The organism is uncultured Caulobacter sp., assembly GCF_947036865.1.
In the GTDB taxonomy this organism is placed as follows: Bacteria; Pseudomonadota; Alphaproteobacteria; order Caulobacterales; family Caulobacteraceae; genus Caulobacter.
The window spans coordinates 55,383-112,066 of sequence record NZ_CAMQSF010000009.1; the positions used below are offsets into that span (position 1 = coordinate 55,383).

General features: G+C 70.0%; 50 protein-coding genes (2 of these 50 cut by a window edge). 25 read left to right on the forward strand and 25 right to left on the reverse strand.

The window, feature by feature from the left end; translation table 11 throughout:
• Positions 1–77: the beginning of a type II toxin-antitoxin system ParD family antitoxin gene (locus Q0V34_RS07995; protein ID WP_297510300.1), read on the reverse strand. The gene continues 199 nt to the left of window position 1, outside the view; the window shows 77 of its 276 coding nt (coding positions 1–77); the start codon lies at positions 75–77; its stop codon lies beyond the left edge, outside the window.
• 160 nt (positions 78–237) lie between these two features.
• On the opposite strand from Q0V34_RS07995, the gene guaB reads away from it, so the two are divergent.
• From guaB to Q0V34_RS08040, 9 genes are all read left to right on the forward strand, one after another.
• Complete coding sequence (guaB, locus tag Q0V34_RS08000) at positions 238–1,701, forward strand: IMP dehydrogenase (RefSeq protein ID WP_297510302.1); 1,464 nt, start codon at positions 238–240, stop codon at positions 1,699–1,701.
• Between the two features lie 3 nt (positions 1,702–1,704).
• A complete protein-coding gene (locus tag Q0V34_RS08005; protein ID WP_297510304.1) occupies positions 1,705–2,100 on the forward strand; it encodes an MAPEG family protein in 396 nt (131 codons plus the stop codon).
• Complete coding sequence (locus Q0V34_RS08010; RefSeq protein WP_297510307.1) at positions 2,100–3,377, forward strand: RsmB/NOP family class I SAM-dependent RNA methyltransferase; 1,278 nt, start codon at positions 2,100–2,102, stop codon at positions 3,375–3,377. The genes Q0V34_RS08005 and Q0V34_RS08010 overlap by 1 nt, the downstream gene beginning before the upstream one ends.
• A 31-nt stretch (positions 3,378–3,408) precedes the next feature.
• Positions 3,409–4,971 (forward strand): glutamine-hydrolyzing GMP synthase, encoded by a 1,563-nt coding sequence (gene guaA / locus Q0V34_RS08015; RefSeq protein WP_297510310.1) that lies wholly within the window; start codon positions 3,409–3,411, stop codon positions 4,969–4,971.
• Between the two features lie 245 nt (positions 4,972–5,216).
• Positions 5,217–7,208 (forward strand): TonB-dependent receptor, encoded by a 1,992-nt coding sequence (locus Q0V34_RS08020; protein ID WP_297510313.1) that lies wholly within the window; start codon positions 5,217–5,219, stop codon positions 7,206–7,208.
• A 96-nt stretch (positions 7,209–7,304) separates the two neighbouring features.
• Positions 7,305–7,886: an RNA polymerase sigma factor gene (locus tag Q0V34_RS08025; protein ID WP_297510316.1), complete on the forward strand. Its 582-nt coding sequence runs from the start codon at positions 7,305–7,307 to the stop codon at positions 7,884–7,886.
• On the forward strand, positions 7,861–8,814 hold the full coding sequence (locus Q0V34_RS08030) for a FecR family protein (RefSeq protein ID WP_297510318.1): 954 nt from the start codon (positions 7,861–7,863) through the stop codon (positions 8,812–8,814). Before Q0V34_RS08025 ends, Q0V34_RS08030 begins: the two co-directional genes overlap by 26 nt.
• 118 nt (positions 8,815–8,932) lie before the next feature.
• Positions 8,933–11,995 carry a TonB-dependent receptor gene (locus tag Q0V34_RS08035; RefSeq protein WP_297510321.1) on the forward strand — a complete coding sequence of 1,021 codons (3,063 nt, stop codon included), beginning with the start codon at positions 8,933–8,935 and terminating at the stop codon, positions 11,993–11,995.
• 93 nt (positions 11,996–12,088) lie between these two features.
• Positions 12,089–13,195 carry a pectinesterase family protein gene (locus tag Q0V34_RS08040; protein ID WP_297510325.1) on the forward strand — a complete coding sequence of 369 codons (1,107 nt, stop codon included), beginning with the start codon at positions 12,089–12,091 and terminating at the stop codon, positions 13,193–13,195.
• A gap of 12 nt (positions 13,196–13,207) precedes the next feature.
• Here the strand turns inward: Q0V34_RS08040 and Q0V34_RS08045 are convergent, their stop codons facing one another.
• From Q0V34_RS08045 to Q0V34_RS08070, 6 genes are all read right to left on the reverse strand, one after another.
• A complete protein-coding gene (locus Q0V34_RS08045) occupies positions 13,208–13,441 on the reverse strand; it encodes a DUF2061 domain-containing protein (RefSeq protein ID WP_297510327.1) in 234 nt (77 codons plus the stop codon).
• A 124-nt stretch (positions 13,442–13,565) separates the two neighbouring features.
• Complete coding sequence (locus tag Q0V34_RS08050) at positions 13,566–14,456, reverse strand: manganese catalase family protein (RefSeq protein WP_297510330.1); 891 nt, start codon at positions 14,454–14,456, stop codon at positions 13,566–13,568.
• A 137-nt stretch (positions 14,457–14,593) separates the two neighbouring features.
• Complete coding sequence (locus Q0V34_RS08055) at positions 14,594–15,781, reverse strand: MBL fold metallo-hydrolase (protein WP_297510333.1); 1,188 nt, start codon at positions 15,779–15,781, stop codon at positions 14,594–14,596.
• Positions 15,782–15,785: 4 nt separating this feature from the next.
• Positions 15,786–18,161, reverse strand: coding sequence for a TonB-dependent receptor (locus tag Q0V34_RS08060; protein WP_297510336.1), 2,376 nt, complete (start codon positions 18,159–18,161; stop codon positions 15,786–15,788).
• Between the two features lie 93 nt (positions 18,162–18,254).
• Positions 18,255–19,220, reverse strand: coding sequence for a FecR family protein (locus Q0V34_RS08065; RefSeq protein ID WP_297510340.1), 966 nt, complete (start codon positions 19,218–19,220; stop codon positions 18,255–18,257).
• Positions 19,186–19,785 (reverse strand): RNA polymerase sigma factor, encoded by a 600-nt coding sequence (locus tag Q0V34_RS08070; protein ID WP_297510342.1) that lies wholly within the window; start codon positions 19,783–19,785, stop codon positions 19,186–19,188. Before Q0V34_RS08070 ends, Q0V34_RS08065 begins: the two co-directional genes overlap by 35 nt.
• A gap of 133 nt (positions 19,786–19,918) precedes the next feature.
• Here Q0V34_RS08070 and Q0V34_RS08075 point away from each other — a divergent pair, with 133 nt between their 5' ends.
• Together Q0V34_RS08075 and Q0V34_RS08080 are read left to right on the forward strand one after the other, a co-directional pair.
• Positions 19,919–20,509, forward strand: a complete 591-nt coding sequence (locus tag Q0V34_RS08075) for a hypothetical protein (RefSeq protein WP_297510345.1) — start codon at positions 19,919–19,921, stop codon at positions 20,507–20,509.
• A 10-nt stretch (positions 20,510–20,519) separates the two neighbouring features.
• Positions 20,520–21,695, forward strand: a complete 1,176-nt coding sequence (locus Q0V34_RS08080; protein WP_297510348.1) for a zinc-dependent alcohol dehydrogenase — start codon at positions 20,520–20,522, stop codon at positions 21,693–21,695.
• 37 nt (positions 21,696–21,732) lie between these two features.
• On the opposite strand, the gene Q0V34_RS08085 is transcribed toward Q0V34_RS08080, so the two are convergent.
• From Q0V34_RS08085 to Q0V34_RS08095, 3 genes are all read right to left on the reverse strand, one after another.
• Entirely contained in the window at positions 21,733–23,622 is a 1,890-nt protein-coding gene (locus tag Q0V34_RS08085) for a heparinase II/III family protein (protein ID WP_297510352.1), read from the reverse strand.
• A gap of 132 nt (positions 23,623–23,754) precedes the next feature.
• Positions 23,755–24,951, reverse strand: coding sequence for an LptF/LptG family permease (locus tag Q0V34_RS08090; protein ID WP_297510355.1), 1,197 nt, complete (start codon positions 24,949–24,951; stop codon positions 23,755–23,757).
• An 18-nt stretch (positions 24,952–24,969) separates the two neighbouring features.
• On the reverse strand, positions 24,970–26,217 hold the full coding sequence (locus tag Q0V34_RS08095) for a glycosyltransferase family 1 protein (RefSeq protein WP_297510358.1): 1,248 nt from the start codon (positions 26,215–26,217) through the stop codon (positions 24,970–24,972).
• A 181-nt stretch (positions 26,218–26,398) separates the two neighbouring features.
• Here Q0V34_RS08095 and Q0V34_RS08100 point away from each other — a divergent pair, with 181 nt between their 5' ends.
• From Q0V34_RS08100 to Q0V34_RS08150, 11 genes are all read left to right on the forward strand, one after another.
• Entirely contained in the window at positions 26,399–27,598 is a 1,200-nt protein-coding gene (locus Q0V34_RS08100) for a glycosyltransferase (RefSeq protein WP_297510361.1), read from the forward strand.
• Positions 27,595–28,542 (forward strand): hypothetical protein, encoded by a 948-nt coding sequence (locus Q0V34_RS08105; protein WP_297510364.1) that lies wholly within the window; start codon positions 27,595–27,597, stop codon positions 28,540–28,542. Before Q0V34_RS08100 ends, Q0V34_RS08105 begins: the two co-directional genes overlap by 4 nt.
• Entirely contained in the window at positions 28,535–29,404 is an 870-nt protein-coding gene (locus Q0V34_RS08110; protein WP_297510367.1) for a hypothetical protein, read from the forward strand. The genes Q0V34_RS08105 and Q0V34_RS08110 overlap by 8 nt, the downstream gene beginning before the upstream one ends.
• 103 nt (positions 29,405–29,507) lie before the next feature.
• Entirely contained in the window at positions 29,508–30,431 is a 924-nt protein-coding gene (locus tag Q0V34_RS08115) for a TolC family protein (protein ID WP_297510369.1), read from the forward strand.
• Positions 30,428–30,883: a hypothetical protein gene (locus Q0V34_RS08120; RefSeq protein ID WP_297510373.1), complete on the forward strand. Its 456-nt coding sequence runs from the start codon at positions 30,428–30,430 to the stop codon at positions 30,881–30,883. Before Q0V34_RS08115 ends, Q0V34_RS08120 begins: the two co-directional genes overlap by 4 nt.
• Positions 30,870–31,769: a hypothetical protein gene (locus Q0V34_RS08125; protein ID WP_297510376.1), complete on the forward strand. Its 900-nt coding sequence runs from the start codon at positions 30,870–30,872 to the stop codon at positions 31,767–31,769. The genes Q0V34_RS08120 and Q0V34_RS08125 overlap by 14 nt, the downstream gene beginning before the upstream one ends.
• Positions 31,770–31,773: 4 nt before the next feature.
• Positions 31,774–34,854, forward strand: a complete 3,081-nt coding sequence (locus Q0V34_RS08130) for an efflux RND transporter permease subunit (RefSeq protein ID WP_297510378.1) — start codon at positions 31,774–31,776, stop codon at positions 34,852–34,854.
• Positions 34,851–35,453 carry a cation transporter gene (locus tag Q0V34_RS08135; protein WP_297510381.1) on the forward strand — a complete coding sequence of 201 codons (603 nt, stop codon included), beginning with the start codon at positions 34,851–34,853 and terminating at the stop codon, positions 35,451–35,453. Before Q0V34_RS08130 ends, Q0V34_RS08135 begins: the two co-directional genes overlap by 4 nt.
• A gap of 354 nt (positions 35,454–35,807) precedes the next feature.
• Positions 35,808–38,246 carry a TonB-dependent receptor gene (locus Q0V34_RS08140; protein WP_297510384.1) on the forward strand — a complete coding sequence of 813 codons (2,439 nt, stop codon included), beginning with the start codon at positions 35,808–35,810 and terminating at the stop codon, positions 38,244–38,246.
• Between the two features lie 28 nt (positions 38,247–38,274).
• Positions 38,275–39,000, forward strand: coding sequence for a phosphatase PAP2 family protein (locus Q0V34_RS08145; protein ID WP_297510386.1), 726 nt, complete (start codon positions 38,275–38,277; stop codon positions 38,998–39,000).
• Between the two features lie 14 nt (positions 39,001–39,014).
• A complete protein-coding gene (locus Q0V34_RS08150; protein WP_297510390.1) occupies positions 39,015–40,013 on the forward strand; it encodes a hypothetical protein in 999 nt (332 codons plus the stop codon).
• Here Q0V34_RS08150 and Q0V34_RS08155 read toward each other — a convergent pair.
• The 6 genes from Q0V34_RS08155 to Q0V34_RS08180 form a co-directional block, all read right to left on the reverse strand.
• Entirely contained in the window at positions 40,010–41,419 is a 1,410-nt protein-coding gene (locus Q0V34_RS08155; RefSeq protein ID WP_297510392.1) for an ATP-binding protein, read from the reverse strand. The two genes, Q0V34_RS08150 and Q0V34_RS08155, sit on opposite strands and share 4 nt — an antisense overlap.
• The gene (locus Q0V34_RS08160) at positions 41,416–42,156 is read right to left on the reverse strand and encodes a response regulator transcription factor (RefSeq protein ID WP_297510395.1); all 741 of its coding nucleotides are present in this window, start codon (positions 42,154–42,156) and stop codon (positions 41,416–41,418) included. Before Q0V34_RS08160 ends, Q0V34_RS08155 begins: the two co-directional genes overlap by 4 nt.
• 44 nt (positions 42,157–42,200) lie before the next feature.
• Positions 42,201–43,562, reverse strand: coding sequence for an oxygen-independent coproporphyrinogen III oxidase (gene hemN, locus Q0V34_RS08165; protein WP_297510398.1), 1,362 nt, complete (start codon positions 43,560–43,562; stop codon positions 42,201–42,203).
• Positions 43,563–43,639: 77 nt separating this feature from the next.
• Positions 43,640–44,413 (reverse strand): helix-turn-helix domain-containing protein, encoded by a 774-nt coding sequence (locus Q0V34_RS08170; RefSeq protein ID WP_297510399.1) that lies wholly within the window; start codon positions 44,411–44,413, stop codon positions 43,640–43,642.
• A gap of 68 nt (positions 44,414–44,481) precedes the next feature.
• Entirely contained in the window at positions 44,482–45,102 is a 621-nt protein-coding gene (gene fixJ / locus Q0V34_RS08175; RefSeq protein ID WP_297510402.1) for a response regulator FixJ, read from the reverse strand.
• Positions 45,095–46,585: a PAS domain S-box protein gene (locus tag Q0V34_RS08180; protein ID WP_297510405.1), complete on the reverse strand. Its 1,491-nt coding sequence runs from the start codon at positions 46,583–46,585 to the stop codon at positions 45,095–45,097. The genes fixJ and Q0V34_RS08180 overlap by 8 nt, the downstream gene beginning before the upstream one ends.
• 181 nt (positions 46,586–46,766) lie before the next feature.
• Here Q0V34_RS08180 and Q0V34_RS08185 point away from each other — a divergent pair, with 181 nt between their 5' ends.
• Together Q0V34_RS08185 and Q0V34_RS08190 are read left to right on the forward strand one after the other, a co-directional pair.
• Entirely contained in the window at positions 46,767–47,147 is a 381-nt protein-coding gene (locus tag Q0V34_RS08185; RefSeq protein ID WP_297510408.1) for a hypothetical protein, read from the forward strand.
• Positions 47,148–47,171: 24 nt separating this feature from the next.
• Positions 47,172–47,777 (forward strand): NAD(P)H-dependent oxidoreductase, encoded by a 606-nt coding sequence (locus Q0V34_RS08190; protein ID WP_297510411.1) that lies wholly within the window; start codon positions 47,172–47,174, stop codon positions 47,775–47,777.
• A gap of 115 nt (positions 47,778–47,892) precedes the next feature.
• On the opposite strand, the gene Q0V34_RS08195 is transcribed toward Q0V34_RS08190, so the two are convergent.
• The 9 genes from Q0V34_RS08195 to ccoN all read right to left on the reverse strand — a co-directional run bounded on the left by Q0V34_RS08195 (position 47,893) and on the right by ccoN (position 56,424).
• Positions 47,893–48,537: an OmpW family outer membrane protein gene (locus Q0V34_RS08195; protein ID WP_297510414.1), complete on the reverse strand. Its 645-nt coding sequence runs from the start codon at positions 48,535–48,537 to the stop codon at positions 47,893–47,895.
• Between the two features lie 125 nt (positions 48,538–48,662).
• Positions 48,663–48,830, reverse strand: coding sequence for a cbb3-type cytochrome oxidase assembly protein CcoS (gene ccoS, locus Q0V34_RS08200; protein WP_297510417.1), 168 nt, complete (start codon positions 48,828–48,830; stop codon positions 48,663–48,665).
• Complete coding sequence (locus tag Q0V34_RS08205; RefSeq protein WP_297510420.1) at positions 48,827–51,001, reverse strand: heavy metal translocating P-type ATPase; 2,175 nt, start codon at positions 50,999–51,001, stop codon at positions 48,827–48,829. The genes ccoS and Q0V34_RS08205 overlap by 4 nt, the downstream gene beginning before the upstream one ends.
• Positions 50,998–51,498 carry a FixH family protein gene (locus tag Q0V34_RS08210; protein ID WP_297510423.1) on the reverse strand — a complete coding sequence of 167 codons (501 nt, stop codon included), beginning with the start codon at positions 51,496–51,498 and terminating at the stop codon, positions 50,998–51,000. The genes Q0V34_RS08205 and Q0V34_RS08210 overlap by 4 nt, the downstream gene beginning before the upstream one ends.
• On the reverse strand, positions 51,495–52,988 hold the full coding sequence (gene ccoG / locus Q0V34_RS08215; RefSeq protein WP_297510426.1) for a cytochrome c oxidase accessory protein CcoG: 1,494 nt from the start codon (positions 52,986–52,988) through the stop codon (positions 51,495–51,497). Before ccoG ends, Q0V34_RS08210 begins: the two co-directional genes overlap by 4 nt.
• A gap of 5 nt (positions 52,989–52,993) precedes the next feature.
• The gene (ccoP, locus tag Q0V34_RS08220; RefSeq protein WP_297510429.1) at positions 52,994–53,863 is read right to left on the reverse strand and encodes a cytochrome-c oxidase, cbb3-type subunit III; all 870 of its coding nucleotides are present in this window, start codon (positions 53,861–53,863) and stop codon (positions 52,994–52,996) included.
• Positions 53,863–54,030 carry a cbb3-type cytochrome c oxidase subunit 3 gene (locus tag Q0V34_RS08225; protein ID WP_297510433.1) on the reverse strand — a complete coding sequence of 56 codons (168 nt, stop codon included), beginning with the start codon at positions 54,028–54,030 and terminating at the stop codon, positions 53,863–53,865. Before Q0V34_RS08225 ends, ccoP begins: the two co-directional genes overlap by 1 nt.
• Entirely contained in the window at positions 54,027–54,770 is a 744-nt protein-coding gene (ccoO, locus tag Q0V34_RS08230; RefSeq protein ID WP_297510436.1) for a cytochrome-c oxidase, cbb3-type subunit II, read from the reverse strand. Before ccoO ends, Q0V34_RS08225 begins: the two co-directional genes overlap by 4 nt.
• Before the next feature lie 7 nt (positions 54,771–54,777).
• Complete coding sequence (ccoN, locus tag Q0V34_RS08235) at positions 54,778–56,424, reverse strand: cytochrome-c oxidase, cbb3-type subunit I (protein ID WP_297510439.1); 1,647 nt, start codon at positions 56,422–56,424, stop codon at positions 54,778–54,780.
• Between the two features lie 122 nt (positions 56,425–56,546).
• Here ccoN and Q0V34_RS08240 point away from each other — a divergent pair, with 122 nt between their 5' ends.
• Positions 56,547–56,684, forward strand: partial view of a hypothetical protein gene (locus tag Q0V34_RS08240; RefSeq protein ID WP_297510442.1) — the 5' portion only. The gene runs 126 nt beyond the window's last position; only the first 138 of its 264 coding nucleotides appear in the window; its start codon is at positions 56,547–56,549; its stop codon lies off the right edge, out of view.

Genomic DNA, 56,684 nt, shown 5'->3' on the forward strand with positions numbered 1-56,684 from the left:
GAGCCATAGCGGCCTTTGTCGATCAGATCGTTGACTGCGGCCTCCAGTTGCACGCCCAGATCGACACTGATGGCCATCGGCATTCTCCTCTTCGTCAATATCTATTATTGGCGTCGCTGCGGCAAGCAGGCGTCGTTCGACGCCGCCGCCGCGAAACGCCTCTCCAAATTCTCATCTCCAGCGGGTCGACAACCGCCGGCCTCGCGGCTATATCCGCGCCGCAAAATGGAGACTCCGATGGAGATTCGCGAAGGGCTCACCTTCGACGACGTTTTGCTCGAACCCGGCCCGTCTGACGTCATGCCGACCCAGGTGACGACCGAGACCCGGTTCACGCGTGAAATCAGTCTGAACATTCCCCTGGTGTCCGCCGCCATGGACACCGTGACCGAGAGCCGGCTGGCCATCGCCATGGCTCAGGCCGGCGGTCTCGGCATCCTGCACCGCAACCTGACCAATGACGAGCAGGCCGACCAGGTCCGCGAAGTCAAGCGGTACGAAAGCGGCATGGTCATCAATCCGCTGACCATCCATCCCGACACCACCCTGGCCGAGATCCGCGAGATCACGGCCCGCCGCAAGATCTCGGGCTTCCCGGTGGTCGAGCGCGGCTCGGGCAAGCTCGTGGGCATCGTCACCAATCGCGACATGCGCTTCGAGGGCGATCCCAGTGTTCCGGCGTCGGCGATCATGACCCGCGAGAACCTGGTCACCGTGCCCGAGGGCGTCGACCAGGCCGAGGCCCGCGAACTGCTGCGCAAGCACAAGATCGAGCGGCTGATCGTCGTCGACGAGGCCTATCGCGCCGTCGGTCTGATCACGGTCAAGGACATCGAGAAGGCCCAGGCCCACCCGCTGGCGGCCAAGGACGACAAGGGCCGCCTGCTGGTCGGCGCGGCCTCGACGGTCGGCGACGCCGGCTTCGAGCGCTCGATGAGCCTGGTGGACGCCGGCGTGGACGTGGTCGTGATCGACACCGCCCACGGCCATTCCAGCCAAGTCGCCGCCGCCGTCTCCCGGCTGAAGCGCGAGGCCAACCGCGTCCAGATCGTGGCCGGCAACATCGCCACCTACGACGCCGCCCGCGCCCTGATCGACGCCGGCGCCGACGCGGTGAAGGTGGGCATCGGGCCGGGCTCGATCTGCACCACCCGCATCGTCGCGGGCGTGGGCGTGCCGCAGCTGACCGCCATCATGGAGGCCGTCCGCGCCGCCAAGGAGAGCGGCACGCCGGTGATCGCCGACGGCGGCATCAAGTATTCGGGCGACCTGGCCAAGGCCATCGCCGCCGGGGCCTCCACGGCCATGATGGGCTCGATGTTCGCCGGCACCGAAGAGGCGCCCGGCGAGGTGTTCCTGTACCAGGGCCGCTCGTACAAGAGCTATCGCGGCATGGGCTCGGTGGGGGCCATGGCCCGCGGTTCGGCCGACCGCTACTTCCAGAAGGAAGTGACCGACAGCTTCAAGCTCGTGCCGGAAGGCATCGAGGGCCAGACCCCGTTCAAGGGCCCGATCTCGCCGGTGCTGCACCAGCTGGTCGGCGGCTTGCGCGCGGCCATGGGCTATGTCGGGGCCGCGACCATCCCTGAACTGCAAAAGCGCGCCAAGTTCGTGCGCATCACGGGCGCTGGCCTGCGCGAGAGCCACGTCCACGACGTGATGATCACGCGCGAGGCGCCGAACTATCCGAGCGCGGTCTAGCCGATGCGGATGGCGTTCGAGCTGCAGATGGTGGCGGCGGCGGTCCTGATCGGGATCGTCCACCTGGTCTGGGCGGCCGCGGCCGCCCAGCCGCAGCGCGGCTTGAAATGGAACGCCGGTCCGCGCGACGAGGCCATCGTCCTGACGGGCGTGGCCGGCCGGCTCGAACGCGCCTTCGCCAATTTCCGCGAGACCTTCCCGTTCTTCGCGGCCCTGGTGGCCGTCGACTATCTGGGCGGACGGCTGGGCGACCTGACAGCCTATGGCGCGGCGCTCTACGTCGTCGCGCGCGCGATCTATATCCCTCTCTACGCCTTCGGCGTGCCCTACCTGCGTAGCCTGGTCTGGGTCGCCTCCATGGCCGGGATCCTGATGCTGCTCGCGGCCCTGGTGGTCTGATGCGCGATGGCGGGCGGGTTTCGGCGGCGATCGAGGTTCTGACCGAGATCGAGACGCGGCATTTTCCGGCCAAGATGGCGCTGAAGCGCTGGGGCGAGACGGCGCGCTACGCCGGCTCCAAGGACCGCGCCTTCGTCTCCGGCCTGGTCCTGGACGCCCTACGCCGTAAGCGTTCCCTGGGCTGGATGATGGGCGATCCCAGTCCGCGCGGCGTCATGCTGGGCGTCCTGGGCTTCGTCTGGCGCTGGACGCCGGACCGGATCGCCGAGGCCGCCTCCGAGGAGCACGGCTTTGGCGCGCTGACCGATGTCGAGCGCGAGCGCCTGGCTGGCCCGGTCAGTCTCGACGACGCGCCCGCGCCGGTGGCCGGCGACTATCCCGACTGGCTGGAGAAGCCTCTGGCCCGCGCCTTGGGCGCCGACCAGGCCGTCGAGATGCGGGCGTTGTCCGAGCGCGCGCCCGTAGACCTGCGGGTCAACACGCTGAAGACCGACGCCGAGCGCGCCGCCAAGGCCCTGGCGCCGATCCACGCCGCGCCGACGGGCGTTCTGCCCAACGCCTTCCGAATCCCCGCGCCCGACGCGGCCGACCGCACGCCGTCCGTGGAAGCGGTGCCCGCCTTCTCCAAGGGCTGGTTCGAGGTGCAGGACCTCGGCTCGCAGATCGCCGCGGCCGTGGCGGGCGAGGTCAAGGGCAAGCAGGTGCTGGACTTCTGCGCCGGCGGCGGCGGCAAGACGCTGGCCCTGGCGGCGGCCATGGGCAATACCGGCCAGATCTTCGCCCACGACAGCGATGCGCGGCGTTTGGCCGATACGATCCGGCGCGGGCAGAGGGCAGGGGTCCGCAACCTGCAGATCCGCTCGCCGATCGAGGCCACGCCGCTCAAGGGCCTGGAAGGCAAGATCGACGTCGTCTTCGTCGACGCGCCCTGCACCGGCTCGGGCACCTGGCGTCGCCACCCCGACGCGAAATGGCGCCTGTCGCCCGACCAGCTGGCCAAGCGCCAGATCGAGCAGGACAGCGTGCTGGAGGACGCCGCGACCTTCGTGAAGGCCGGCGGCCGGATGATCTATGTCACCTGCTCGCTGCTGACCGAGGAGAACGAGGATCGCGTCGCCGGCTTCCTCGAACGCCACCCCGAATTCACCGCCAGACCGATCAGCTTGCCGGGCGTCGACCACGTCACCCCGGAAGGCTATCTGCGCCTGACCCCTTATCGCGCCGGAACGGACGGCTTCTTCGCCGCCGTGCTGGAGCGCGCCTCGTATACGCCCTGACCTTGAACGCCCGACCGCTGGAGCCTTGCCGATGACCCCCGAACCCCACCACCAGCGCGTCCTGATCGTCGACTTCGGCAGCCAGGTGACCCAGCTGATCGCGCGTCGGGTGCGCGAGGCCGGCGTCTATTGCGAGATCCATCCGTTCGACAAGGCCGAGGCGATCGTCGACGACTATCAGCCCGCCGCCATCATCCTGTCGGGCGGCCCGGCCAGCGTGCTCGAGGCCGACAGCCCCCGCATCGGCCGCAAGCTGTTCGATCTGGGCCTGCCGATGCTGGCCATCTGCTACGGCCAGCAGCTGCTGTGCGACGTCCTGGGCGGCAAGGTCGAGGGCGGCCACGCCGGCGAGTTCGGCCGCGCCGAGCTGACCGTCGGCAAGGTCAGCCCGCTGTTCCAGGGCCTCGCCGGCGTCGGCGAGCTGGAAACCGTCTGGATGAGCCACGGCGACCGCGTCACGGCGATCCCGGAGGGTTTCGAGGTCATCGCCACCTCGACCGGCGCGCCGTTCGCCGCCATCGCCAATGACGACAAGAAGATCTACGCCCTGCAGTTCCACCCCGAGGTGTACCACACCGTCAACGGGGCCAGGATGTACCGGAACTTCCTGTTCAACATCGCCGGGCTGAAGGGCGACTGGACCATGGCCGTCTTCCGTCAGGAGATGATCCAGAAGATCCGAGACCAGGTCGGCTCGGGCAAGGTGATCTGCGGCCTGTCGGGCGGGGTCGACAGCTCGGTGGCCGCCGTGCTGATCCACGAGGCGATCGGCGACCAGCTGACCTGCGTGTTCGTCGACACGGGCCTGCTGCGCAAGAACGAGGCCGACCAAGTGGTCACCCTGTTCCGCGACCACTACAACATCCCGCTGGTCCATGTGGACGCCGGTGAGCTGTTCCTGGGCGAGCTGGCCGGCGTCACCGACCCCGAGACCAAGCGCAAGACGATCGGCCGCCTGTTCATCGACGTCTTCGACAAGGAGGCCGCCAAGATCGACGGCGCGGAGTTCCTGGCCCAGGGCACGCTCTATCCCGACGTTGTGGAAAGCGTCTCGGCGCGCGGCGGCCCCTCGGCGGTGATCAAGAGCCACCACAATGTCGGCGGCCTGCCGGACTACATGAAGCTGAAGCTGGTCGAGCCGCTGCGCGAGCTCTTCAAGGACGAGGTCCGCGCCCTGGGCGTCGAACTGGGCCTGGCGCCGGCCTTCGTCGGCCGCCACCCGTTCCCGGGCCCTGGCCTGGCCATCCGCATCCCCGGCGAGATCACGCCCGAGAAGGTCAAGGTGCTGCAGGACGCCGACGCCATCTATCTGGAAGAAATCCGCAACGCCGGCCTCTATGACCAGATCTGGCAGGCCTTCGCCGTGCTGCTGCCCGTGAAGACGGTCGGGGTGATGGGCGACGCCCGCACCTACGAGAACGTCCTGGCCCTGCGCGCCGTGACCTCGACCGACGGCATGACCGCCGACTTCTTCGAGTTCCCCTGGGCCGTGCTCGGCAAGACCGCCACGCGCATCATCAACGAGGTGCGGGGCGTCAACCGCGTGGTCTACGACGTGACCTCCAAGCCGCCCGGCACGATCGAGTGGGAGTGACGGAGCGTCCCTTCGGGATCTTCGCGGTCGTGTGTTGGATCTTCCGGTCCGGCCGCGCGCTTGACCTCGGTTGATCGTCGCGGCGCGGGCTTGGATGGAAAATTCGCTTCTTCGGCTCTCCGGCGTCCCTGACCGGGCCGGCGGCCAGTCGCCGTTTGAAACAAGGCGCGGCCCGTGCGATGGCGTGACGCGCGCCGCCGAACGGCGAGCGGCGATCATCGCCTGTCCTCCCCGCGCGAAACGATATGCTTGACGCCCCGCAGTCCCCCGTCACCGCGCCTTACGTCGCGGCCATTGTCGTCGAGGCGCCTCGGTTGCCGCCGTTGGCGGGGCAGGAGGCCTTCTCCACCGCCGCCTACGACGCCGCCCGACTCGGCGCGGCGGCGCGGCTCGACGATGTCCTGAAGACCACGCCGGGGGTTTCCCTGTTCCGTCGCACCGGCAGCGACGCGGCCAATCCCACCATCCAGGGCTTGTCGCTGCGCGGCGTCGCGCCCTCGGGCGCCGGGCGCGCGCTGGTCACGCTGGACGGCGCGCCGCAGAACGATCCGTTCGGCGGCTGGGTCATCTGGACCGCTCTGCCAGGAGAGGGTTTGTCGGGCGCGACGATCGTGCGCGGCGCGGGGGCCGGACCTTATGGCGCGGGGGCCCTGACCGGCGTGGTGGCGCTGCGCGAGAGGGCGGCGGGCGGCGGCCTGACCAGCCTCTCCGTGCAAGGCGGCCAGCGCGACAGCTGGCGCGGCGCCGGGACGTTCGGGACCGACCACCTGCTGCTCACCGCCAGCGGCTCGCGAACCGACGGCTATCGCCCGGCGCGCGGCGCGGCGGCCGGCGCGGCCGATACGCCCACGACCCTGGCGGACGGCGCGATCGCCGCCCGGATTCAAGGCCGCGTCGGCGGCGCGCGCTGGGCCGCGCGCCTTGGGGCCTACCAGGAAATCCGCGGCGCGGGCCTGTTCGGCGCGAAATCGAACGCGGTCGGGACCTCGCTGGCCGTCACCGTGGCCACCGACCACTGGCGCGCTCAGGCCTGGGCGCGGACCAGCGACCTGGAGAAAACCTCCGTCGCGGTGGCGGCCGGCCGGAGCGCCACTACGCCCGCCAACGACCAATATTCGACCCCCGCCAGCGGCTATGGCCTAAACGCCGCGTGGCAGGCCAGGACCGGCGACTGGTCGTGGGAGCTGGGCGGCGATGTCCGCGCGGCGGAAGGGCGGACGCATGAGCGTTTCCGCTACCTGAACGGGGCCTTTACCCGCCAACGCACGGCCGGGGGGCGGACGCTGGTCGGCGGGGCCTATGCCGAGGGCGCCTATGCCCGGCCCGACTTCTCGCTGGCGATCGGCGCGCGCCTGGACGGCTGGCGATCCTATGGCGGGGTCCGACGCGAGCGCGACGCCGCCACGGGCGCGCTGACGCTCGACGCGCCGCCCGCCGAGGCCTCGGGCGCGACGCCGACGGCCCGCGTCGGCTTGCGCCAGCGCCTCGCGGGCCCGACCTGGTGGCGCGCGGCCGCCTATGCCGGCTTCCGGCCGCCGAGCCTGAACGAGCTTCACCGGCCGTTCCGGGTGGGCAACGACGGCACCGAGGCCAATGGCGCGCTCCGGCCCGAAAGACTGTACGGCGTCGAGACCGGGCTGGCCGGCGAGGGCGCCACGCGCTGGAACCTGGGCGTCTTCTACAACCGGGTCGAGGACCCCATCACCAATGTCACCATCGGCATCGGTCCGGGGACCTTTCCGATCGCGGGCGTCATTCCGGCTGGCGGCGTGCTGCGCCAGCGTCGGAACGCCGGGGCGATCAACGCCTACGGTCTGGAAGGCGACGTGGCCGCCGAGCTCTCGCCGGCCTGGACGGTCCGCGCGGCGGTGTCGGCGACGCGCGCGCGGGTCGATGGCGGAGCGGCCGCCGCCCAACTCACCGGCAAGCGTCCCGCCCAGGCGCCGGCCCTTACCCTGACCAGCGGCGCGCGCTGGAGACCGATGGACCGCCTGAGTCTCGACGCCGACCTGCGCTACGAAAGCAAGCGGTACGAGGACGACCTGAACCAGCGGGTCCTCAAGGCCGGAACCAGCCTTGACCTTCGGCTTGGCTGGGCCTTGTCGCCGGGCCGCGAGCTCTATCTGGCGGCGGAAAACGCGCTCGACGCCAGACTGGCCGTCGCCCAGACGGCGGACGGCGTCACCAGCTACGCCGCGCCGCGTGTCGTCCAGGTCGGGTTCTCACTCCGCCGTTAGCGGACCCAGGCGCGCGCCGTGAATTTCCCCTGACGGAATTTGCTCGGCCGCGCATCGCTTCGTGTAAGACCAAGAAAACCCCAAGCGGGAGGAACGGTGTCGGAAGGACGCGCGCGCATGGTGGCGTGGCTGGGGCGGGAGATCCTGCCCCACGAAGCGTCCGTGCGCGCTTGGCTTCGCCGCTCGTTCGCCGCCGCCGGCGACGTCGACGACATCATTCAGGAGACCTATTGCCGCTTGGCCGCCCTCGCTAGCATCGAGCACATCACCGAGCCGCGCGGGTACTTTTTCCAGGCCGCGCGCAGCGTCGCCCTGGAGCAGATCCGCCGGGCCCGGGTGGTCCGGATCGAAACGGTCAGCGAGATCGAGGCGCTGGATCTGGCGCTGGAAGATCCGTCGGCCGAGCGCATCGTTTCGGGCCGTCGCGAGCTGGAGCGGGTGCGCGGCCTGATCGCCGCGCTGCCGGATCGCTGCCGCAGGATCTTCGAGCTGCGCAAGATCGAGGGCGTGTCCCAACGGGAGATCGCCCGCAGGCTCGGGGTTACCGAGCACGTGGTCGAGAACGAGGCGGTGAGGGGACTACGCGCCATCCTCGCGGCGATGAGCGAACAGGACGCGCGCTCGCGCGCGCCCGGAACCGGAGAGAGGACCGATGGTCGAACGCGAAAGCGCCGCTGACATCGAGGCGGCCGCCGCCCGATGGGTGGTGCGCGTCGACCGCGACGGCCAGGACGCCGATCTCCGCGCCGAGCTGGAGGCTTGGCTGAGCGGCGACCGGCGGCGCGTCGGCGCCTATGCCCGCGCCGAGGCCGCCTGGAGCCATCTCGATCGCGCCAGCGTGCTGGCGGTCGACGGCGAGGCGGCGCGGCGACGGACGCCGCCGCTCCGCCGACGGGGTCTGCTCGCCGGGTTCGGCGCGCTGGCGGCCGGCGTGGCGGCCGCCGTCGTGGCGCCGGGCCTGCTGGCTCGCCGCTACGGGACCGCCTTGGGCGAGATCCGCCGCGTGCCGATGGCCGACGGCTCGGTCGCGGCGATCAACACCGACTCCGAGGTCGAGATCGCCCTGCGGCCTCGGATGCGGGCCGTGAAGCTGGAGCGCGGCGAGGCCTGGTTCGCCGTCGCCAAGGATCCTGGTCGGCCCTTCGTGGTCGAGAGTGGCCCGGTGCGGGTGCGCGCGGTCGGCACCGCCTTCTCGGTGCGCAAGCGCGAGGGCGGCAGCGACGTGCTGGTCACCGAGGGCGTGGTCGAGGTCTGGACCCAGGACGGCGGCGCTCCGCCGCGACGCGTGAGCGCCGGCGAGCGGGTGTTCGCCGCCAATGACGTCGGCGTCCTGGCGCCGCCGAGCGCCGACGCCGATCTCGCGCGCCAATTGGCCTGGCGGGAGGGCCAGATCGTGCTGGACGGCCAGACCCTGGCCGAGGCCGCGGCCGAGTTCAACCGCTACAACGACCGCAAGATCAGGATCGCTGACCCGCGCCTGGCCGACCAGCGGTTCGTCGGATGGTTCCGCACCAATGATCCGGAAGGCTTCGCCGAGGCCGCCGCGACCACCTTCAACGGCAAGGTCAGCCAGACCGGCGGCGCCATCGTGCTGCGAGGCGGGTAAGCGGGCTCGCGAAAAAAAAGTCGAAGATTTGTGACGGAAACCGGTTTCCGCCGCATCGGTTCAGACAGGCGCTCCGAGAAGCGCCGTTTGAACGAATCCCAAGGGAGGGCGTGTCCGGATGTCACTGCGTAATCACACCACCAAATCCTGCCTGATGCTGGCCGCTGGAGCCACGACCCTGCTGGTCGCGGCCGGCGCGCACGCGCAAGTGCGCACCTTCGACGTGGCCGAGCAGCCCGCCGCGACGGGCATTCCCCAGTTCGGCAAGCAGGCCGAGTTGCAGATCCTGGCGCCGCAGGGCGCCGTTCAAGGCAAGCGCGTCAACGCCGTGCGCGGCGCCTATACCGTCGAGGAAGGCCTGGCGCGCCTGCTGCGCGGCGCCGACCTGACCGTCGTCTCCAACAATGGCCGCACCGCGGTGCTGGGCCAGGCCGCCTCGCTGCAGCTGGCCTCGACCGCGCCGATGCCGCTGATCGCCGCCCAGGCCGCCACGCCCGCCGCCGCGCAGGAGCCCGAGGCCGCCGCCCAGGTCGAGGCTGTCGTCGTCACCGGCTATCGCGCCAGCCTGCAGAGCGCCATGAACCTGAAGCGCCGGGCCAGCGGCGTGGTCGACGTCATCAAGGCCGAGGACATCGCCGACTTCCCGGACGCCAACCTCGCCGAGTCGATCCAGCGCGTGCCGGGCGTGTCGATCGCCCGCGACGCCGGCGAGGGCCGCCAGATCACGGTCCGGGGCCTGGGGCCCCAGTTCACCCGCGTCCGCATCAACGGCGTCGAGGGGCAGAGCACCACCAGCGGCACCGACAGCTCCGGCGGCGCCAACCGCAACCGCGCCTTCGACTTCAACGTCTTCGCCTCGGAGCTCTTCAACAGCATCACCGTGCGCAAGACCGCCTCGGCCCAGACCGAGGAAGGCTCGCTGGGCGCGACGGTCGACCTGCAGACCGGCCGGCCGTTCGACTACAAGGGCGCGACCCTCGTGGTGTCGGCCCAGGAAGGCTATAACGACCTCTCCAAGTCCTGGGACCCGCGCCTGGCGGTCCTGGCCTCGGACACCTGGTTCGACGGCAAGCTCGGCGCGCTGGTCTCGCTGGCCTACACCAAGCGTGAGCTGCTGGAAGAGGGCCACGGCTCGGGCGGCTGGCTGAACGGTACGGAGGTCGGCGGCTTCAACAAGGCCTCGCCCTTCGCCCAGGCCAGCTCGGCCTCGGTGTTCACCCCGCGCTTCCCGCGCTACGGCCGCCTGACCCATAACCAGGAGCGCCTGGGGATCACCGGCTCGTTCCAGATGCGGCCGGACGACAAGACCCTGATCGGGCTCGACGTGCTGTATTCGGACTTCAAGGCCACTCGCCGCGAGAACTGGCTGGAAGCGCTGTCGTTCGCCCGCAACGCCTCGCAAGGCGGCCGTCCGGAGATCATCGCCCGCGACGGCGTCGTCAACGCCAAGGGCGACATGGTCTACGGCCTGTTCGACGACGTCGATATCGAGAGCGAGACCCGCTTCGATCGCCTCGACACCAAGTACAGCCAGGCCACCTTCACCGCCGAGCACGAGTTCGGCGACCGGCTGAAGGTGAGCGGCCTGGTCGGCTTCTCGAAGTCGGACTTCGACAACCCCGTCCAGACCACGGTGATCCTGAACCGCGAGAACTCGGACGGCTTCTCGTACGACTACCGCGTCAATCCGAACCTGCCGTCGATGAACTTCGGCTTCGACGTCAATGATCCGCTGGCCTACAACTTCGGCGCGGCCCGGTCCGAGATCCGGTTGCGTCCGCAGGGCGTGGTCAACAAGATCGGCACGGCCCAGCTGGACGGCGACTATCGCCTGAACGACAACCTGCACCTGAAGGTCGGGGTCAACTTCAAGACCTACAACTTCGACTCCCACGCCCTGGCGCGCGTCAACGAGTCCGTGGTGCCGACCCTGCCGGCCGGCGTGACCCTGGCCAGCCTGACGACCCTGGTCTCCGGCTTTGGCCACAACCTGGGCGCCAAGGGCGTGCCGACCAGCTGGACCGCGCCGGACCTCGACGCCTTCGCCAAGCTGTTCAACATCTACAGCGGCACGGGCCTGTTCGAGCTTTCGGGGGCGACGAACTCCAACGCCCGCGGCAACATCCGCAGCGTCGAGGAGAACGACAGCGCCGCCTACGCCCAGCTGGACTTCCGCACCGACAATTTCGCCTGGCCGATCCGGGGCGACATCGGCGTCCGCTACGTCAAGACCAAGCAGAGCTCGACGGGCTATCAGCTGGTGGCGGGCGCGGCGCAGCAGACCACCGTCAAGCGCGACTATGACGACATCCTGCCGGCCCTGAACCTCACGGCCGAGGTCACGCCCGACTTCCTGCTGCGGTTCGGCGCCGCCAAGGTGATGACCCGTCCGAACCTCGGAAGCCTGACCCCCGGCGGCAGCCTGTCGACGGTGGGGGTGTTCAGCGTCAGCTCGGGCAACCCCTATCTGAAGCCGATCCGCGCGACGACCTACGACCTGTCGGCCGAGTGGTACTTCGCCAAGGACGCCCTGCTGTCGGTCGGCCTCTTCTACAAGAAGATCGACAGCTATATTCAGACCTCGCGGATCTCGCAGCCGTTCAACGCCTCGGGCCTGCCGGTCAGCCTGCTCGACGGCCTGGGCGTCTCGGCCGGCGACACCTTCCTGTTCAGCCAGCCGGTCAACACCAAGGGCGGCCCGCTGAAGGGCGTCGAGGTCAGCTACCAGCAGCCGTTCAGCTTCCTGCCGGGCGTCCTGCGGCACACCGGCGCGATCTTCAACGTGACCCTGGTCGACTCCAAGATCGACTACATCTCGGCCCGCTCGCCGACCGGCTTCGTGCAGAACGATCTCGTCGGCCTGTCGAAGAACGCCTTCAACGCGACGCTCTACTACGAAGACGAGAAGTTCAGCGCCCGCGTGTCGGCGGCCTATCGCGACAAGTACCTGACCGCCGTGCCCAGCGGCACCAGCACCAACGACATCGACGGCGTGCGTTCGATCACCACCGTCGACGCCTCGGCCTCCTACGCGATCAACAAGCGTCTGAAGCTGACCTTCGAAGGGCTGAACCTGACCGACGCGTTCAACAACCAGTACACCGACAGCGTGCGTGACAGCGTCTACGTCTATTCGCACACCGGCCGGCAGTTCAATTTCGGCCTGCGGTACGCGTTCTAGGGTCGGGCCCATACGAGAATCCTCCTCCCGAGGACTCCAGGGCGTCGGCTGTCCTCCCGGCCGGCGCCCACCCCCTTTTCGAAGAGAGGCGTCATGTCGCTGACCGTTCCCTCCCGCCGCGACGTGCTGGCCGGCGCGGCCGCGCTGGCGCCGTCCTACGCCCTGGCGGCGCCGCGCTACGACGCGGTGCTCTGGCGCGGTCCGGGACGCGCGCCCGTCGACGCGCCGGCCTTCGACCGGCTCTCGGCGGCGATCGCCGCCGCGCCGAGCGCGGGCCGGCGGCCGTTCCGGATCCTGGTCACGCGGGGCCTGTGGGACGAGCAGGTCGTTGTCGACAAGCCGTTCGTCCATCTGATCGGCGAGGACCGGGAGGGCTCGGTGATCAGCCACCTGGCCGCCTCGGGCCTGACCGCGCCGGACGGCAAGCGCTGGGGCACGTTCCGCACCCCGACCCTGTTCGTCCGCGCGCCGGATTTCGCCGCCCGCGACCTGACCATCCAGAACGCCTTCGACGGCCTGGCCGAGATGACAAAGGTCGGCGGACTGCATTCGCATGATGGCGCGGGGCCGCAGGCGGTGGCGCTGATGCTGGACAAGGGCTCGGACCGCGCCCGGTTCAGCGGGGTCGACCTGCTGGGCTATCAGGACACGCTGTTTCCGGACGCCGGCTCCAGCCTCTTCGAGCGCTGCCTGATCACCGGCAGCTACGACTTCATCTTCGGCGCGGGCCGGGCCTATTTCGAGCGCTGCGAAATTCGATCGCGGCCCCGGCCGGCGGACCCCGTCGACGGCTATATCGTCGCGCCCAGCACGCCGATCGACCGGCCCTTCGGCTTTGTTTTCCGGAACTGTCGTCTGACCAAGGAGACGGGCGTGCGCAAGGGCTCGGTCTATCTGGGCCGTCCGTGGCGGCCCTCCAGCCAGTTCGTCGACGGCCGCTACGGGGATCCGAAATATGTCGGCATGAGCGCGTTCCTCGACTGCTGGATGGACGACCACATCGCCCCGGCCGGCTGGACGGAGATGTGGTACACCGGCAAGGACGGCAATCCGCGCACGATGCTTCAGCCCGAGGAGGCTCGGTTCTGGCAGTATCGTCCCAGCGGACCGGGCGCGGGCCCGTTTCCGCGTGGCCGATGGCTCACGCCCGCCCAGGCTCGGGCGATGACCAGAGCCAAGGTCCTGCCCGACATGGCGTGAGCCCAAGGCCGCCTATGACGCCGGTTCCGGGCCGTGGGCGTGTCCGCACAGGGGGGCGACCTTGATGTCGCCGGCTTTTGACCAGCAGCGCTCATGCACGACGAAGGCCAAGGTCTGCACCAGCGGTTCGACCACCCCCACGGCCAGCGCGATGCGCCAGTCGTGGGTGAGGACGAAGGCCACCGTGACCGCCACCGTCAGGTGCATCACACCATAGGTGCAGGTCTTCATCAGGGTGCGGTTCATCGGCGTGAGCCCCTAGAGCCTGTCTGTTTCGAATGGAGTCATTCGAAACAGATAAACAGGCTCGCTTTCTAACATTTAGAGCGTGCTAGCCGCCGAAACCGCTCACAGTTTCGGCTAGCACGCTCTAGGCTTGGTCCTGGGACGCGGCGGACAGGGCGCCGAGCTCGGCCCCCGTGGTCGGGTCGGCGGTCGGGTCGGACTGGGTCCGGGCGGCCATGGCCTCCAGGATCTGGGCGTCCTCGGCCGCCACCTCGACGGTGGCCAGGCCATCGCCGCCATCGACCGCGGCCTGGGCGTCACGGTCGCTCACGACCTGCCAGTTCTCGCCGGAGTTCCAGGAGCCCTGGGCGTCGCCGTCGCCCTGCGACATGTCGTAATAGACATCCGTGAACTCGGGCTTGCCCGGCAGCTTGCCCGGCGGGAAGTGGTCGTCGATCGCGTACAGCGCCTTTTCGAAGGACTTCTGGTGAGCGATCTCGCGCGTCATCAGAAAGCCGAGCGCGTCCTTGATGCCGGGGTCGTCGGTGATGTTGATCAGCCGCTCATAGACGATCTTGGCCCGGCTTTCGGCGGCGATGTTGGAGCGCAGGTCGCAGGTGGGCTCGCCCCGGCTATCGACATAGGCGGCCGTCCACGGCACGCCCGAGGAATTGGTCAGGGCCGGGCCGCCGCCGTACAGGATCGCCTGGGTGTGGCTGTCGCCGCCCTGGGTCAGCGAGATATAAAGCTCGGCCTCGGACATGGCCGCCTCGGCCAGCTGACCCTTGGCGCCCTTGTTGAGCATGGCGACAATGCTGCCGATGACCTCGAGGTGGCTGAGCTCCTCGGTCGCGATATCGAGAAGCATATCCTTGCGGCCAGGATCATCCTCGCCAAGACCTTGCGTGAAATAGCGCATGGCCGCGGCCAGTTCGCCGTCCGGTCCGCCAAACTGTTCCAGAAGCAGGCTCGCGAGAACCGGGTTCGGTTCCGACACGCGCACAGTATATTGCAGCCGCTTGTTGTGCATAAACATATGTTATGTCTCCGCCTTCTATCCATTTTCAGGAAAATGTATTGAAGACGGAAGGTCTCAGGCCGTCGTCGGTTCCGACTGTGACGTTGTCCATTCTCGAAAACAGGCGCGTCGCCAGCGCCGCCTTTGGCGGGCGATCAGCGCCCCGAAGCATCCCGGGGACCCCAGGTCGACAGGACGCGGTCGTCCTCGTCGCGATTGTCGGTGACGACCACGCGGTAGCCGGTCCCGCCGGGCGCGACGCGGACGATCACATGGCCCTCGCGCGCGGTAAGGCGATCGGTCAGCCACTTGTGGGCCAGTTCGTTGGCGGGGGAGAGACCGGTGGCGAACACCGCGCGCTCGCCTGGATAGAGACGCGGGCTCAGCATCCGTTCCAGGGCGTCGGGACTGGGGTGGGCGGCGTGCCAGGCGGGGATGATCCAGGCGCGCGGCCGCAGCGCTCTGACCACGTCGGCCCCGGTCGCGTCGAACATGCCGTGGTGCGCGGCCACGGCGACATCGACCGGCCCGGCGGCCTTGGCGGCCGGCGTCTCGGCGTCGCGCCAGGGCAGGGCGCCGTCGAGGCTGTCGCTGGTCAGGTCGCCGGCCGCGAAATAGCCGAAGGCGCCGTAGCGCAGCCGGATCGCGGCCGAGCAAGCGTTCTCGTCCGGGATGTCGGCGGCCGCGAGCCGCGCGACCGGCGGGAACAGGCGCCGGGTCCGGCTTCCATGACCGGTCCAGACCTCGCCATTGGCGGCGAGGTTGCGGATCTCGACGCCGGGGAAGACGAACTGGTCGGCGGCGCCGACCCTGAAGCGCTCGACCCTGCCGCCGGCCTGAACGCGGGCGCGGACCATCGCCACGTAGTTTCGCGCGAACGGCGCGGTCGAGGGTTGCGGATAGGCGTAGTCGGGATAGGCGCGGTCCACCCACAGGCCGATCGGCAAGGCGGCGGCGACGTCGGCCAGGCCGTCGACGTGGTCCGGGTGAAGGTGAGTGACCAGAAGAGCGTCCAGCTTGGCCGCGCCCGTGGCGGCGAGATGGCGCCGGGCGTAGCGGCCGATCCACTCGCCGGGGCGGCGCGCGCCGCTGGGACGGGGGTCCAGGCTGGCCGGCGTCGGAGTCTCCGATGCGCCCGCGTCGATCATCAGGCTGGACCCGTCCGGCCCGATGATCAGCGTCGAGTCGCCCTTGCCCGTGGCGATGTGGTGGATGTCGAGGCCGCCGCGCCGCCAGGGGCGCAGCGGCCGGCCGGCGACGTCCGCCTCATCCGGAGCCGGCCCGGCCGCGCCCAGGGCCAGGGCGCCCAGCAGCAGGCCGCGCCGGGTGGTCGCCGCCGCCATCGGCTCAGAACCGCGCCGACAGCATCAGGCCATAGGTGCGCGGCTCGCCCAGATATTCGGCCAGCACGCCCTGGGTCGACGAGGTCAGCAGATAGTCGACGTTCCCCAGGTTCTTGGCCCAGGCGGTCAGCTTCCAGCGGCCGTCCTGGCTCTCATAGCCCAGCGAGAGGTTGGTCAGGGCGTAGCCGTCGATATGCAGGTTCGGATCCTTGGTCGCGCCGGTGTAGTAGCTGCCCAGATAGGCCCAGCTGATCGCGCCGATGACATAGCCCGCCCCGTCCAGCGGGATCCGCGCGTCGGCCGCCGCCGAGGCCTTGTCGCGCGGCGACGAGCCGAGCGGATTGCCGGTGTTCACCGCGCCGCCCGGAATGACGAAATTGTCGTAGCGGGTGTCCAGGCGGCCGTAGCTGGCGGCGAGGTTCAGCCAGGACACAGGCCGCCAGGTCGCTTCGAGCTCCGCGCCCTTCACCGTCGCGCGGGCCGCGTTGGTGATGGTCAGCACCCGGGTCAGGTTGTTGAAGAACAGCTCCTGCTTGTCCTTGTAGTCCATGTGGAACACCGAGGCGTTGATCCGCAGCGTGTCGGCCAGCCACTGCGATTTGACGCCCAGTTCGTAGTTGGTGACCGTCTCCGGATTGAACGGCTGGGTCAGGGCCGACAGGGTCGCCGCGTCGGTGTTGAAGCCGCCGGCCGTGTAGCCGCGCGTGACGCTGGCATAGGCCTTGAGCTCTTCGCGCGGCGACCAACTCAGCACCGCGCGCGGGGTCAGCTGGCTCCAGTCGGCCTTCAGGTCGCGGGCGGCGAAGCTGCCGGTCGCCGGCCGGACGAAGTCTGTGCGCAGAAGCGAGGCGGTCTTCTCGTCGTGGGTGTAGCGCGCGCCGACCGTCAGGTCGAAGCGGGCCGGCAGGTGCAGGGCGCCGTCGACGAAGGCCGCGTAGCTCCGGGTCTTCACGGCCTGGTCGGTCAGGACGTCCGACGCGGTCGCGCCGGTGATCGCGGCCAGGCCCCGCGTGCGCAACTGCCGCTTGGCGTCCTCGTCGGCGAAATAGGCGCCGACCACCAGGTCGCCGCGCGACCATTTGGGACTGGCCCAGCGGATCTCCTGCGAGAACAGGCCGACATCGTCGACGTCGCGGTTGACGCTCTGGCTGTTGGTGCCGGTCAGGAAGAGGTAGCTGGTTCCGGTGCCGGAATAGTCCTCGCCCGACTGCGACCAGCGATAGCCGGTGATCGAGGTCACCTGGCCGACCGGCGCCGTCCAGTATACCCGCGCCGAGGCGCCCCACTGGTTGCGGCCGAAGTCCTGGACATAGCCGAGTTCGGAGGTGCGGCGGTTCCCGTCCGAGCCCGCGCCCTTCGACGACAGCGTGCGGCCGCCGTTGTGGTCCTCGCCATAGTCGGCGCCCAGCAGCACCTCGACCGTGTCGCTGGCCCGCAGACGCGCCTGGGCGCGAAGGTTGCGGCTGTCGAGATCGTCCTGCTGGCGGCCGGTCAGGCGGTCGCGGCCATAGCCGTCGTGCCGCTTGAGCGAGCCGGCCAGCCGAAAGGCGGCGTTCTGGCCGAGCGGCAGGTCGACCCGGCCGTCGACCTGCTTGAGCGCGTAGTCGCCGGCCCCGACGCGGACCGAGCCGCCGGCATCGCCGAAGCCGGGCTTGCCGGTGTCCAGCACGATGGCCCCGCCGGTGACGTTGCGGCCGAACAAGGTGCCTTGCGGCCCCTTGAGCACCTGCACCGAGTTCAGGCCATAGAGCTCGAAGCTGGCGGCGCTGTTGCGCGGGATGAAGAGGTCGTCGATCACCACCGCGACCGGCTTGTTGGCGCCGATCTGGGTGAAGGTGTTGGTGGCGCCGCGGATGGCGATGGTCGGGCTGGACTGGCTGAAGGACGAGACCAGCAGGCCCGGCGTCAGGCGCGAGATGTCGCGCAGGCTTTCCAGCCGATAGGTCTCGACCGCGCGGCCCGAGAAGGCCGACAGCGAGATCGGCACGCGCTGGGCGGCCTCCTCGCGCTTCTGAGCGGTGACGATGATGGTGTCGAGGGCGGTCGGCTCGGCCTCCAGGCTGGCGGTCTGCGTCGCCACGCGCCGCAGGACGATGACGCCGTTGCTGTCGGAGACGATCTCCAGGCCCGTGCCGTCGATCAGCTTGCGCAGGGCCGCGCGGGCGTCCATCGCGCCCTTCAGCGCCTGGGTGCGGACGCCTTCCAGGCCATCGGCCGGCGCCACCACCTGCAGGCCGGCTTGCCGCGCGAAGGCCGAGATCGCGGCCGCCGCGCCCTGGGCCGGCACGTCGAAGGTGCGTTGCTGGGCCGCCGCCGGCATGGCGCAGGCCAGGACGGCGAGGGCGGCCGCGCCGCTCGCCAGGGTTTGCTTGCAGATCATCGCTTTCGCCCCGAAATCCGCCGGTCCCGCGCCGGCCTCAAGGGGGTTGAGCCTTCGGCTCGAAACTCCCGCCATGCCGATCCGGAAAAAAGTTCAGCCGCGGTCCAGGCGCACGCCATCGGCCTGGGGCGTGGCCTTCAGGCCCAGGCTCAGCGCGGCGGCCTTGGCGAAGCCGTCCGGGTCGCTGGCCGAGAAGAGGCCGGTCATCTTCAGCCGCGCCACGGCCGGGTCGGCGATGACGATGCGACGGTCGGAATAGCGGGCGAACTCCTCGGCCGCCTGGCCCAGGGTCAGGCCGTCGAGGTCGATCTGTCCCTGCCGCCAGGCCAGCGCCCGGTCGACCGCCGCCGAGCCGACGGCGGCGGGCGTCAGAGGGCCGGCGGCCGCGACCTGCAAGACGTGTTCGGCTGTCAGCCGCACCGGCTGGCCTCGCGCGCCGCGCCAGACCTCGACCACGCCCTCGCGCACGACCACCCCGACCTGGCCGTCGGCGTGGGCGCGCACGGTGAAGCTGGTGCCGACCGCGCGCACGCGCACATCGCCCGCCACCACCACGAAGGGGCGCGCGCGGTCCTTGGCTACGTCGAACAGCGCCTCGCCGCGCAGCAGGTCCACCCGCCGGAGCTTGCCGTCGAAGGCCGCGCGGATGGCCGTGTCGGTGTTCAGGGTGACGGCCGAGCCGTCGCTGAGCGGTGCGCGGCGGATGTCGCCCTTGCTGGTGGTCACGCGGCCCCGCAGGCCGAGCGCGCCGTAGCCGACGGCGCCCACCACCGAGGCGGCGGCCAGCAGGCCACCGGTCGCCAGCAGTCGTCGCCGATCGGCGGCGCGGGCGGCGGGATGAGCGGAGGGCGAGAAGTCGGCGCCCAGGCCGCGCGCGCGGTCCAGATGGGCGCTGACGGCCAGGGCCTTGGCGTAGGCGCCGGCCCGCCGGGGGTCCTGCGCCGCCCAGGTCTCGAGGGCGGCCTGGTCCTCGTCCGACAGCGGCCCCCGATCGACGCGCGCGGCCCAGGCGGCCGCGGCCCTGTCAATGTCGGCGCTGCTTTCGCGGATCGGTGTCAAATTCGTCCTCGGCGTCACGGTTCCTAGATGCCTGGAAGCGTCCGTTTCCGCCACGTCCCATTGCGTTCATCAGCACGCCGACGCCTTTTCCGACGTGCTTCTCGACGGTGTTTTCCGAAATCCCCATCCGCCGCGCCACCTCGCGCTGCGAGAGGCCGTGCACCTTGCGCAGGGTGAAGGCCTCGCGGCACTTGGCGGGCAGGCCGGCGATCAGGGCGGCGATGCGTGACAGCTCCTGGCGGTCCGACGTCACCGTCTCGGGAGAGGCCTCGGCGCTGGGCGGATCCAGGCTCTCGATCTCGGCCAGCGCCTCGAAGGCGACGACGCGGCGGCGGCGCAGGGCGCGCAGCACCACCGACTTGGCGACCTCGAACATGTAGGTGCGCGCATTGACGATGTGATCGACGGCGGGGAGGGCGGCCAGGATCGCATAGGTCTCCTGGACGATGTCATCGACCTCCAGCCCGGCCAGCGGGCGCCGCGACAGCCAGGCGCGCAGAGCCGGCTCGTGCGGCAAGGCGTTGCGCGCCAGCCAGATCGCCCGCTCGTGAGAGGCCAAGGTCATGGTGAGGGTTTGCTAACAGCAGATTGTGACACCTGGCCATAGGGCGGGCCCGAGCAACAAATGGCGCCCGTCCGAACGCATCCTAGCGCCCCGCGATCTCTGACCATCACCGAACTCAATCCGGAGATGGATCATGTCGCTCGACGAACCCGCCGCCTCGGCGTCCCGGCCCCGCAAGCGCTCAGGCCCCGATCAGGCGGATGGGAGCCGGCCGGCCGAAGCCAGAAGCTGGGGTGCGCGGGCGACGTCCGAGACGACCACGACCCGTCAAGCGGTCTCGCCCCGCAAGACCTTCCGGTTGCCGGGCGGCAAGACCATGACCCTGTCCACGGACCGGGTGCGGGCCAAGCCGGCGGTGACCCCGCAGGTGTCTTTCATGCTGGGCCAGAACGGCATCGGCCTGGGCCTGTGGGGCCTGCTGGCGCCCAAGGGGGTCAACCGCTTCCTGGGCCTGAAGGGATCGCCCCAGTCGACCCAGCTGCTGTTCGGGGCGCGGGAAATGGCCACCGGCATGGCCCTGTTTTCCGATCCGACCAAGTCCAGCGCCCTGTGGGCGCGGGTGGTCGGCGACATGTTCGACATCGCCGTCCTGCGGGGTCTGACCCGCCGGACCAATCCCCAGCATCGCAACGCCCGCCTCGCGTTGGGCGTGGTGCTGGTCGTCACCGCCCTGGACGTCGTCGCCGCCGTGCGGATGTCCGGCGTCAAGCGCAATTGCGAATAGGAGAGGTCCCATGAAGGCGATCTGCTGGCAGGGGAAGAAGGACCTGCGTTGCGAGGAAGTGCCCGATCCGATCATCGAGGATCCCAAGGACGCGATCATCCGCGTCACCTCCACCTGCATCTGCGGGTCGGACCTGCACCTGATGAACGGCTTCGTCCCCACCATGTGCGTCGGCGACGTCATGGGCCACGAGCCCATGGGCGAGGTGGTCGAGGTCGGTCCCGAGGCCAGGGCCAAGGGCCTGAAGGTCGGCGATCGCGTCGTCGTGCCGTTCCAGATGACCTGCGGCGAGTGCGAGCAGTGCCAGGCCGGCAACTATTCGGTCTGCCAGGTGACCAACCGCAACGCCGACCTGGCCAAGGCCTTCTTCGGCGACACGACGGCGGGGCTCTTCGGCTATTCGCACATCACCGGCGGCTATGCCGGCGGCCAGGCCGAATACATGCGCGTGCCGTACGCGGCCACCACGCTTGTGAAGGTCCCTCAAACGGGGGCGGACGAGAAGTATCTGTTCCTCAGCGACATCCTGCCGACGGGGTGGCAGGCGGCGGCCTTCGCCGACATCCAGCCCACCGATACGGTCGCCGTCTGGGGCTGCGGCCCGGTGGGCCTGTTCACAATCCAGTCGGCGATCGTCCAGGGCGCCAAGCGGGTGATCGCCATCGACGACGTCCCCGAACGGCTGGCCCTCGCGGCGGGCCTGGGGGCCGAGATCCTGGATCGGAGCCAGGTCAAGGTGCTGCCGACCCTCAAGGAGATGACGGGCGGCCACGGTCCGGAAAAGTGCATCGACGCCGTCGGCCTCGAAGCGCACGGGCCGACCCCGGTGCTCGAAATGATCGACCGCGCGCAGACGGCGCTGAAGCTGGAGACCGAGCGCCCGATCGCGCTGCGCGAGGCGATCATGGCCTGCAAGGCCGGCGGCATCGTCTCCGTGCCGGGGGTCTATGGCGGCCTGTCGAACATGGTCCCGATGGGCGCCTTGATGAACAAGGGACTGACCATGCGGGCGGGGCAGACCCATGTCCGGCGCTGGACCGATGACCTGCTGCGCCGCATCGACGAAGGCGAGATCGATCCCACCTTCCTGATCACCCACACCGTGCCCCTGGGCCGCGCGCCCGAGATGTACAAGACCTTCCGCGAAAAGAAGGACGGCTGTGTCAAGGTGGTGCTGAAGCCTTGATGGCCGCGCCCCCGATCGACGCGGGAGCTGAAGGGCGCTAGGGGCGGACGGGCTCGTATCTCACCCGGATGTAGCCGCTTTCACTTGGAGCCGTCAGCGCGATGGCGACACGGGTGAAGCTCAGGCCCTCCTCGTTCGAGTGTTCCGCCCTCAAGGTCCAGGGGGCGGAAGACTCGATGCGCGCCAGCAGGTGCTCGTTCCCGCGCCATAACTCCAGCGAGTCGTCGGGGTTCCGCTTCCAGTCGCCAAGCGTCGTGATGGCCGCCTCGAACGTCGCCGGGGCGGTGAACTGGAAGGCGTCGGTGATGCTGATCGCGCCGCCGTTCTTCCGATCGTGGACCAGGGTTCGGGTCAGCGCGCGCAGCGTCGGAACGGCGTAGGCGTCGGCCATGTCGATGGTGATCTCGTCCGTCTCGTCGGTGAAGCGCGTCGAGATCACCCGCGGCTTGATCTTGTCGGCCTCCCCCTGCAAAGCCCCCGCCACGACCGGGACGGGGTGACCCCACGAGCTTATGCCCGGGATCGAATAGCGGTCGGGGCCGAAGGTCTTGGCCGAATACTGAGTCTTGCCGACATCGCCCACGGGCTGCTCGTCGCCGAGCCCCACGGTATAGGCGCCGATGTCGTTATGGCTGTGATTGCCGTTGCCGCCCGCCTTGATCGACACGGCCAGCTTGTCGCCGGGCGCGGGTCGCGACACCAGGACCCCGGCCGACGCGAAATAGCCGCGCGGGCCGCCGCCGTCCGCCGCGCGCCGAGCGCCGCCGCCGACGGGCTTGGGCGTCACGAAGAGCAACAGGGCCGCCTTGGCCAGGGGCGCGTCGTTGCCGGACTGTCCGCCGTCGATCCTGACCGACGCCAGATGCTGGTCCTGGCCCAGGTTCAGCGCGTCGTTGGCGTAGGCCCTGGTGAAGGCGTCCATCCGCGTGTTGGGCGCGGCGTCGCCGAAGGCGGCGATGTTGCCGGGCAGCATCTCGATGCGGTCGCCGTACAGGGCGATCTCGCGGACTTTCGGATCGGCGAACAGGTCCAGTTCGCCGCCGGTGGCTTCGATCAGCATCTCGCGCAAGGCCACGAAGTGCGAGAAGCCGTAGTTCCAGTAGCCGGGGCCTTCGCTGCTGTATCCGTCCGGGCCGAACCCCGCGACATAGTTGCGGATGTAGACCTCGGCGCCGGCCGCGAAGAGCGCCCGGTCCGTCCGATCCGGCAAGACGGTCAGGGCGGCGTCGACCACGCCCTTCAGGCAGACGGCGTTCCAGTTGTGGTCCGCGCGCAGCCAGAAGTGATCGCGGTTCGCGCCCACGAGGCTCTTGCGCACCGGGTCGAACACCCGCTGGTTCAAGGCGGACAACGTGCGCTGGCGCAAGTCCGGCGGAAGCCAGTCTCCCAGCATGTACAGCGCCTGCGCCAGATCGTGGGCGGTGTCGGCCGCCAACAGGTCCACCTCGAAGTTCTGGTCGCGAAGGTTGCGCAGGCCCCTGTCGTGCGCGGGCCAGGTCCAGGTCGGCTGGCTGTCGAGCTCCGCGACCGCGCGCTGGATGGCGGGCAGGAAACGGCCCTTGCCCTCCACGCATTCGGCGACCACCAGCGGATAGAGCCACGCCTTGCGGGCGTTCATCATCCGCTCGCCGTTGGGCCGCGCGCCGTCGCGGCTGTATTCGAGATAGAGCGCCTGATCCCACGGCGGGAAATCCTGTGTCAGCAGCTTTTCGGCCGCTTTCCGGACCTCGGTGGTGCGACGCTCGACCACCGCCGAGGTCCAGGCCTCGCGGTTGGCGCAGGGCGGGCCAAAGCCCCTGGGCTGTTCAGGAAGTCGAGAGGAGAGGGCGGCCACGCGCTCGGCCGGGATCTCGGATAAACCCGCGGCGGCGGTCGGCCCGGCGAGGAGCGGCGAGAAGGCCAACGCAACGAAGACGGACTTCCACATCTCGGGCTCCTCGCCGACGCGAGACGGCGGTCTGTCCGCGCGGCGCCAGGAAAACAAAGCCCCGAAGCATCCGCCGCGCAAGGCCGGCGCTAGCGTGGGGGGGGGGAAGATCAGGCGATCGGGTCCCGGTCTTCAGGACGTCGCCGGGCGCTTGCCGAACGCGCGGGCGATGGCGGCGAAAACGCCGGCGATGCGCTCGGCGAGCCAGCTGACCGGGTTCTCGCCCGGCCGGCGGCGGCTCGTCGTCCAGGTCGTCACGCACGCGGCCGCGAACAGCGCGGCCGGTCCGCCCACGGTCAGGATCGCGGGAAGGCCGGCGGCCGAAACCGTCGCCTGGCCCAGGATCATCGAGGTCTCGAACAGGAACAGCAGCACGCCGCCGGTGGCCATGGCCGATCCCGAGCCCGCGCGCTTGGCGCTCAGCCCGAACGGCACCGCCAGCAGCGGCAGCAGCGGCAGGATCAGCGCGCGCGCGGAACGCGAATAGAGCTCGGCCAGCAGGGTCTGGCGGGGCAGGGTGGGGGTCTGTCGGCCAAAGCCCTGCTGCGCCAGCTCCACCAAGGTCAGTTCGCTCACGTCGTCGCCGCGCAGCCGCAGCAGCTTGTCGGCCTGCGACACCGGCAGGTCGAAGCTGAAGCGCTTGAAGTCTGCGACATAGACCTGGGCCTCGCGCGTGGTGCTGACTTGACGGCCGTCGCTCAGCTCGAGGGTGACGGTGCGATCGCCGGGATCCTTGCGCACCCGCGCGGAGACCGCCGTCAGCACGTCCTCGCGCGCGTCGGGACCGATCTTACGGATGAAGACGTGCCGCAGCTGGCGACCGCTCGCGTCCGCTTCGTCGGCGGTCAGGAAGATGTCCGAACCAGCGACCAGCAGCGCCTTGGGCCGCACGTCGCCGTTCCACCCCGCGTTGGCGGCGGCGTGCAGCACGGCGTGATAGGCGTAGCGGCTATAGGGCTGGATGAAGCCGAACAGCAGGACGCTGAAGGTCATCAGCGCCAGGCCCAGGGCGACGAACGGCGCGGCGAAGCGGCCCAGCGAGATGCCGCTGGCCAGGATCGCGTCGATCTCCGAGCTCTTGTTGAGGCTGTTGACCACCACGAACAGCCCGATGAAGAAGCCGCCCGGCAGGGTCAGGCCCACATAGTGGGGCACCAGATTGACCAGCAGCTCGGTCAGGTACTTGAAGCCCTCGGTGGTCTCCGAGAGCAGTTGGAAGGAGCGCATCAGGCGCTCCATCAGGAACGCCACCATCGTGCTGAGCAGCACGGCGCTCATCGGGGACAGGGTCCGCCGGAGGAGGTAGCGGTCGAGCGTGGTCGCGATCATGGTCGTTCCGCGTCGCGCCTAGAGCGCGGCCAGGCTGGCGGGTTGAGGATCCGTGATCGCGCCGGAGCCGCGCGCGGCGACGGGCGTCGCGCTCTGCGGTCGCTCGCCCAGGGCCTCGGCATAGACGTCGACCACCTCGTCGAGGATTTCCGCCCAGCGATAGGCGGCGCTGCGCTCCAGCGCCTCGGCGGCCAGCCGGCGGCGCTCGGCGTCGTCGAGCAGGAGCGTGGTCAGCGCCTCGGCATACGCCTCGGGCGCGTCCGCGCAGAGCTTGGCGTTGCGGCCGTCCCGCAGCAGCGCGCGCGTGTTGGGCGCGTCGGCGCAGACCATGGCGAGCCCCGAGGCCATGGCCTCGAGATTCACGTTGCCGAAGGTCTCGGTCGTGCTGGGATTGAGGAAGATGTCGCCGCTGGCCAGGGCGGTCGCCAGCGCCTCGCCCGACAGGAAGCCGGCGAACACGGCGCGCGGCAGCTGTTCCTGGAACCACGCGCGGGCGGGGCCGTCGCCGATCACCAGAACCTGCGGCGCGAGGCCCGCGTCCTCCAGACGGCGGATGGTCTCGGCGAACGGGGCCAGGCCCTTTTCCATGACGATCCGCCCCAGGAACACCACGACGGGCTTGTCGGGCGCGAAGCCCTGGCTGGCGCGCCAGGTCTCGCTGCGCCGCTCGGGATTGAAGAGCGCCGAGTCGACGCCGCGCGCCCAGGTGCGGACCCGAGCGCCGGGGCTTTCGGCCCGCAGCTCGTCGCCGATCGCCTCGGTCGGCGCCAGGACGTAGTCGCAAGCGCCGTAGAACTTCCACAGCTTGCGCCGCACCATCGGGCGCAGGCCCCCCAGGCCGTAATAGTCGAGATAGGTGTCGAACAGCGTGTGCAGGCTGGCGACGACCGGGATCTTCAGCTTTCGGCCCAGGCGCATCGCCGCGCTTCCCAGAAGATCGGGCGCCGACAGGTGGATCAGGTCGGGTTTGAACGCCTCGACGTCGCGACGAATCGACGCGGGCAGACCCAGCGCCAGGCGATAGTCGTTGCGGAAGGGAATCTTCACCGACGGCACGGAAACGAGGTCGCCGACGGGCTCGAAGGCGGGAATCGGAGCCGTGGGCGAATAGACCCGAACCTTAGCCCCCGCTGAGCTTTCGAGATGGCCCACAAGTCTGTTCAGCGACTTGTTCGCCCCGTCGAGGGTGTAGTTGTAGTTGCCCGAAAACAAGGCGATCCGCATAGGTCGCGCGCCGCGGGCGCGCGTCTGCGTCTTCACGTCCATGATCGTCCTTCCGCCCACGTCGGCCTTTCGGCGTTTACGACGACGCGCTTGCCCCGCTACCACAGAAAATTGAGACGTATACCCTCTGATGTCGTCTTTTTGTGAAAGTGGCCGCTTATCCGTCACGAAAGTGACTTAGCGGTAGAGATTGGGGTTTCCTCGGGGTGCGACGGGTGGCGCGATGCGGATAGTGGATGTCGCCGAGTTCTACTCGCCGACGGGCGGGGGCGTGCGAACCTATATCAACCGCAAGTTCGACGCGGCCGCGCAGATGGGCCACGAGCTCTTCGTGATCGCGCCGGGGCCCGAGGATCGATTCGAGCCGCGCCGCGCCGGCGGGGTCATTCAGGTGCGGGCGCCGAGCCTGCCTTTCGACGCGAACTACCACATGTTCTGGGACGCCGCGCCGGTGCACCGGCGGCTGGACGACCTGGCGCCGGATCTGGTCGAGGCCTCGTCGCCCTGGCGCGGCGCCTGGATCGCCGCCCAGTGGGAGGGGCCGGCGGCTCGCGCCATGTTCATGCACGCCGATCCGGTCGCGTCCTACCCGCAGCGGTGGCTGGCGCCCGTCGCGTCGCCGGAGCGAATCGACCAGCTGTTCGGCTGGTTCTGGGCCTATCTCCGCAAGCTGACGGACCAGTTCTCGACGGTGGTCACCGGCGGCGCATGGCTTTCCGAGCGGCTGGCCGCCCAGGGCGTGAACGCCGTCGCCAGCATCCCCCTGGGGATCGATCGCACCGCGTTCTCGCCCCGAAAGCGCGATCCGGCGCTGCGGGCGTGGCTGCTCCAGGCTTGCGGTCTTCCCGATACCGCTCGGCTGCTGCTGGGGGTGGGGCGCTTCCATCCCGAAAAGCGCTGGCCGATGGTGATCGACGCGGTGACGCGCGCCCAGGTCGACGGCCCGTTGGGCCTGGTGCTGGTCGGCGACGGCATGGACCGCGCCCGAATCGCCCGCGCGGCGGCCGACGCGCCCCACGTCCACATCCTGCCGCCGATCATGGACCGCCCGGCCTTGGCGGCGCACCTGGCCAGCGCCGATCTGCTGGTGCATGGCTGCGAGTCGGAGACCTTCGGTCTGATCCCGGCCGAGGCCATGGCCAGCGGCCTTCCGGTGGTGGGGCCGGATCGCGGAGGCTTCGCCGGCCTGGCGCAGCCCGCGACCTGCGAGGTCTATCGCGCCGGCGACGCCGCCTCGGCGAGCGCCGCCATTCGTCGGATGCTCGACCGCGACCCTGTCGCGCTGCGCGCGGCCGCGATCGAGGCGGCGGCGGGGGTGCGGCGCGACATCGACCACTTCGCCGATCTTTTCGCCCACTATGAGCGGCTCGCCCAGCGCGAGACCCCCACGGCCGGATTGCGCGTGGTGGGCGGCCGATCGTGACCGACGGCGATCACCCGGACAGCGCGGCGCCGCCGCCTCCGGCCAAGAAGGCGTCGATCTGGTGGACGGTGCTCGGCGGCGTGCTGTCCGTCGGCCTCGTCGCGGCGATCCTGGCGCAGCTGGGCGGCGCGACGGCCGAGGTCGTCGACGTGCTCGCGCGGCTGCCGCCGCTGGTCTGGCCCTTTCTGGTGCTGCTGTACCTGGTTCAGCCGGCCGCCGACTATCTGGTCTTCCGACGCCTCTGGAACATGCCCCTGGCGGGCTTCGAGGCCCTGCTGCGCAAGAACGTCATCAACGAGGTTTTCCTCGGCTACAGCGGCGAGGCCTACCTCTATGTCTGGGCCAAACGGGCGGCCGACGCGCCCGTGGCGCCGTTCGCGTCGATCAAGGACGCCAACATCGTCTCCGCCCTGCTGGGCAATCTGATGACGGTGATCCTCGCGGCGGCCTGCGTCACCGAGCTGAGGGATCTCGACCTGGCGCGACAGCTGGGACCCGCTCTCTGGTCGGGTCTCATCCCGGTGGCCCTGTCCGTCGTCCTGTTGATCTTCGGTCGGCGGGTCTTCTCGCTGCCGCGGAAGGATCTCGCCATCGTCGCGCTCATTCATGGCGCGCGGCTGATCCTGGCGACGAGCCTTCTTATGCTGGTCTGGCGGACCGCCTCGCCCGAGGTCGCGCCCGCCCTCTGGTTTGTCCTGCTGGCGGTCCGCTACCTGATTTCCCGGATCCCGTTCATCTCGAACAAGGACCTGGTGTTCGGCAATCTGATGCTGCTTCTGCTGGGGCCGAAGTCGTCGATCGCGGTGCTGCTGGCGGCGCTGGCGCTGGCGACCTTGATGATGCACCTGACGGTGATCGTCGGGCTCGGGATCGTCGACCTGGCGCGCGGTCTGCGTCGCGGGCCCGCGCCCCCCGCCGCCGAGCTGGGGCGCGGCCTTGACTGACTGGACGCAGCGCATCCCCGGCCGCGACATCTGGCGCGTCGGTCTCGTCGAGGCGCCGATCGCCGAGATCGGCCGACGTGGCTTTCTTCCAGAGGACCGGGTCCACTGGCTGCCCGAGGAAGGACGCCTGAAATTCCTGGCCGATCCGTTCGGCGTCTGGCGCGACGGCAAGCCGCTGCTGTTCGTCGAGACCTACGACTATCGGACGCGGCACGGCGTCATCGAACTGATCGAGCTGGCCGAGGACTTTTCGCCGGTCGCCCGATCGGTGGTTCTGCGGGAGCCGTGGCATCTGTCCTATCCACAGGTCTTCGAGGCCGACGGCGACTGGTGGATGCTGCCCGAGGCGCACCGATCCGGCGTCCTGACCCTCTATCGCGCGACCGCGTTTCCGCGCGGCTGGGAGCCGGTGGCGAGGCTGCCGCTGGACACGGCGGCGATCGACGCCACGCCCTTCCGGCATGACGGCCTCTGGTGGCTGGCCTATTCGCCGAAGGGCCCGCAGCGGTGGAAGCAGGGGCGCCTGCACCTGGCCTTCGCCGAGCGTCTCACGGGGCCTTGGCGCCCGCACCCCGGCAATCCGGTTCGCGACGACCTGGCCTCCAGCCGCCCGGGCGGCACGGTCTGGATCGAGGAGGGCGTCATCCATCTGCCGGTTCAGGACTGCACCCGCACCTATGGCGGCGGCATGCGGGTGCTGAAGATCCTTTCGCTTGGCCCCGACCGGTTCGAGGCCGAGGCGACCGCGCCCCTGAACACCCCGCCGGGCGCCGCGCCCTACCTCGCGGGTCTCCACACGCTTTCGGCCTGCGGTCCGATGACTCTGTTCGACGTCAAGCGTATCGACCGCTCGCTGTGGTGACCGGCGCGTCCTCGGCGGCGGCCAAGATTGAGAATTCACAATCTTCGCGGCGATGCCAGAGCGGCGGGATTCGGTCTAAGCCAGGCCCGGCAGGGAAATCGGAATGAGCGACGCTCGGCACGACAGCAAGATCCATCGCGCGCGGGGGCTGGCCCTGGTCGGTTTCGCGACCGGGCTCGCGCTGTCCGGCTGCGCGTCCCGCGCGCCGGCGCCGGTGCGCCTCGAGGCCTATCCGGACCAGCGCGCGGCGAGCCGGCTGCCGGCGCCGCCCGACGGCCGCGCGTGGACGGCGGCCGATCTGCTGGCGCGGGCGGCGCGCCTGAACCCCGCCGTGGCCGAGGCCGAAGCCCGTCACCGCACGGCCGTCGCCGCCGCCAAGGCGTCCAAGGTCTCTCCCCCGATCGGCCTGACCCTGACGGCCGAGTATGCGCGGGCCGAACCCAAGTCGTGGCTTTATGGCGCGGGGCTCGACATTCCGCTCGATCGGGGCGTCCGCCGCGCCGAACGCGTGACCGTCGCCGATCTGGGCGTGCTGCGCGCGCGCTACGACTATGCCGAGGCGCTGTGGAGCGTCCGCGCGGCGCTGACGCGGGCGGGGATCGAACGGCGCTTCGCCGACCAGGAGATCGCGCTCGCCCGCGAGGTCGAGGCCCTTCGTCAGGCGCGCGCCGACCGGCTCGACCAACGCGTCGCGGCCGGCGAGGACGAACGCGGGCAGGCCCTGGCGGCCAGGGGTGAGCTGAACGCCGCCCATCGCCGCGTCGGCGAGGCCCTGGCGCGGCGCGCCGCCGCCGACGCCGCGCTCGCCGCCGCTCTGGGCCTGCCGGCCTCCGCCGCGCGCGATCTGGCCCTGGCGCCGGACAGCGCGGCCGCGACCGATCCGGATGTCGCCGCCGCGGCGCGGGTCGCCGTCCTGACCCGACGCGACGTGCTGCGCGCGGTGGTCGACTACGACCTCGCCGAAAGCGCCTTGCGGCTCGAAATCGCGCGTCAGAGGCCGGACATCCACCTTGGCACGGCGTCGTGAAGCTGCCGTTCAACCTGGCCCTGACCCTGCCGCCGCGCGACCTGAACCGCGCCGCCATCGCCGAGGCCGAGGCCAAGCGCGCGGAAGCGGGCCGGTCGCTGGAGGCCGCCCAGGCCGCCGTGCTGTCGGCCATCGACGCCGCCGAGGCCGCGCTGACGACGGCCCGCGCCGCCACGCGGCGGATCGAGACGGGAGCGCTCCCCAACGCCGACGCCCTGGCGGACTCGACGGCGCGGAGCGTCCGCGCCGGCGCCGCCGACCGTGTCGACGAACTCGGCGCGCGCGCGCTAGCGCTGGAGGCCCGGCTCGATCGGCTCGACGCCCTGAAAACCCAGGCGCTGGCCCGCGCGGATCTGGAGGACGCCCTGCGCGCGCCCTTCGATCCGGCGGAGCGCGCGCTGTTGGAAACCCTGTCCCGAACCCTGGGGGAAGACGATGATGCTCGGCGCTAGGATCGGCGCGCTCGCCACGCTGGCCGCGATGGCGCTGGCGGGCCAGGCGCTCGCGGAGGTCACGCTGGACGCGGCGGCCCAGAAGCGTCTCGGCGTGACCGTGGCCCCGTTGAGCGCGGCGCGGGACGCCGGCGCGACCAACGGCTATGCGCGGGTGCTCGACCCCGTGCCCCTAGCCACCTTGGACAGCGATCTTCAGGCCGCCGCGGCCGCCGCTCGCGCCTCCGCCGCCGAGGCCGCGCGGACCCAGGCCTTGGCCGCCGCCGACGCCACCGTCGCCCGAAAGGTGGCGGAAGCCGCGCGCGCCCAGGCCAGCGCCGACGCCGCCAAGCTGCTGCTGTTGCGCCGCCGGATCGCGCTGGAGTGGGGACGGGCCTTCGTGGCCGACGGTCCGCGCGCGCGCCTGCTGGCCGAGCTTTCGGCGGGGCGCGCGGCCCTGGTGAGGATCGACGCGCCGGCGGGCGTCGCCGACGTCGTCGGCGCGCGGATCGACCTGGGTTCGGGTCAGAGCGTCCCGGTCGCCGTGCTCGGCCCCACCCGGACGGCCGACAGCCGCCTCGGTACGGGCGGTCTGATCGGCGTGGCGCGAGGGCCGAGCGTCGCGCGCCTGGCGGTGGACCTGACCGCCCCGGCCATACTGAGCGCCAAGGGGAGGGACGTCGCGGGCGTTCTCGCCCCTCGATCGGCGGTGATGCGCGGGGGCGGCGCGGTCTTCGTCTATGTGCGCGAGGATCCGACCCATTTCGAGCGCCGGGTCCTGACCGGCGTCGTCCCCCGCGCCGAGGGGCTGTTCGCGGCCGGCGGCGCGAAGCCTGGCGAGCTTGTCGTCGTCTCCGGGGCCGCGGCGATCTTCGCGACCGAAAACGCGCCCAAGAGCGAGGACTGATCCGATGCTCGGCGCCGTCGTTCGCTGGTGTCTGGAAAGGCCGCGCCTGGTCGCGCTGGGCGCGATCCTGCTGCTGATCTATGGCGGCGTGGTGCTGTCGCGCGCCAAGTTCGACGTCTTCCCCGAGTTCGTGCCCGCCCAGGCCGAGGTCTCGACGGAAGCGCCGGGCCTCACCGCCGAACAGGTCGAGCAGCTTGTCACCCGACCCGTCGAGCAGGCCGTCAACGGCGCGGCCGGGGTCGAAACGGTCCGGTCGGTGTCGCAGCAGGGCCTGTCGTCCGTCAGCGTGATCTTCAAGGACGGTTCCGATCCCTATCGGGCCAGGCAGGTGGTCGCCGAGGCGCTCGGCGAGGTGGCGGGCGCGCTGCCGGCCGGCGTCGCCACGCCCAAGGTCACGCCGCTGACCTCCTCGACCATGGACCTCCTGAAGATCGGCTTCACCTCCGAGCGTCTGTCGCCGATGCAACTGCGCGATCTGGTGCAATGGACGGTGCGCCCACGCCTGCTGGCGGCCGAGGGCGTGGCGCGGGCCACGGTCTATGGCGGCCAGGTGCGCCGGTTCGAGGTCCGCGCTCGGCCCGACGATCTGGCGGCGCGCGACCTGTCGCTGTCCGATCTCGTCACGGCGGTTCGATCGGCGACCAGCGCCAGCGGCGGCGGCTTCATCGACACGCCCGAGCAGCGGATCCTGATCGACGCGCGGGGGCGGGCCGCCAGCGCCGCCGACATCGCCGCCGTGGTCATTCCGGGGCCGAAGGGCGCGGCGCCGACGCGCATCGGCGACGTCGCCGACGTGGTCGACGCCGCCGCGCCCGATGTCGGCGACGCGGTCATCATGGGCAAGCCCGGCGTGCTGATCAGCCTCTCGAGCCAGTACGGCGCCAACACCCTCGACGCCACCCGCGCGGTCGAGGCCGCCATGGCCGCGCTCAAGCCCGCCCTGGACGGTCAGGGCGTCCAGGTGTTCGCCAACCTGCATCGTCCGGCCAACTTCATCTCGGCCGCCCTCGGCGGCATCACCGAGGATCTGGTGATCGGCGCGGTGCTGATCGCGCTCGTGCTGCTGTTCTTCATGCGCAACCCGCGCGCCGTGCTGGTGTCCTTCGTCTCGATCCCGCTGTCGCTCCTGACGGCGGTGATCGTGGTCGACGCCCTGGGCTGGACGATCAACGCCATGACCCTGGGCGGCCTGGCCGTGGCGCTGGGGGTTGTGGTCGACGACGCCGTGATCGACGTCGAGAACATCGTCCGCCGCCTGCGGGAACGCGGCGCGCGACCGGCGGCCGAGGTGGTGCTGGCCGCCGCGCTGGAGGTCCGCGCGCCGGTGATCTACGCCACCGCCGTGGTCGCGCTGGTCCTGGCGCCGGTGCTGATGCTGGGCGGCTTGCAGGGCGCGTTCTTCTCGCCGCTGGCCGCGGCCTTCATCCTCGCCACGGTCGCCTCGCTGGCCGTCGCCATCGTCGTCACCCCGCCGCTGGCCCTGCTGCTGCTGGGCGACGCGGCCCCGCCCTCCGAGCCTCGGATCATGGAGCGCGCCAAGCTCTGGCACGAAGGCGTTCTGGTGCGCGCCAGCGGACGACCGGGCCTGGCCGTCATCGGCGTGATCCTTGCCCTGGCCATCACCGGCGGCGGCTTCATGTTGTTCCAGTCCGAGCTTCTGCCCAGCTTCCGCGAAGGCCACTTCGTGCTCGGCGTCGCCAGTCGCCCCGGGACCTCGCTGGCCGTGATGCGGCGCTACGGGGAGGGGATCACCCGCGATCTGCTGGCCATCGACGGCGTGCAGAGCGTCGAACAGCAGATCGGCCGCGCCTCGGGCGGCGAGGATCCGTTCGGCCCCGAACGCAGCGAGTTCCACGTCGAGCTGAAGCCCGGCCTCGCCGGGGCCGCGCAGGACCGCATCCAGGCCGCGATCCACAAGGTGCTCGACGCCTATCCCGGGCTGGAGACCGAGGTCATGACCTTCCTCGGCGACCGCATCGGCGAGTCGCTGTCGGGCGAGACGGCGTCCTTGGCCGTCGGCATCTATGGCGCGGATCTCGACACGCTGGACAAGACCGCCGCCGAGATCGCCGCCGTCATGGAGAAGGTCCCCGGCGCCGTCGACGTGAAGGTGAAGGTCCCGCCGCGCGCGCCCGCCGTGCGGGTGGAGCTGAACCTGCCGGCCCTGGCCCGCTACGGTCTCGCCCCGGCCGAGGTTCTGGACGCGATCCAGGCCGCCTACCAGGGCGAGCCGGCCGCCCAGGTCTATCAACAGGATCGGGCGCTGGACATCGCCGTGACCACGCCGCCCGACCTGCGCCAGGATCCCGAAGCGGTCGGCACCCTCCTGGTGCGGGGCCAGGGCGGCCGCGTCGTGGCGCTCAGGGACATCGCCCGCATCGACCTGACCGACGACCGGACAAGCATCGACCACGAGAGCGGACGACCCCGCCAGGTCGTGACCGCCAATCCGACCCCCAGGGACGCCTCGAAGGTCACCAAGGCCGTTCAGGACGCCATCGCGCGGTCGGTCAAGCTGCCGCCGGGGGTCTATCTCGAATATAGCGGCGCGGCCGAGGGGACGGCGAGCGCCCAGCGCCAGCTGTTGTTCAATATCGCCTTGGCCGCGATCGGCGTGGTGGCGGTGCTGCTGATCACGTTCCGGGGCGGCCGGTCGGTCGGGCTCATTCTGGCCGCCGCGCCGTTCGCGCTGGTCGGCGGCGTCCTGGCGGTCGCCGTGACCGGCGCGAGCCTGTCGCTGGGGTCCCTGGTCGGCTTCGTGACCCTGTTCGGCGTCGCCGCGCGCAACGCCATCCTGCTGGTCTCGCATCTGGATCATCTGGTGACCGCCGAGGGCGAGCCGTGGTCCCTGGCGACGATCGCGCGGGCGACGCGCGAGCGGGTGACGCCGATCCTGATGACCGCGCTGGTCACCGCGCTGGGCGTCCTGCCCCTGGCCGTCCAGACCGGGCAGGCGGGTCGCGAGATCCAAGGGCCGATGGCCATCGTCATCCTGGGCGGCCTGATCACCTCGACCCTTGCCAGCCTGATCGTGCTGCCCAGCCTGATCTGGCGGTTCGGCCGCGCGCGGGGAGCGCCGGCTTGACCGCCAAGCCCAACCCGACTCTCCGGGGCGCGCTGGGCCGCGCCATCCTGATCGTCGCCCTGGCGAACCTGGCCTACTTCGGCGTGGAGTTCACGGTGGCCCTGAGGATCGAGTCCGCCTCGCTGCTCGCCGACGCGGCGGATTTCCTCGAGGACGCGGCCGTCAATCTCCTGATCCTGCTGGGTCTTGGCTGGTCGGCGCGCAACCGCGCCAGGCTCGGGCGTCTGCTGGCCCTGGTTCTGCTCGCCCCCGCCCTGGCGTTCCTGTGGACGCTGTGGCGCAAGCTGCAGGCGCCGGTGGTTCCGGCCGCCGATCTGCTGTCCTTGACGGGCCTGGGCGCGCTGGCGGTCAATCTGAGCTGCGCCTTCCTGCTGGCCCGCTATCGGAACCACGAGGGCGGCCTGACCCGGGCGGCCTTTCTGTCGGCGCGAAACGACGCGATCGCCAATGTCGGCATCATCCTGGCCGGCGGCGTGACCTTACTGACTCGATCCTTGTGGCCCGACGTCCTGGTCGGCGGCGCGATCGCCTGGATGAACATCGACGCCGCCCGCGAGGTGCTGGCGGCCGCGCGCGGCGAGAGCGATCCTCAGCCCTGAAGGGCCGGGCGGACAATCTTCGCCTGTTGCCGCGCGCCCCGGCTAAACTGGAAGTTTCAACAGCATTCGCAAGTGCAGCCACACACGAACACTCTAGGCGGCCTATAACCTTGAAAGGTCGACGGTCCGCGGTCAATCGGCGTTGAGATTGAGAAATCTCAATCTTCGGGCTCGGGCGCGCCTCCTCGCCGAATTCCTCTTCGTTAACAAAGGCATGCGCTGCTTGATGTGAAAGTGTAACGTTACTTACATCAAGTCTTCACACGCCAACATCCCCTCGGCCGATTATTCGGCCCCGAACGCGATCGGCAGAGCTCCAAACCGCCCCGATCGTCCGTACACGGGGATATACCGATGACCAACTTCTCGAAGGCCCGCCTGGAGGTCCTGACCTCGGCGTCGATGCTGGCCCTGGCGCTGTGCGCGGGCCTGGCCCACGCCGCCCGCGCCGACGAAGCGCCGGCCGTCCAACAGGAAAAGGAAGTCGACGCCGTGGTGGTCACGGCGCTCAAGGGCCACGCCGCCAATGTCGCGCCGGTCTCGGCTTCGCTGACCGCCACCGAGCCGCAGGCGGTCATCACCCGCAAGTTCATCGAGGAAAGCGCCCCGCGCGTCGGCGACTACACGACCACGGCGATCCTCGCGCCGTCGATGGCGACCACGCCGAACTCGAACGGCTCGGGCGCCACGGATGGCGCCAAGATCACGATGCGCGGCTTCCAGGACGGCGAGTTCAACGTCACCTATGACGGCATCGCCTGGGGCGACACCAACGGCCCCAGCCACCACTCGAACTCGTTCTTCCCGTCCTCGACCATCGGCGGCGTGGTCATCGACCGCGGCCCCGGCGGCGCGACCGACCTCGGCCAAGCCAATTTCGGCGGCCAGCTGAACCTGTTCTCGCTTCCGTTCGAGGACAAGTTCTCGGGTCGCCAAACCCTGACGGTCGGCAGCTTCGGCACCCGTCAGGCGGTGACCACCCTGGCGACGGGCCCGATCGCGGCGCTGAACGGCGTGAACGCCACGCTGAACTTCATGGAATACAAGACCAACGGCTATCTCTCGAACAGCGATAGCGACGGCTACAACCAGTTCATCAAGGTCGGTGTTCCGCTGGGCGACAAGTGGAACGTCACGGCGCTCTACACCCACAACTACAACACCTACTACCAGGGCGACGCCAGCTCGAACGCCACCGTGGCGCAGACCGAGCTCTACGGTAAGCGGTTCGCGCTGAGCGACGACCCGACCCTGCAGACCTACAAGGGCTACAACTTCACCAAGAAGGGCACCGAGTTCGGCTATCTGCGTTTCGAGGGCGAACTGGCGGAGGGCTTCCGTGTCCAGAACACCGCCTACGAATACTGGTATTCTAACAAGACCCGCTCGGCGAACAACAACGGCGCGGACCTGTCGCTCGGCGCGACGGCGCTGGCGGCGGCCAACAAGGTGATCCTGACGCCGGCGGCGACCTATCCGGCCGGCGGCTCGGGTTACCCCTCCAGCCTGAAGGTCAATGGCCTGCCGGGCTATCTGAAGCGCAACGCGTACCGCGTTCGCGGCGACATCCTGAAGTTCACCAAGGACGTGGCCAATGTCGGCGTCCTGACCTTCGGCGCCGAGTACGAGCTGGCGCGCACCAGCCGCTCGCGCTTCGACCTCGACCTGATCACCAAGGCGCCGGACTATCGCGAGAAGGCGGCCGTCTTCGCCGGCGAAAGCCCCTGCGGCGACTGGCCCAAGACGGTCGCGCCGGGCAAGACCTGGGACGGCGCCTGCCAGGTGCCGCTGAACATCGCCTACAGCGAATATTCCGGCTGGCACCAGTACCAGCCGTTCGCCCAGTTCGAGTGGAAGCCGAACGACCGACTGACCGTGACGCCTGGCGTCAAGTACGTGCACTTCAAGCTCTATGTCCGCGCGCCGGCGGTGGCGGTGAAGAACTCGATCCAGCCGGCCAATGTCGAGGACACCTTCACCAAGACCCTGCCGTTCCTGACGGTCAATTATCGGGTCATGCCGAACCTTGCCGTGTACGGACAATATGCCCAGGGCTTCCTGGTGCCGGCCATCAACGTGTTCTACGTGAACAATCCGAGCCAGAACAAGGTCGTGCCGCAGGAGTCCACGAACTACCAGCTCGGCTTCGTCTACAACACCGGCAAGCTGACCCTGGACGGCGACGTCTATTACATCGACTTCAAGCACAAGATCCAAACCCAGACCGACCTGGTCACGGGCGAGACCTTCCAGACCAATTACGGCGGCGCGACCTATAAGGGGATCGAGCTTCAGGCGACTTACGTGCTGCCGTACGGCTTCAGCGTCTTCGCCAACGGCACGATCAACCAGGCCGTCGGCAAGGACGATCCGTTCAACGCCGGCTACAACGGCCACCAGCTGGCCAAGGCCCCGCGCGGCACCGCCGCCGCCGGCATCCGCTCGGAGCATCGTGACCTGGTGGCGCAGGGCGACAGCCTGATCGTCACGCTGAACGACAAGCTGATCGGTCCCCAGGCGGCGACGGCCGCCTCGGGCGCCAACAAGCCGACCGGCCGCATCAAGGCCTTCAACCAGGCCGATCTGTCGGCGACCTATCACGTCGGCCGCTACAGCCTGCAGGCCCAGGTGCTGAACGTGTTCGACAGCCGCGAGATCACCTCGTTCAAGGGCAGCGCCCTGCTGCCGGGGACCAATGTCCCGGCCGAGACCGTGGCCCTGGGCGGCGGGGCCAACGTCTTCACCTATCAGGTGCGCCGCAGCTACCAGATGACCCTCAAGGCCGCGTTCTAGGCGCGACGCCGAAATCCAGGAGGCTCCGATGCTCCGTCGTCTCGCGATCACCGCGGTGATGTTCGTCTCGCCGATCTCGGCGCTCGCGCAGACGCCGGCGCCGGCGGCCAAGCCGCCGAAGGTGCTGCAGCTGCTGGTCCCCGCCGATGTCGACCCGGCCCGGCTGCTGCCGCCGCCGGCGGCGGACGGCTCGGCGGCGGCGAAGGCCGATTTGGCCGACGTCCATCGCGCGATGGCCGAGGCCTCGGCCGAACGCCGCGCCCAGGCCAAGTGGGACGACGATCACGAGGACCCCTCGATGTTCGAGCCGACCCTCGGCGCGCGCTTCGACCTGGCCAAGCTGCCCGCCACCCGCGAGGTGCTGGCGATCGTTCAGAACGACGCCTCGGTCGCCGCCTCGGGCGCCAAGAAGCTGTTCCAGCGCAAGCGCCCGTGGGTCGTCGATTCCACGATCAAGACCTGCGATCCGGACGACAAGCCGCTGTCCTCCTATCCCAGCGGTCACGCGACGCTCGGCTATTCGCTGGCCATGACCCTGGCGGCGCTGATACCCGAAAAGGCGCAGGTGCTGATGACCCGGGGACAGGACTACGCCTATAGTCGCGTGGTCTGCGGCTCCCACTACGCCACCGACACTCGGGCCAGCCAGGCCTTGGCGGCCAGCTTCGTGTCGACCCTGCTCAAGGATCCGACGTTCCAGGTCAAGCTCGCCGCCGCGCACGCCGAATTGAAGGGCGCGGGTCTGGCTCAGTAGGAGAGTATAGCTCGATGTTGATCGTTCCGTTCCTGGCGGCGGCCAGCCTGGCGATGGCCGGCGCCGACGCCGCGCCGTCGCTGAAGATCACCCAGCGCATCGCCGGTCCGGACGGGTCGTGGGACTACGCCGCCTTCGATCAGGTCCATCGCCGCCTCTATGTGGCGCACGGCGCGGCGATCACCGCCATCGATGTCGACAGCGGCAAGGTCACGCCCAGCCTGCTGCCCGCGCAGCGAGCGCACATCGCGCTGCCCCTGCCGGGCGGCGACGAGATCCTGGTGACCAACGGCGGCTCCAACACCGCCGTCCTGGCGAACGCCATGACGGGCGCGGTTCGGGCGACCATCGCGACCGGCTCCAAGCCCGACGCGGCCCTGATCGAGCCGACCACCGGCCTCGCCCTGGTCATGAACGGCGACAGCGGCGACATCACCTTGATCGACACCAAGGCCGCCCGCGCCGTCGGTTCGATCCCGGTCGGCGGCGCGCTGGAGTTCGGCGCCGCCGACGGCCAGGGCCGGGTGTTCGTCAATATCGAGGACAAGAGCGAGATCGCCGTCATCGACATGGCTTCCCGCAAGGTCACGGCGCGCTGGACTCTGGCCGGCTGCGAGGAGCCGAGCGGGCTGGCCTACGCGGCGTCGGCCAAGCTGCTGATCTCGGCCTGCGCCAACGGCATGGCCAAGGCGGTGTCGGCCGCCGACGGCGCGGTTGTGGCGACGCTGAAGATCGGTCCGAAGCCGGACGCGGCCTTCTTCGACGCGGCGCGGAACCTGGCCTATATCCCCAGCGGCGGCGACGGCACTCTGGCGGTGATCGCCGTGCGCGGCCCGCGCGACGTGGCGGTGGTCGACACGGTCAAGACCCAGGCGGGTTCGCGAACTGGGACGCTGGATCCGAAGACGGGCCGGATCTATCTGCCGTCGGCGCGGTTCGATCCGCCGGCCAAGCCTGGCGGGCGGCCGACCGTGCAGCCCGGCTCGTTCGCGGTGCTGGTGCTGGATCGCTAGACGGCTTGGTCCGAAGGCGGGGGCGCCGGCGGGAACACCAGGTCGACCATCAGGCCCGGACCGGCGTCGCCCAGGACCACGCGGGCGCCGCTGCGCTGAGCGATGGCGGCCACGATCGACAGGCCAAGGCCCGAACCCTCCGTGGTGCGACTGGTCTCCAGCCGCACGAACGGCTTGAGCGCCGCCTCGCGGGCCTCGGCCGGCACGCCCGGCCCATCATCCAGAACCCGCAGGTGCGAGCCGCTCTCGCCCGTCGAGGTCTCCAGCCGGATCAGCGTGCCCGTCGGGGTGTGCCGCAGGGCGTTCTCCAGCAGGTTGGCGCACACCTGGGCGATCAGGGTCGGATCGGCGGCCGCCGCGGCGGGCGCGCAAGCCACCTCCAGCCGCCGGCCGCTGGCCTCGATGTCCGGGCGGAAGGCCTCGGCGACATGGGTGGCGGCGCTGGCCAGGTCCATGACCGCCTCGGGCGGGGTCTGGCGACTGATCTCCGACAGCTGCAGCAGGGCGTCGAAGGTGCGAAGGATCTCGCCCACGTCGTCGTCCAGCCGCGCGACGGCGCGTTCCTCGGGCGAGTCCGCCGCCAGGGTCCCGCGCAGGCGCTCGATCTTGTGACGCAGGCGGGTCAGCGGCGTGCGCATGTCGTGCGCGACATCGGTCGTGACCTGACGCAACTGGTCGATCAGCGCGCCGATCCGGTCGAGCATCGTGTTGAAGGTCAGGGCCAGGTCGTCCAGATCGTCCCTCGGCGGTCCGGCGCGAACCGGCGTACGGACATCCAGTCGTCCCGCCGAGACCCGCCGCGCCGAACGCGCCACCTGGGCGATCCGCCGCCAGGCCTGGATGTTGAAGGCCAGCGACGCGGCCAGGCAGAAGGCCGCGCCCAGCGCGCCGCACAGGAACAGGGCGCGGTTGACGGCCCGCATCTCCTTGGCGGACTCCGCCAGATCCCGTCCGACGGAGAGGCTGGAGCCGTCGGCCAGTCGCTCGGTGTAGACCAGGAAGCGATGCCGCTCCGCGCCCGTCCGCGCGGGCACGCCGGAGACCTCGGTCCAGCCGATCGCGGCCGGCGGCAGTCGGCCCGCCTCGAGGCGCCCGTCGGGCGTGGCGAGGCGGTAGTCGAACCCGCGCCAAAGCCGCGTCCGCTTGGCGACCGTATAGGGCAGGTGGGCGCGGCCCTTCTGAACGACCTCGTCGCGCAGCGAGGCGATTTCGCCCAGCATGTGCTCGCGCATGGTGTCGCGGTCGAGGCGGCTGATCGCCGCCTGGGCCAGATAGCCCGCCAGCGTGAAGGCCAGGATGACGATGACGATCTGGATCGCCGCCAGCCGCATGCCCGTGTTGCGGCTGAGCCGATCGAGGCCTCGCGCGCCGGACGCCTCGGCGTCCTGGTCGAGGGCGCGCGTCATGCCGGCGGCCGGATCACGTAGCCGGCCCCGCGCACCGTGGCGATCAGCGGCGGCGCGCCCGGCGGATCGACCTTGGCCCGCAGCCGGCTGAGATGCGTTTCGACGATGTTGGTGCGCGGGTCGAAGTGGAAGCCCCAGACCTTCTCCAGAAGCATGGCGCGGGTGACGATCTGGCCCGCGTGCAGCATCAGATATTCCAGCAGCTTGTATTCCAGCGGCAGCAGACTGATCGCCTGACCGCCGCGCTCGGCGGTGCGCTCCAGGCGGTCCAGGGCGAGGTCGGCGCACTGCAGCACGGTGCGCTCGCGCGGCGGCGTCGGCGAGCGGCGGGCGAGGGCGGCCACGCGGGCGTTCAACTCGGCGAACGAGAACGGCTTGACCAGGTAATCGTCGCCGCCCCCCTGGAGGCCCTCGACGCGGTCGGCCACCGCCCCCATCGCGGTGACGAACAGGATCGGCGTGTGGACCCCGGCGTCGCGCAGCCGCCCCACCAGACTCAGACCGTCCAGCCCCGGGAGCATCCGGTCGACGATCAGCACGTCATAGGGTTCGGCCAGAGCGCGCTCCAGGCCGGTCGGGCCGTCGTGGGCCAGATCAGGGACGCAGCCCGCCGCGGCGAGGGCCTCGCGCATGTGTTCGGCGGTTTCGGCCTCGTCCTCGATGACCAAGACGCGCGCCGCCGTCGCCGCGCGCGGCGCGCCGGCCTGGACGACGGGATCGGTGGCGGAAGGACGCATGCGGAGCATTATCGCTCCATTGCGTGACGAGTCCGCGACGGTCGTCAGACCGCCTTGGCGTGCCGGGTCGCGGTCTGGGGCAGGCGATTGTCGAACCGCGCCGCGACGACCCGCATCAGGCGGCGCGCCGGCTCGGGGATCCGGATGACCGTCCCTTCGCGCGAGCACAGGCCCGCCGCGATCAGATCGTCTGTCGCCGCGAGACTCTCGGCCACGATCTGATCGGTGGTTCCCAGGTCGCGGCAGACGGCCGCCACGTCAACGACCATGTCGCACATCAACCGCTCGATCAGCGCCGCGCGGGTCCGGTCCTCGGCGTCGATCGCCAGGGCCTTGTTCAGCGGCAGAGCGCCTTGATTGACCTTGGCCGCCCACTGGTCGGTCGGCGCGTGGTTCTGCACGAAGCCCTCGCGGAACTGGCCGATCGACGAGGGACCGATCGGCACGAGCACCGGGGCGGGGTCGTCGGTATAGCCCTGGAAGTTGCGACGCAGGCGTCCCTCGGCGGCGGCCAGGCTCAGCGAGTCGCTCGGCAGGGCGTAGTGGTCGAGGCCGATCCGCATATAGCCGGCCTCCACGAGGGCCGCGTCGGCCGCCTCGGCCTGGGCCCAGCGTCCGTCGGTGTCGGCCAGGTCGGCCTGGCGGATCATCACCTGGTGCTTCTTCATCCACGGGACGTGGGCGTAGCCGAACACAGCGATGCGGTCCGGGCGCATCAGGGCCGCCAGCCGCGCCGAGGCGTGGACGTTCTCGGGCGTCTGGCCAGGTAGGCCGTACATCAGGTCGAAGTTCAGGCCGCCGACGCCGACATCGCGAAGCTGCTCCACCGCGCGCGCCACCTGATCGTGCGGCTGGATCCGGTTGACCAGCGCCTGGACGGCGGGATCGAAGGTCTGGACGCCCAGGCTGACCCGCGTGACGCCGGCCTCGCCCGCCGCGTCGATGAAGGCCTTGGAGAGCAGGCCAGGATCGAGCTCGGCGGCGATCTCGGCGCCGGGACGAACCCGGAAGGCGCCCTTGATCCGCTCGACCAGCGCCGAGAATTGGGCGGGGCGCAAGGCGTTGGGGCTGCCGCCGCCGAAGTGCAGGTGCGCCAGGCCGTCATGCTCGCCCAGGCGCGCGGCGACCAGATCGACCTCGCGCGACAGCACCTCGACGAAGGCGTCGACGCGCTGATGGTCGTGGGCGACGGTGGTGTGGCAGCCGCAGTACCAGCAGAGCCGGCGGCAGAACGGGACGTGGACATAGACCGACAGCTTGTCCTCGGCGCGGGTGCGGCCGAACCAGGCCGCCCCGGCCTCGGCCTGGGCGGTGTCGAAGGCCAGCGCCGTCGGATAGCTGGTGTAGCGCGGCAGGTTGCGCTCGGCATAGGCGCGATGGACGGGGGAGAGGGCCGAGGCGTTCATTCGGGTCCTGGACATGAGAGCCGGCGAGGCCGGGGATTTAGCAATCGCGCGCGACGCGGCGTATTCGGGGATGGGGCTTAGGTAGAGTTCCTAGGCGCGGGATCGCCGCGCCGGCGCTCCCGCTCGGCCTGGCCCCACGCGCCGGCGGGCGCCGGGTGGCCCTCGATGAGGATGTCGGGCTTGGCGAGGCCGGCGAGGATGGCGGGCTGTGCGATGCTGATCCTGGGTCCGTCTACCTCAACGCCGTAGGCGGCCAGGCTGGCGAAGGCGCGCGACAGGTTCTCGGGCGTCATGTCGAGCAGCGAGGCCAGGACCCGCTTGGGGCAGGGCAGGACGAACGTGGTCGCGCCGTCCGCTCGCTGATGCAGCGACAGCAGATAGTTGGCCAAGCGCTCCTGGGCGCCGCGCAGCTTGCAGTTCTTCAGGACCCTGACGACGCTGTTGTAGCAGCCCGCCAGCTCCTCCATGGCGGCGTGGGCCAGGCCCGCGTCGTGGCGCATGGCCTCGCGCCAGGCGTCGCCCGGAAGGGTCAGGACGCGGCTGCGCGCGACCGTCCGGGCGGTGGTCAGGACCGGCGTCCGCAGGATCACCGAGGCGAGCGCGAAGGTCGAAACGGGGCGCAGCAGGGCCAGGGTGGTGTCGCGCGCGTTCCAGACGCCGCTCAGCTCCAGCATGCCGTCGAGCAGCACGTACAGCACGTCGTCCGCTTGGCCCTCGGCCGCGATCGTGAGCCCGCTGGCCATCGTCCGAAGATCCGCCGCGTCGGCCAGGCGGTCGAAGGTCGCCTGGTCGGCGGGCGCGAACAGCGCCAGTCGGCGGAGACGCGCGAGGTCTTCGGGGGAAAGCGTCATGGGCGCCCCTTCGCGGTGAGCTGGGGCGGTACGCTAGGGAGCGGCGGAGGCCGCCGCCTTGATTATCATCAAACGCCGGGCGATCCGCCCTCGCCCACGGAAAGGGCCATGCGCACCAGCTCCGACAGGCTGCGCGCCTGCATCTTCGACATCAGGTTGGCCCGGTGGATCTCGACCGTGCGCGGGCTGATGCCCAGGTCGAAGGCGATCACCTTGTTCGCGTGACCCTCGATCAGGCCTTGCAGAACCTCGCGCTCGCGGGGGGACAGGGCCGCCAGGCGCTTGCGCGTTTCGGCGACCGCCCCGTCCTGGTTGCGCTGGGCCTTGCCCTGTTCGAGCGCCGCGGTGATGGCCGCCAGCAGCTGCGCCTCGTCGAACGGCTTTTCGATGAAGTCGACCACGCCGGCCTTCATCGCCTCGATCGCAAGCGGCACGTCGGCGTGGCCGGTCATCACGATCACCGGCGCGCGCTCGCCCCGCGCCTTGAGCCGCCGCACCATCTCCACGCCGTTCATCTCGGGCATGCGCACGTCGGTCAGGATGCAGCCGCCGTTCGGCGGCGAAGCCTCCAGGAACTCCAGCGGCGAGCTGAACAGGCGGAACGGAATGCGGTTCACGCGCAGGAGGAAGCCGAGCGAGTCGCGGATGGCCTCATCGTCATCGATGATATGGACGACGCCGTCACTCAAGGTCCTGGTCTCCTTCGACGATTTTCAGCGTGAACTTGAACGTCGCGCCGCCTCCGGGCGTTTCCTCGACCCAGAGCCGCCCACCATGCGCCTCGATGATGGTTCGCGAAATCGAAAGTCCCACCCCCATGCCGTCGCGCTTGGTGGTGACGAACGGCGCGAACAGGTTTTCGACGATCTCCGGCGCGATGCCGGGGCCGGTGTCGGCGACCGTCACCTGGGCGTCCTGATCCACGCGCGCGACGCTGATCATCAGCTCGCGCCGCGCGCCGCCGGCCATGGCGTCGATGGCGTTGCGGACGAGATTGACCATCACCTGCTGGATCTGGACCCGGTCGGCCAGCACCTGGTCGACGCGGCGGTCGTAGTCGAAGCGCACGTCCACGCCGAGCTCGCGCGCGCCGATCAGGGCCAGGGCCGCGGCCTCCTCGACCAGGCGGTTCAGGCTCTCGACCTGCCGCTCGGTCTCGCCGCGGGCCACGAAGTCGCGCAGGCGACGGATGATGGCGCCGGCGCGCAGCGCCTGCTCGCCGGCCTTGGCCAGCGCGCCGTTCAGGGTCTCGCGGTCGATCTCCGGCTCTTCGGTCAGGCGGCTGGCGCCTTTCAGATAGTTGGCGATCGCCGAGAGCGGCTGGTTGATCTCGTGGGCCAGGGCCGAGGCCATCTCGCCCATCGAGGTCAGGCGGGCGATGTGCACCAGCTCGCCCTGCAGCTCCTGCAGGCGCGCCTGGGTGCGCTGGGTCTCGGTCAGGTCCCGTACGAAGCCGGTGAAGAACCGCTCGCGCCCGGTGCGGATCTCGCCGACGGAGAGCTCCATCGGGAAGGTCGAACCGTCCTTGCGTTCGCCGATCACCACGCGGCCCAGACCGATGATCCGGCGCTCGCCGGTGGCGTAGTAGCGTTGCAGATAGGCGTCGTGGGCCGAGCGATAGGGCTCGGGCATCAGGCGGCTGACGTTCTGGCCGTGGATTTCCTCCGGCGTCCAGCCGAACAGGCGCACGGCCGCCGAGCTGAACGCGCGCACCAGGCCCGCCTCGTCGATCAGCACCATGGCGTCGGGCACGGTCTCGAGGATCGAGGCCAGGTGGGCTTCGCGCAGCAGCAGGTCGGCGGTGACGGCGTCGGCGCGGCGGCGCGCGATCCGGAACCGCTCGCCGCCGAACGCGATCCCCGCGCTGACGGCGATGAACAGGATGGCGCCGACGGCGTCGCCGGCGTCGAGGCCGTGACGCCTGTGGCTGAGCAGCAGCAGGCTGACCAGGGCCAGCGCGCAGGCCAGGATCCCGCCGGCCGCGCCGCGATAGGCCGAGGCGGCGACCACGGCGGGAAAGAAGAACAGGTAGATGCCGCGATCACCCAGCAGCGGCTCGAAGAACAGCCGCGCGGCGACGCCGAGCGCGACGAGCATGACCGCGATGCCCACGGCCAGCGTCCGCTCGCGAACCGGATCGGGACGCGACCGCATGAACTCGTCGATGGTCATCGCTCCGCGCTAGGACGACACGTCGGCTCTGACTACCTCGGGATTCTGCTTAGGGGCAGACCAGAATTTTTCGGCTAGTCGTGCGGGCGTATCAAGGTGCGGTTCGACCGCCCCGATCGAACCCGCGCCTCGCGACCGAGCCCCGCCAGGCGGGCGGCCGTCGCCCAGTGGAACCAGGCCCGTGTCTCTGCCGCAAGCCCAGCCCGACGCGCGTGTTCTGGTCATCGACCAGGACGCCGCCGTGCGCCAGGCGCTGAGCTTTTCCCTGGCGATGGACGGCTACCGGGTCGAGACCTTCGCCGCGACGCCCGAGCTCTCGTCCCGCCTGCGCGACGACGGCGCCGAGGCGGTCATCGTCGGCCACGCCGCGCCAGCCATCCGCGCGCCCCTGGTGTTCGATCTGGTGCGCGACCTGGCGCCGGCGGCCGTCATGGTCGTCACCGCCACCCATCCCTCCGCCGAACTGCGTCGGGGCGCCGAGGCGGCCGGGGCCTGGCTGATCGAAAAGCCGCTGCTCGACGACACCTTGCGCGACACGCTGCGGACGGCGCTGGGGCGCTGAGGCCAAACGCCTAGGAGAGTTCCGATGAAGATCGCTTTGGTCCTGGCCCACCCCTCGGAGACCAGCTTCTGCCGGGCACTGGCCGACGCCTGCGCCGAGGCCCTGAGCGCCGCCGGCGCCGAGGTGCTGTTGCGCGACCTCTACGCCCTGGACTTCGATCCGCGCCTGCCGCGCGAGGAACTGCCGACCGCCAGCGGTTCGGTCGCCCGCGCCGACGTGGTCGAGGAGCGGGCGCTGCTGGCGGACGTCGACGGCTTTCTGCTGGTGTATCCGTTCTGGTTCAACGCGCCGCCGGCCATGCTCAAGGGCTATGTCGACCGGGTGCTGAGCGGCGGTTTCGGCTTCCAGCCCACCGCGCACGGCGCCGATCCGCTGCTGGTCGGCCGCACGCTGGCCAGCGTGACGACCTCGGGCGCGCCGGATGCGTGGGTCGAGAGCACCGGCGTGCTGAACACGCTGATCAAGAGTTTCGACCTGCACATCTGCAACATGACCGGCCTGCGCTTCGCCGGGCACGATCACATCGGCGGCGTCGGGCCCGAGGTCAGCGAGACCTTCGTGGCCGACCGGCTGGCCCAGGCGCGGACGTTCGTGGCGCGGGCTCTGCTCGAAGACGCCGATAGCGACTGAGGCGGCGGGGGCTGAACCGCCCGTGACGCCAAACAAAAAAGCCTCCCCGCCGACGGACCGGTCGGCGGGGAGGCCTCTCGCGAGCGGGCGTTAGGGGGAACCCGCCCGCGCGAGATCAGAACTGCTTGGACAGGCCGATCGAGCTGACCAGCGGGTCCAGATCCACCTTGGCCTTCAGGGTCCCGCCGTTGATCTTGGCGTCGGTGTTGAAATAGACCTTCTTGACGTCGGCGTTGATCAGCCAGCGGTTCTTCAGCTTGATGTTGACGCCGGCCTGCAGCGCGTAGCCGAAGCCGTTATCGACCTTCACGGTGAAGCCGTTCTTGTCCTTATCGCCGTAGAACAGCATGTAGTTGATCCCGGCGCCCACATAGGGGCTGACGCGGGCGGCCGGCAGCGGGTGGTATTGCAGCGTCACGACCGGCGGCAGCACCCAGGTCTTGTGCACCAGGACGTTGGTCCCCGGGCCTTGGGCAACGATGTCGTGCTGGGTGGTGCCCAGGATCGCCTCGACGGCGACCTTGTCGGTCAGGAAGTAGGTGAAGCCCAAGGTCGGCTTGACGTCGTCCTTGACGTGCGCCTTCAAGCCCGTGGCGGCGCCCGCGGCGGTCAGGATCGGCGCGTCCTTGTCCGGCGCGACCTGCGTCAGGCGCGCGTGGACGATCAGGTCGCCCTTGGCGTTCGGCGTGAAATCCTGCGCGTTCGCCGCGCCGACGCCAAGCGCGCCCAGAGCAGCGAGCGAAAGAATAGCGGTTTTCATAATCTATCCCCGGATATCGCGACGTCTTGTCTTGTCGCGAGTTGATCTTCGGAGATTGGCGTCTTGGCGGCCTTGACCTTGGTCACATTCGCGGCCCTTAAGTAGAGGCGCTCCGCTGGTGCTCTCTACTCGCGATCTGCGGGCGGCGCCTCGTCGAGATGGTCATAGAGAATGCGCTCGGCGTCGCCCTTGGGATCGTCGTACTGGCCCGACCGCATGGTCCAGAAGAACGCCAGGAGACCCAGCGCGCCCAGGCCGATCGAGGCGGGGGCCAGGAAGAGGACGATGTTCACGGGCGGAGCCTCCGCATGCTGGGACGCGCGGCGTTCAGCAGCACGATGATCGACGATCCCGACATGGCCAGGGCCGCGATGAACGGATTGATCAGCCCGGCCATCGCCGCCGGGGTCGCGACCAGATTGTAGAGCGCCGAGAAGCCGAAGTTCTCCAGGGCCCGGCGGCGCGACTCGCGGGCCGTGCGGATCGCCTCGACCACCACGCCCAGTTCTTCTCCCGTGAAGACCAGGTCGGCGGCGGTCTGGGCCGCGTCCACGGCGGCGCCCGGCGCCATGGAGGCGTGGGCCTTGGCCAGGGCGGCGGCGTCGTTCAGGCCATCGCCGACCATCAGGATCCGGTGGCCCTCGATCTTCAGGCGATCGATGATCGCGGCCTTCTCGAATGGCGTCAGACCCGCCTTCCAGTCGGTGACGCCGATCTGGCGGGCGATGTCGCGCACCGGTCCGGCCAGATCGCCCGACAGGATCTCGACGGACAGCCCCATCTGCCGCAGCGCGGCGATCGTCTGGCCGGCGTCGGCGCGAGGACGGTCCTCGAAGACGAAGCGGATCTTCACCTCGCCGTCGAAGCCGAACCACAGCTCGGTCTCGCGAGCGTCGCCGCCCGATACGCCGACGAAGGCGGCGCGACCCAGGCGCGCGCGGCGGCCGTCGATCAGCCCTTCCACGCCTTGCCCGGCCGTCTCGCGGCAGTCGCTGGCCACCGGACCCGCCCCGGCCTCGGCCGCCAGGGCGCGGGCCAGCGGGTGGCGAGAGGCCCGCGCCAGCGGCGCGGCCATGGCGATGAGATGCGCGGGCGCGTCGATCAGGGCCGGCCGGCCCTCGGTCAGCACGCCGGTCTTGTCGAACACCACGTGATCGACCTCGGCCAGGCGCTCCAGCGCGGCGCCGGACTTGACCAGCACGCCCTTGCGGAACAGGCGGCCGCTGGCGGCGATCTGCACGGCGGGCACGGCGAGGCCCAGGGCGCAGGGGCAGGTGACGATCAGCACGGCGGCGGCGCGCAGCAGGGCCTCGCGCGGGCCCAGGCCCAGGGCCCAGCCGCCGACGAAGGTCAGGGCGGCGGCGGTGTGGACCACGGGCACGTACAGCGCCGCGGCTTTGTCGGCCAGGCGCACATAGGACGAGCGGGCCTGGGCGCCGGCCTCCATCAGGCGGGCGATGGCGGCCAGGGTCGAGTCCTCGGTGCGGGCGGTGGCCCGCATCACCAGGCGCCCGGACAGGTTCAGCGCGCCGGCGTGAAGGCTCGCGCCCGTCGTCACCGGGACCAGCGCGGTTTCGCCGGTGATCAGGGCGTTGTCCAACTCGGAAAGCCCCGACTCGACGACGCCGTCGACCGGGATCCGGTCGCCCGGCGCGACGACCAGGCGGTCGCCGACCTTGACCTCGGCGACGGGCACGCCGCGCTCGCCGTCCTCGGTGAGCCGCACGGCCACGGGGGTCTGCAGGGCCAGCAGGTCGCGGGCGGCCGAGCGGGCGTTGGCGCGCAAGCGATGATCCAGATAGCGGCCGATCAGGAGCAGGAAGAGCAGGGTGACGGCGGCGTCGAAATAGGCGTGCCGGCCGTGCAGCAGGGTCTCGGAGAAGCTGACGATCAGGGTCAGGATCACGCCGATCGAGATCGGCACGTCCATATTGGCCTTGCCCCGCTTCAGCGACGCCCAGGCCGAGCGGAAGAACGGCCGGCCGGCGAACAGGGCGCACGGCGTGGCGACGATCGCCGCCATCCAGTACATCACCGTCAGGGTGGTCGGTGTCAGTTCCTGCCCGAACAGCCCGGCCCAGGCGGGCACGGTGAACATCATGACATTGCCGGTCCCGAAGCCCGCCACGCCCAGGGCCATGGCCAGCTCGCGGCCCTCCCGATCCTGAGCCGCCGCGGCCTCGCCGGGATCGAACAGGCAGGCGCGATAGCCCAGCTCCTCGACGGTCTCCAGCACGCGCTCCGGCGTCGCGGTCTTGCCGTCCAGGTCCACGGCCAGCTTGCCCGTGGTCAGGTTCAGACGCGCGCCGTCGACGCCGGGCAGGGCGCCCACGGCCTTTTCGATCTTGTTGATGCAGCCGGCGCAGCGCGCGCCGGTGACCAGCAGTTCCAGACGGCCTCGCCCGGCGTCGTCGCGCCGGACGAAGGCCTCCAGGTCGCGGGGCAGGGCGAGGCTCTGGCTCATCGCGCCACCAGCCGGGTCTCGAGCTCGAACACGTTCCGGGCGTCTCGCGCGGTGGCGCGCAGGTCCCAGGCGCCGTCGAGGCGCGCCGCGGCCTGATAGCGACCGTCGCCCAGCGGCTTGAAGTCCAGCGCCTGGCGGCCCGTTTCGGTGGCCGGGCGCTCCAGGGTTCCGGTCAAGGACAGGTGGTCCAGCGGCTTGCCGTCGCGATCGACGACGCGGACCACCACGGTCTTGCCCTCGGCGGTCTGGACCGCCGCCGACCAGCCCAGCGCCGCCTCGCGCTGGCGCTGGGCCAGGGTGCGGTTGAAGGCCAGGCCGGCCTCGTAGGGGTTCGACGCGACCTCGCCGGAGAAGGTCCGGTAGGCCTGGACCATGAAGATGGTGTCGACGGCGATCACCGTGCCGAAGAACAGCACGACCATGATCAGCACGTGCCAGCCGGTGATCCGGCCCTTCTCGAGCGGGGCGGGGGCGGAGGGGGTCGCGGCGAGGGTCATTGCGGGTTCGCGGCTCCTGACAGGAAGACGGTCTTGGCCTCGGCGGCGGCGCCGTCCGCGCGGACGATGAAGCGGCCGGGGACGCTGGCGGCGAGATCAGCGGCGGGTGGGGCGGTGACGAACACCCGGACGGACGCGACCTGGTCCGCCGGGACCAGCACGGAGACCCGGCCGGGCTCTCCGCCGGGCTGGCTCAGGCGCGCGCCGGCCACGCCGTCGAAGGCGATCTGGAACCGGCGGTCGACGAAGGTGCGGTTGGTGATCTTCAGCGTGTAGCCGTCGCGCACCGCGCCATCGTGCATCCGCACGAAGATCGGATTGCGGTCGCGGATGACGTGCAGGTCGGCCTTGGGCCGGGTGACCAGCGACCACAGGGTCAGGCCGCCCACCACCGCCAGCGCCGCGGCGTAGTAGACCGTGCGCGAGCGAACGGGCTTGTAGACCGATTTCTGGCCACAGGCGCGGGAGGCTACCGCGTGGTCGGTGTCATAGGCGATCAGTCCGGTCGGTCGGCCGACCTTGACCATCATCTCGTCGCAGGCGTCGACGCAGAGGCCGCAGTTGATGCATTCCAGTTGGCTGCCGTCGCGGATGTCGATGCCCATCGGGCAGACCACCACGCACTGGCGGCAGTCGATGCAGTCGCCGCGCCCCTCCCAGCTTTGTCCCTTCTTGTGCGGGCCGCGCGTCTCGCCCCGGTCGCGCAGATAGGTGACCTGCAGCGAGTGCTCGTCTAGCATGGCGCCCTGGATGCGGGGCCAGGGGCACATGTAGGTGCAGACCTGCTCGCGCATCCAGCCGGCGAAGATGTAGGTGGTCGCGGTCAGCAGGCCGCAGGACACGTAGGCCGTGGCCGGCGCCTGGCCGATCCAGAAGGTGCGGATCAGCGTCGGGGCGTCGTGGAAGTAGAAGATCCAGGCCCCGCCGGTGCCGAACGCGATGCCCAGCCAGACCAGGTGCTTGCCGATCTTGCGCCAGGCCTTGTCGAACGACCAGGGCGCGGCGTCCAGGCGCATGCGGGCGTTGCGGTCGCCCTCGAACAGGCGCTCGACCACGATGTAGAGGTCGGTCCAGACGGTCTGGGGACAGGCGTAGCCGCACCACAGGCGGCCGAACAGCGCGGTGACCAGGAACAGCGCCAGGGCCGCGGCGATCAGCACGCCGGTGAAGATGTAGACTTCCTGCGGCCACAGCTGGATGTCGAAGAAGTAGAAGCGGCGGCCCGTGAAGTCGACTAGGGCCGCCTGCTGGGGGAAGCCGTCGGGCCTGTGCCAGCGGATCCACGGCGTGACGTAATAGACCGCCAGGGTGGCGATCAGCATCGCCCACTTGATGGTCCGCCACTTGCCGTGGACCAGCTTCGGATAGATCGGCTGGCGGGGCTTGTAGAGCCCGCCGGCCGCCTGGCTCTTGCCCTTGGCCCGGGCGGCGGCGGATACCGCCGTCCGGGTCTGGGTCTTGGGACGCGTATTGTCGATAAGCGTGGGCATAGCCCTTACTGACCACCCGCGTTGGAGTGCACATAGACGGCCAGGGCCTTGATCGTCTCGGGGCTCAGGCGGCCTTGCCAGGTGGGCATGACACCGCCGTTGCCAGCGAAGATCTGGCCGCGGATGGCGGCGCGGTCGGCGCCGTACAGCCATTCGCCGTCGGTCAGGTTCGGAGCGCCGACCTGCTGGTTGCCCTTGCCCTCCGGCCCGTGACAGGCCGAGCACTGGGTGGCGAAGATCGGCGCGGCGCGCGCCACGGCGCCCGCGTCGGCCGGACGGCCCGACAGCTTGACCACGTATTCGGTCAGGTCGTCGATCTGCTCGGGCTTGAGCAGCTCGTCGCGACCGAAAGCCGGCATCTGCGACATGCGCGCGCCGTCGGCGCCGGTCCGCACGCCGTGGGTGATGGTGTACTGGATGTCCTCCAGCTTGCCGCCCCACAGCCAGACGTCGTCGCGCAGGTTGGGATAGCCCTTGCCGCCCGTGCCGCCGATGCCGTGGCAGGTGGCGCAGTTGTCGCCGAACACCGACTGGCCGACCTGCTGGGCGTAGGCCTGGAGCTTGGGATCCTTTTCGATCTGCTCCAGGCTGGCGGTGCGCAGCATGGCCGCGCCCGCCCCGCGCTGGACGTCCAGGGCGGCGAGCTGCTGGGCGACCTCGGCGCGGTCGGACTTGTGCAGCAGGCCCTTGGTGTAGCCGTGCAGGCCCGGCCAGGCCGGCATCGCCACCCAGTAGGCGATCGAGAAAGCGATCGTGCCGTACCAGACCCACAGCCACCAGCGGGGCAGGGGATTGTCCAGTTCCTTGATACCGTCCCACTCGTGGCCGGTGGTTTCGACGCCGGTATGGTCGTCGGTTTCGCGTTCGAGCGCCATCAGAGCAGCTCCTCGTCGTCCAGCGGCATGCGCGCGGCGTGTTGGAATTCAGCCTTCTTGGAAGGCCGCAGGGCGTAGGCGACGCCGGCGAGGAAGATCAGGCCGAAATAGATCAGCCCGCCCTGCTGCGCGAAGCGCGCCACGGTTTCGTAGGAGAGCCCGCTCATCGTTGGTTCTCCGGCGCCTGGGCCTTGTACGACTTGAAGTCGACCAGGGTGCCCAGCATCTGCAGATAGGCCACCAGCGCGTCCATCTCGGTGATCTTGTTGGGATCGCCGTCGAAGTCGCGATTGACCACCTTGGCGCCGTAGCGGCCGCGCAGGGCCACCGCGTCGGTCGAGAACGGGTCGGCCTGGGCCTCCAGATCCTTCTTGGCGTTGGCGATCTCGTCGGCCGTGTAGGGCACGCCCTCGGTGCGGAGCGTCTTCATGCGGTCGACGATGTCGTGGTAGTCGAGCTCCTTGTCGGCCAGGAACTTGTAGGGCGGCATCACCGACTCCGGCACCACCGAACGCGGATCCATCAGGTGGTCGCGGTGCCAGCTGTCGGAGTACTTGCCGCCGACGCGGGCGAGATCCGGACCGGTGCGCTTGGACCCCCATTGGAACGGGTGGTCGTACATGCTCTCGGCGGCCAGGCTGTAGTGACCGTAGCGCTCGACCTCGTCGCGCAGCGGGCGGATCATCTGCGAGTGGCAGAGATAGCAGCCTTCACGGACATAGATGTCGCGACCGGCCAGCTCCAGGGGCGTGTAGGGACGCACGCCCTGGACCTTCTCGATCGTGCCTTGCAGCCAGAACAGGGGGGCGATCTCGACCAGGCCGCCGATGGAGACGACCAGGAGGATGCCGACGATGAGCAGCAGCGAATGCCGCTCGAACTTGGCGTGTTGCTTCCAGAGTGACATCGGAACCTCAGGCGATCGCGGTGGCGGGGGCGGCCGAGGCTTCGGCCGGCTCGGCGGAGGGCGAGGCGATCGTCTTCCAGACGTTGACGATCATGATCAGCGCCCCGGCCAGGTACATCAGGCCGCCGACGGTGCGGATGACGTTCTCGATGTGCTTGGCCGAGACCGTCTCGATGAAGCTGTAGGCCAGGAAGCCTTGCGGCGTGTATTCGCGCCACATCAGGCCTTCCATGATGCCCGACACCCACATCGCGGCGATGTAGAGCAGGATGCCGGTGGTCGCGATCCAGAAGTGCCACTCGATCAGCTTGGTCGAGTACATCTCCTTCTTCTTCCACAGCCACGGCACCAGGCAGTAGATCGCGCCGAAGCTGATGAAGCCGACCCAGCCCAGCGCGCCGGAGTGCACGTGGCCGATGGTCCAGTCGGTGTAGTGGGAGAGCGCGTTGACCGCGCGGATCGACATGACCGGACCTTCGAAGGTCGACATGCCGTAGAAGGCGATCGAGACGACCATCATCCGGACGACCGGATCGGTGCGCAGCTTGTCCCACGCGCCCGACAGGGTCATCAGGCCGTTGATCATGCCGCCCCAGCTGGGCATCCACAGCATGATCGAGAAGGTCATGCCCAGGGTCTGGGCCCACTGCGGCAGGGCCGTGTAGTGCAGGTGGTGCGGACCGGCCCAGATGTAGATGAAGATCAGGGCCCAGAAGTGCACGATCGACAGGCGGTAGCTGTAGACCGGGCGTTCGACCCGCTTGGGCACGAAGTAATACATCATGGCCAGGAAGCCGGCGGTCAGGAAGAAGCCCACCGCGTTGTGGCCGTACCACCACTGCACCAGCGCGTCCTGGACGCCCGAGAAGACGTCATAGGACTTGTGGTTCAAGAGGCCGACCGGGATGGCGGCGTTGTTGACCAGGTGCAGCAGGGCGATCGTGACGATGAAGGCCAGATAGAACCAGTTGGCCACGTAGATGTGGGGTTCCTTGCGCTTCCAGATCGTGCCCAGGAACACCAGCAGATAGGCGACCCAGACGATGGTCAGCCACAGGTCGGTGTACCACTCCGGCTCGGCGTATTCCTTGCCCTGGGTCGCGCCCATCAGATAGCCGGTCGCGGCCAGCACGATGAACAGCTGATAGCCCCAGAACACGAACCACGGCGTGATGCCGCCGGCCAGCCGCGCCTTGCAGGTGCGCTGGACGACCCAGAAGGACGTGGCGATCAGGGCGTTGCCCCCGAAGGCGAAGATCACCGCCGAGGTGTGCAGCGGGCGCAGGCGACCGAAGTTCAGAAATCCGAACTCGGGGAAATAGAAGATGCGCGGCCAGGACAGCTGGGCGGCGATGATCACCCCGACCAGGAGGCCGGCGGCCGCCCAGAACATGGTGGCGATGACGCCCGCCTTGATGACGTTGTCGGAATACTGGTCGGGATGGTCGCGCAGCGTCCCCCCGGCGAGACCGCCGTTGAGGACAAAGGCGGCGATGACGCCGGCCAGGGCGATGGTTCCGATCTGCAACCGGAAGATCGGATCTTGGGTCAAACCCGCGCCGAGAATCGCCAGAAACGCTCCGACGGCTGAGATGACGAGTAGGACGCCAGAGCCCGCGGGCGGGCTGGCGCTGATTTTGGACGGGGCTGACATGCGGACTCCGTGCGGCGAACCTGAAGCCCTGGGTGTCACGCCTTCACCGGGTCGGCTTTGATGCGCGTCAATGCCGGGCGCGTCGTCGCGGTCGATCCTGCGGACGCAATCTGGAGGGTTCCATGTCGGCCAAGTTCAAGGCGCCCTGGGGCGATATCGCCGAGTTCACGGGCGTTGGCGCGCTGTTCAGCTGGGTGATCGCCTATGCCGCCGCCGCGCCAAGGCTGGCGGCGGGGCCCCTTTGCGCCGCCGCCTCGGAC

What these genes read in the sequence shown, in the direction of transcription:
- guaB (WP_297510302.1), top strand. Translation starts at nt 238, where the DNA reads ATGGAGATTCGCGAAGGGCTCACCTTCGACGACGTTTTGCTCGAACCC.
- Q0V34_RS08005 (WP_297510304.1), top strand. Translation starts at nt 1,705, where the DNA reads ATGCGGATGGCGTTCGAGCTGCAGATGGTGGCGGCGGCGGTCCTGATC.
- Q0V34_RS08010 (WP_297510307.1), top strand. Translation starts at nt 2,100, where the DNA reads ATGCGCGATGGCGGGCGGGTTTCGGCGGCGATCGAGGTTCTGACCGAG.
- guaA (WP_297510310.1), top strand. Translation starts at nt 3,409, where the DNA reads ATGACCCCCGAACCCCACCACCAGCGCGTCCTGATCGTCGACTTCGGC.
- Q0V34_RS08020 (WP_297510313.1), top strand. Translation starts at nt 5,217, where the DNA reads ATGCTTGACGCCCCGCAGTCCCCCGTCACCGCGCCTTACGTCGCGGCC.
- Q0V34_RS08030 (WP_297510318.1), top strand. Translation starts at nt 7,861, where the DNA reads ATGGTCGAACGCGAAAGCGCCGCTGACATCGAGGCGGCCGCCGCCCGA.
- Q0V34_RS08035 (WP_297510321.1), top strand. Translation starts at nt 8,933, where the DNA reads ATGTCACTGCGTAATCACACCACCAAATCCTGCCTGATGCTGGCCGCT.
- Q0V34_RS08040 (WP_297510325.1), top strand. Translation starts at nt 12,089, where the DNA reads ATGTCGCTGACCGTTCCCTCCCGCCGCGACGTGCTGGCCGGCGCGGCC.
- Q0V34_RS08045 (WP_297510327.1), bottom strand. Translation starts at nt 13,441, where the DNA reads ATGAACCGCACCCTGATGAAGACCTGCACCTATGGTGTGATGCACCTG.
- Q0V34_RS08050 (WP_297510330.1), bottom strand. Translation starts at nt 14,456, where the DNA reads ATGTTTATGCACAACAAGCGGCTGCAATATACTGTGCGCGTGTCGGAA.
- Q0V34_RS08055 (WP_297510333.1), bottom strand. Translation starts at nt 15,781, where the DNA reads ATGGCGGCGGCGACCACCCGGCGCGGCCTGCTGCTGGGCGCCCTGGCC.
- Q0V34_RS08060 (WP_297510336.1), bottom strand. Translation starts at nt 18,161, where the DNA reads ATGATCTGCAAGCAAACCCTGGCGAGCGGCGCGGCCGCCCTCGCCGTC.
- Q0V34_RS08070 (WP_297510342.1), bottom strand. Translation starts at nt 19,785, where the DNA reads ATGACCTTGGCCTCTCACGAGCGGGCGATCTGGCTGGCGCGCAACGCC.
- Q0V34_RS08075 (WP_297510345.1), top strand. Translation starts at nt 19,919, where the DNA reads ATGTCGCTCGACGAACCCGCCGCCTCGGCGTCCCGGCCCCGCAAGCGC.
- Q0V34_RS08080 (WP_297510348.1), top strand. Translation starts at nt 20,520, where the DNA reads ATGAAGGCGATCTGCTGGCAGGGGAAGAAGGACCTGCGTTGCGAGGAA.
- Q0V34_RS08085 (WP_297510352.1), bottom strand. Translation starts at nt 23,622, where the DNA reads ATGTGGAAGTCCGTCTTCGTTGCGTTGGCCTTCTCGCCGCTCCTCGCC.
- Q0V34_RS08090 (WP_297510355.1), bottom strand. Translation starts at nt 24,951, where the DNA reads ATGATCGCGACCACGCTCGACCGCTACCTCCTCCGGCGGACCCTGTCC.
- Q0V34_RS08095 (WP_297510358.1), bottom strand. Translation starts at nt 26,217, where the DNA reads ATGGACGTGAAGACGCAGACGCGCGCCCGCGGCGCGCGACCTATGCGG.
- Q0V34_RS08100 (WP_297510361.1), top strand. Translation starts at nt 26,399, where the DNA reads ATGCGGATAGTGGATGTCGCCGAGTTCTACTCGCCGACGGGCGGGGGC.
- Q0V34_RS08115 (WP_297510369.1), top strand. Translation starts at nt 29,508, where the DNA reads ATGAGCGACGCTCGGCACGACAGCAAGATCCATCGCGCGCGGGGGCTG.
- Q0V34_RS08125 (WP_297510376.1), top strand. Translation starts at nt 30,870, where the DNA reads ATGCTCGGCGCTAGGATCGGCGCGCTCGCCACGCTGGCCGCGATGGCG.
- Q0V34_RS08130 (WP_297510378.1), top strand. Translation starts at nt 31,774, where the DNA reads ATGCTCGGCGCCGTCGTTCGCTGGTGTCTGGAAAGGCCGCGCCTGGTC.
- Q0V34_RS08140 (WP_297510384.1), top strand. Translation starts at nt 35,808, where the DNA reads ATGACCAACTTCTCGAAGGCCCGCCTGGAGGTCCTGACCTCGGCGTCG.
- Q0V34_RS08145 (WP_297510386.1), top strand. Translation starts at nt 38,275, where the DNA reads ATGCTCCGTCGTCTCGCGATCACCGCGGTGATGTTCGTCTCGCCGATC.
- Q0V34_RS08150 (WP_297510390.1), top strand. Translation starts at nt 39,015, where the DNA reads ATGTTGATCGTTCCGTTCCTGGCGGCGGCCAGCCTGGCGATGGCCGGC.
- Q0V34_RS08155 (WP_297510392.1), bottom strand. Translation starts at nt 41,419, where the DNA reads ATGACGCGCGCCCTCGACCAGGACGCCGAGGCGTCCGGCGCGCGAGGC.
- Q0V34_RS08160 (WP_297510395.1), bottom strand. Translation starts at nt 42,156, where the DNA reads ATGCGTCCTTCCGCCACCGATCCCGTCGTCCAGGCCGGCGCGCCGCGC.
- hemN (WP_297510398.1), bottom strand. Translation starts at nt 43,562, where the DNA reads ATGAACGCCTCGGCCCTCTCCCCCGTCCATCGCGCCTATGCCGAGCGC.
- Q0V34_RS08170 (WP_297510399.1), bottom strand. Translation starts at nt 44,413, where the DNA reads ATGACGCTTTCCCCCGAAGACCTCGCGCGTCTCCGCCGACTGGCGCTG.
- Q0V34_RS08180 (WP_297510405.1), bottom strand. Translation starts at nt 46,585, where the DNA reads ATGACCATCGACGAGTTCATGCGGTCGCGTCCCGATCCGGTTCGCGAG.
- Q0V34_RS08190 (WP_297510411.1), top strand. Translation starts at nt 47,172, where the DNA reads ATGAAGATCGCTTTGGTCCTGGCCCACCCCTCGGAGACCAGCTTCTGC.
- Q0V34_RS08195 (WP_297510414.1), bottom strand. Translation starts at nt 48,537, where the DNA reads ATGAAAACCGCTATTCTTTCGCTCGCTGCTCTGGGCGCGCTTGGCGTC.
- Q0V34_RS08205 (WP_297510420.1), bottom strand. Translation starts at nt 51,001, where the DNA reads ATGAGCCAGAGCCTCGCCCTGCCCCGCGACCTGGAGGCCTTCGTCCGG.
- Q0V34_RS08210 (WP_297510423.1), bottom strand. Translation starts at nt 51,498, where the DNA reads ATGACCCTCGCCGCGACCCCCTCCGCCCCCGCCCCGCTCGAGAAGGGC.
- ccoG (WP_297510426.1), bottom strand. Translation starts at nt 52,988, where the DNA reads ATGCCCACGCTTATCGACAATACGCGTCCCAAGACCCAGACCCGGACG.
- ccoP (WP_297510429.1), bottom strand. Translation starts at nt 53,863, where the DNA reads ATGGCGCTCGAACGCGAAACCGACGACCATACCGGCGTCGAAACCACC.
- Q0V34_RS08225 (WP_297510433.1), bottom strand. Translation starts at nt 54,030, where the DNA reads ATGAGCGGGCTCTCCTACGAAACCGTGGCGCGCTTCGCGCAGCAGGGC.
- ccoO (WP_297510436.1), bottom strand. Translation starts at nt 54,770, where the DNA reads ATGTCACTCTGGAAGCAACACGCCAAGTTCGAGCGGCATTCGCTGCTG.
- ccoN (WP_297510439.1), bottom strand. Translation starts at nt 56,424, where the DNA reads ATGTCAGCCCCGTCCAAAATCAGCGCCAGCCCGCCCGCGGGCTCTGGC.